This window comes from Helicobacter sp. 23-1048 (assembly GCF_053654545.1).
On record NZ_JBSIUT010000001.1, the window covers coordinates 172,506 to 229,574 of the forward strand.

The 57,069-nt window shown below is 41.9% G+C and carries 61 protein-coding genes and 6 tRNA genes (2 of these 67 running past the window's edge); 14 read left to right on the top strand and 53 right to left on the bottom strand.

The features are described 5' to 3' along the window. A protein-coding gene (prfB, locus tag ACWIWK_RS00880) for a peptide chain release factor 2 (RefSeq protein WP_454149994.1) crosses the window boundary here: on the top strand, positions 1-532 show its 3' end. The gene continues 560 nt to the left of window position 1, outside the view; only the last 532 of its 1,092 coding nucleotides appear in the window; its start codon lies off the left edge, out of view; the stop codon is at positions 530-532. 13 nt (positions 533-545) lie between these two features. On the opposite strand, the gene ACWIWK_RS00885 is transcribed toward prfB, so the two are convergent. From ACWIWK_RS00885 to ACWIWK_RS00895, 3 genes are all read right to left on the bottom strand, one after another. Continuing rightward, positions 546-632: transfer RNA gene (locus ACWIWK_RS00885), tRNA-Leu, on the bottom strand. A 25-nt stretch (positions 633-657) separates the two neighbouring features. Next, a tRNA-Leu gene (locus tag ACWIWK_RS00890) sits at positions 658-742 on the bottom strand. 87 nt (positions 743-829) lie between these two features. Continuing rightward, on the bottom strand, positions 830-1,138 hold the full coding sequence (locus ACWIWK_RS00895; RefSeq protein WP_454149995.1) for a F0F1 ATP synthase subunit C: 309 nt from the start codon (positions 1,136-1,138) through the stop codon (positions 830-832). A 274-nt stretch (positions 1,139-1,412) separates the two neighbouring features. On the opposite strand from ACWIWK_RS00895, the gene ACWIWK_RS00900 reads away from it, so the two are divergent. Continuing rightward, positions 1,413-3,515, top strand: a complete 2,103-nt coding sequence (locus ACWIWK_RS00900; protein WP_454149997.1) for a methyl-accepting chemotaxis protein — start codon at positions 1,413-1,415, stop codon at positions 3,513-3,515. 41 nt (positions 3,516-3,556) lie between these two features. Here the strand turns inward: ACWIWK_RS00900 and ACWIWK_RS00905 are convergent, their stop codons facing one another. The 16 genes from ACWIWK_RS00905 to ACWIWK_RS00980 form a co-directional block, all read right to left on the bottom strand. Further along, positions 3,557-4,006 carry a hypothetical protein gene (locus ACWIWK_RS00905; RefSeq protein WP_454149998.1) on the bottom strand — a complete coding sequence of 150 codons (450 nt, stop codon included), beginning with the start codon at positions 4,004-4,006 and terminating at the stop codon, positions 3,557-3,559. 13 nt (positions 4,007-4,019) lie between these two features. After that, on the bottom strand, positions 4,020-4,874 hold the full coding sequence (locus ACWIWK_RS00910) for an ABC transporter ATP-binding protein (protein ID WP_454150000.1): 855 nt from the start codon (positions 4,872-4,874) through the stop codon (positions 4,020-4,022). Then, positions 4,875-5,978, bottom strand: a complete 1,104-nt coding sequence (locus tag ACWIWK_RS00915; RefSeq protein WP_454150002.1) for an MlaE family ABC transporter permease — start codon at positions 5,976-5,978, stop codon at positions 4,875-4,877. A gap of 24 nt (positions 5,979-6,002) precedes the next feature. Further along, entirely contained in the window at positions 6,003-6,932 is a 930-nt protein-coding gene (locus ACWIWK_RS00920) for a lipid A biosynthesis lauroyl acyltransferase (protein WP_454150004.1), read from the bottom strand. 12 nt (positions 6,933-6,944) lie between these two features. Then, the gene (gene waaC, locus ACWIWK_RS00925) at positions 6,945-8,132 is read right to left on the bottom strand and encodes a lipopolysaccharide heptosyltransferase I (protein ID WP_454150006.1); all 1,188 of its coding nucleotides are present in this window, start codon (positions 8,130-8,132) and stop codon (positions 6,945-6,947) included. 1 nt (position 8,133) lies between these two features. After that, the gene (locus ACWIWK_RS00930) at positions 8,134-9,615 is read right to left on the bottom strand and encodes a Ppx/GppA phosphatase family protein (protein WP_454150008.1); all 1,482 of its coding nucleotides are present in this window, start codon (positions 9,613-9,615) and stop codon (positions 8,134-8,136) included. Between the two features lie 12 nt (positions 9,616-9,627). Further along, positions 9,628-9,879, bottom strand: a complete 252-nt coding sequence (locus ACWIWK_RS00935) for a YfhL family 4Fe-4S dicluster ferredoxin (RefSeq protein WP_454150010.1) — start codon at positions 9,877-9,879, stop codon at positions 9,628-9,630. Positions 9,880-9,929: 50 nt separating this feature from the next. Then, positions 9,930-10,637 (bottom strand): hypothetical protein, encoded by a 708-nt coding sequence (locus ACWIWK_RS00940; RefSeq protein ID WP_454150012.1) that lies wholly within the window; start codon positions 10,635-10,637, stop codon positions 9,930-9,932. Positions 10,638-10,657: 20 nt separating this feature from the next. Continuing rightward, a complete protein-coding gene (gene argJ / locus ACWIWK_RS00945) occupies positions 10,658-11,878 on the bottom strand; it encodes a bifunctional glutamate N-acetyltransferase/amino-acid acetyltransferase ArgJ (protein WP_454150014.1) in 1,221 nt (406 codons plus the stop codon). Then, the gene (locus ACWIWK_RS00950) at positions 11,871-13,007 is read right to left on the bottom strand and encodes a potassium channel family protein (protein ID WP_454150015.1); all 1,137 of its coding nucleotides are present in this window, start codon (positions 13,005-13,007) and stop codon (positions 11,871-11,873) included. Before ACWIWK_RS00950 ends, argJ begins: the two co-directional genes overlap by 8 nt. A 16-nt stretch (positions 13,008-13,023) precedes the next feature. Then, entirely contained in the window at positions 13,024-13,212 is a 189-nt protein-coding gene (rpmB, locus tag ACWIWK_RS00955) for a 50S ribosomal protein L28 (RefSeq protein WP_454150016.1), read from the bottom strand. 62 nt (positions 13,213-13,274) lie between these two features. After that, a tRNA-Asp gene (locus tag ACWIWK_RS00960) sits at positions 13,275-13,351 on the bottom strand. 66 nt (positions 13,352-13,417) lie between these two features. Next, positions 13,418-13,493, bottom strand: a tRNA-Val gene (locus ACWIWK_RS00965). A gap of 58 nt (positions 13,494-13,551) precedes the next feature. Continuing rightward, a tRNA-Glu gene (locus ACWIWK_RS00970) sits at positions 13,552-13,626 on the bottom strand. A gap of 18 nt (positions 13,627-13,644) precedes the next feature. Then, positions 13,645-13,720: transfer RNA gene (locus ACWIWK_RS00975), tRNA-Lys, on the bottom strand. 153 nt (positions 13,721-13,873) lie between these two features. Further along, positions 13,874-15,241 (bottom strand): cation:dicarboxylate symporter family transporter, encoded by a 1,368-nt coding sequence (locus ACWIWK_RS00980; RefSeq protein ID WP_454151994.1) that lies wholly within the window; start codon positions 15,239-15,241, stop codon positions 13,874-13,876. A gap of 224 nt (positions 15,242-15,465) precedes the next feature. On the opposite strand from ACWIWK_RS00980, the gene ACWIWK_RS00985 reads away from it, so the two are divergent. Continuing rightward, positions 15,466-16,686: a malic enzyme-like NAD(P)-binding protein gene (locus tag ACWIWK_RS00985; RefSeq protein ID WP_454150018.1), complete on the top strand. Its 1,221-nt coding sequence runs from the start codon at positions 15,466-15,468 to the stop codon at positions 16,684-16,686. Between the two features lie 28 nt (positions 16,687-16,714). Here ACWIWK_RS00985 and ACWIWK_RS00990 read toward each other — a convergent pair whose 3' ends face one another. From ACWIWK_RS00990 to ACWIWK_RS01000, 3 genes are read right to left on the bottom strand one after another with little or no spacing between them, the layout of a single operon-like run. After that, positions 16,715-17,443, bottom strand: coding sequence for a plasminogen-binding N-terminal domain-containing protein (locus tag ACWIWK_RS00990; RefSeq protein WP_454150019.1), 729 nt, complete (start codon positions 17,441-17,443; stop codon positions 16,715-16,717). Beyond that, a complete protein-coding gene (locus ACWIWK_RS00995; RefSeq protein WP_454150020.1) occupies positions 17,440-18,111 on the bottom strand; it encodes an NUDIX domain-containing protein in 672 nt (223 codons plus the stop codon). Before ACWIWK_RS00995 ends, ACWIWK_RS00990 begins: the two co-directional genes overlap by 4 nt. Positions 18,112-18,132: 21 nt before the next feature. Then, positions 18,133-19,335, bottom strand: a complete 1,203-nt coding sequence (locus ACWIWK_RS01000) for a peptidoglycan DD-metalloendopeptidase family protein (protein WP_454150022.1) — start codon at positions 19,333-19,335, stop codon at positions 18,133-18,135. A gap of 167 nt (positions 19,336-19,502) precedes the next feature. Here ACWIWK_RS01000 and ACWIWK_RS01005 point away from each other — a divergent pair, with 167 nt between their 5' ends. Beyond that, positions 19,503-20,936, top strand: coding sequence for a M23 family metallopeptidase (locus ACWIWK_RS01005; protein WP_454150024.1), 1,434 nt, complete (start codon positions 19,503-19,505; stop codon positions 20,934-20,936). A gap of 17 nt (positions 20,937-20,953) precedes the next feature. Here ACWIWK_RS01005 and ACWIWK_RS01010 read toward each other — a convergent pair whose 3' ends face one another. From ACWIWK_RS01010 to abc-f, 5 genes are all read right to left on the bottom strand, one after another. Next, the gene (locus tag ACWIWK_RS01010) at positions 20,954-21,700 is read right to left on the bottom strand and encodes a hypothetical protein (RefSeq protein ID WP_454150026.1); all 747 of its coding nucleotides are present in this window, start codon (positions 21,698-21,700) and stop codon (positions 20,954-20,956) included. After that, a complete protein-coding gene (locus ACWIWK_RS01015; protein WP_454150028.1) occupies positions 21,701-21,865 on the bottom strand; it encodes a hypothetical protein in 165 nt (54 codons plus the stop codon). Between the two features lie 67 nt (positions 21,866-21,932). Next, positions 21,933-22,946 carry a DNA adenine methylase gene (locus tag ACWIWK_RS01020; RefSeq protein WP_454150030.1) on the bottom strand — a complete coding sequence of 338 codons (1,014 nt, stop codon included), beginning with the start codon at positions 22,944-22,946 and terminating at the stop codon, positions 21,933-21,935. Beyond that, positions 22,943-23,185: a hypothetical protein gene (locus tag ACWIWK_RS01025; protein WP_454150032.1), complete on the bottom strand. Its 243-nt coding sequence runs from the start codon at positions 23,183-23,185 to the stop codon at positions 22,943-22,945. Before ACWIWK_RS01025 ends, ACWIWK_RS01020 begins: the two co-directional genes overlap by 4 nt. Positions 23,186-23,222: 37 nt before the next feature. After that, positions 23,223-24,854: a ribosomal protection-like ABC-F family protein gene (gene abc-f / locus ACWIWK_RS01030; RefSeq protein WP_454150034.1), complete on the bottom strand. Its 1,632-nt coding sequence runs from the start codon at positions 24,852-24,854 to the stop codon at positions 23,223-23,225. Between the two features lie 92 nt (positions 24,855-24,946). Between abc-f and thrC the strand changes: the two genes are divergently transcribed. From thrC to flgK, 5 genes are all read left to right on the top strand, one after another. Then, positions 24,947-26,494, top strand: coding sequence for a threonine synthase (thrC, locus tag ACWIWK_RS01035; protein ID WP_454150036.1), 1,548 nt, complete (start codon positions 24,947-24,949; stop codon positions 26,492-26,494). Positions 26,495-26,496: 2 nt separating this feature from the next. Continuing rightward, positions 26,497-26,688 (top strand): hypothetical protein, encoded by a 192-nt coding sequence (locus ACWIWK_RS01040; RefSeq protein ID WP_454150038.1) that lies wholly within the window; start codon positions 26,497-26,499, stop codon positions 26,686-26,688. Between the two features lie 87 nt (positions 26,689-26,775). Next, on the top strand, positions 26,776-26,997 hold the full coding sequence (locus ACWIWK_RS01045; protein ID WP_454150039.1) for a hypothetical protein: 222 nt from the start codon (positions 26,776-26,778) through the stop codon (positions 26,995-26,997). A 51-nt stretch (positions 26,998-27,048) separates the two neighbouring features. Further along, positions 27,049-27,474 (top strand): hypothetical protein, encoded by a 426-nt coding sequence (locus ACWIWK_RS01050; RefSeq protein ID WP_454150041.1) that lies wholly within the window; start codon positions 27,049-27,051, stop codon positions 27,472-27,474. Positions 27,475-27,483: 9 nt separating this feature from the next. Next, entirely contained in the window at positions 27,484-29,307 is a 1,824-nt protein-coding gene (gene flgK, locus ACWIWK_RS01055) for a flagellar hook-associated protein FlgK (protein ID WP_454150042.1), read from the top strand. 39 nt (positions 29,308-29,346) lie between these two features. Here flgK and arsR read toward each other — a convergent pair whose 3' ends face one another. The 7 genes from arsR to ACWIWK_RS01090 form a co-directional block, all read right to left on the bottom strand. After that, positions 29,347-30,027 (bottom strand): acid response regulator transcription factor ArsR, encoded by a 681-nt coding sequence (gene arsR / locus ACWIWK_RS01060; RefSeq protein ID WP_454151995.1) that lies wholly within the window; start codon positions 30,025-30,027, stop codon positions 29,347-29,349. Between the two features lie 125 nt (positions 30,028-30,152). Next, positions 30,153-30,797 carry a hypothetical protein gene (locus ACWIWK_RS01065; protein WP_454150044.1) on the bottom strand — a complete coding sequence of 215 codons (645 nt, stop codon included), beginning with the start codon at positions 30,795-30,797 and terminating at the stop codon, positions 30,153-30,155. Continuing rightward, positions 30,790-31,350 (bottom strand): hypothetical protein, encoded by a 561-nt coding sequence (locus ACWIWK_RS01070; protein ID WP_454150045.1) that lies wholly within the window; start codon positions 31,348-31,350, stop codon positions 30,790-30,792. Before ACWIWK_RS01070 ends, ACWIWK_RS01065 begins: the two co-directional genes overlap by 8 nt. Beyond that, positions 31,350-32,366 carry a hypothetical protein gene (locus ACWIWK_RS01075; protein WP_454150046.1) on the bottom strand — a complete coding sequence of 339 codons (1,017 nt, stop codon included), beginning with the start codon at positions 32,364-32,366 and terminating at the stop codon, positions 31,350-31,352. Before ACWIWK_RS01075 ends, ACWIWK_RS01070 begins: the two co-directional genes overlap by 1 nt. A gap of 105 nt (positions 32,367-32,471) precedes the next feature. Beyond that, entirely contained in the window at positions 32,472-33,044 is a 573-nt protein-coding gene (locus ACWIWK_RS01080) for a thiamine phosphate synthase (protein WP_454150048.1), read from the bottom strand. Between the two features lie 32 nt (positions 33,045-33,076). After that, positions 33,077-33,781 carry a F0F1 ATP synthase subunit A gene (locus ACWIWK_RS01085; protein WP_454150050.1) on the bottom strand — a complete coding sequence of 235 codons (705 nt, stop codon included), beginning with the start codon at positions 33,779-33,781 and terminating at the stop codon, positions 33,077-33,079. Between the two features lie 72 nt (positions 33,782-33,853). Continuing rightward, the gene (locus tag ACWIWK_RS01090; RefSeq protein WP_454151996.1) at positions 33,854-34,930 is read right to left on the bottom strand and encodes an LptF/LptG family permease; all 1,077 of its coding nucleotides are present in this window, start codon (positions 34,928-34,930) and stop codon (positions 33,854-33,856) included. 131 nt (positions 34,931-35,061) lie between these two features. Between ACWIWK_RS01090 and ACWIWK_RS01095 the strand changes: the two genes are divergently transcribed. Continuing rightward, positions 35,062-35,826 (top strand): hypothetical protein, encoded by a 765-nt coding sequence (locus ACWIWK_RS01095; RefSeq protein ID WP_454150051.1) that lies wholly within the window; start codon positions 35,062-35,064, stop codon positions 35,824-35,826. Positions 35,827-35,931: 105 nt separating this feature from the next. Here ACWIWK_RS01095 and ACWIWK_RS01100 read toward each other — a convergent pair whose 3' ends face one another. The 4 genes from ACWIWK_RS01100 to plsY form a co-directional block, all read right to left on the bottom strand. After that, on the bottom strand, positions 35,932-36,603 hold the full coding sequence (locus ACWIWK_RS01100) for a TenA family protein (RefSeq protein WP_454150053.1): 672 nt from the start codon (positions 36,601-36,603) through the stop codon (positions 35,932-35,934). 172 nt (positions 36,604-36,775) lie between these two features. After that, positions 36,776-38,596: a Na/Pi cotransporter family protein gene (locus tag ACWIWK_RS01105; RefSeq protein WP_454150055.1), complete on the bottom strand. Its 1,821-nt coding sequence runs from the start codon at positions 38,594-38,596 to the stop codon at positions 36,776-36,778. 223 nt (positions 38,597-38,819) lie between these two features. Continuing rightward, positions 38,820-39,197, bottom strand: a complete 378-nt coding sequence (locus tag ACWIWK_RS01110; protein WP_454150057.1) for a dihydroneopterin aldolase — start codon at positions 39,195-39,197, stop codon at positions 38,820-38,822. Between the two features lie 19 nt (positions 39,198-39,216). Next, positions 39,217-39,888, bottom strand: a complete 672-nt coding sequence (gene plsY / locus ACWIWK_RS01115) for a glycerol-3-phosphate 1-O-acyltransferase PlsY (RefSeq protein WP_454150059.1) — start codon at positions 39,886-39,888, stop codon at positions 39,217-39,219. 112 nt (positions 39,889-40,000) lie between these two features. Between plsY and ACWIWK_RS01120 the strand changes: the two genes are divergently transcribed. Further along, entirely contained in the window at positions 40,001-41,305 is a 1,305-nt protein-coding gene (locus ACWIWK_RS01120; protein ID WP_454150061.1) for an adenosylmethionine--8-amino-7-oxononanoate transaminase, read from the top strand. Positions 41,306-41,331: 26 nt separating this feature from the next. Here ACWIWK_RS01120 and ACWIWK_RS01125 read toward each other — a convergent pair whose 3' ends face one another. From ACWIWK_RS01125 to alaS, 9 genes are all read right to left on the bottom strand, one after another. Further along, positions 41,332-42,108, bottom strand: a complete 777-nt coding sequence (locus ACWIWK_RS01125; RefSeq protein ID WP_454150063.1) for a hypothetical protein — start codon at positions 42,106-42,108, stop codon at positions 41,332-41,334. Positions 42,109-42,245: 137 nt separating this feature from the next. Then, a complete protein-coding gene (locus ACWIWK_RS01130) occupies positions 42,246-42,983 on the bottom strand; it encodes a C39 family peptidase (protein ID WP_454150065.1) in 738 nt (245 codons plus the stop codon). 8 nt (positions 42,984-42,991) lie between these two features. Continuing rightward, entirely contained in the window at positions 42,992-43,729 is a 738-nt protein-coding gene (locus ACWIWK_RS01135; RefSeq protein ID WP_454150067.1) for a hypothetical protein, read from the bottom strand. Positions 43,730-43,882: 153 nt separating this feature from the next. Further along, on the bottom strand, positions 43,883-44,179 hold the full coding sequence (locus tag ACWIWK_RS01140; RefSeq protein WP_454150069.1) for a hypothetical protein: 297 nt from the start codon (positions 44,177-44,179) through the stop codon (positions 43,883-43,885). A gap of 95 nt (positions 44,180-44,274) precedes the next feature. Then, a complete protein-coding gene (locus tag ACWIWK_RS01145) occupies positions 44,275-45,186 on the bottom strand; it encodes a hypothetical protein (RefSeq protein ID WP_454150071.1) in 912 nt (303 codons plus the stop codon). Between the two features lie 92 nt (positions 45,187-45,278). Next, positions 45,279-46,052: a hypothetical protein gene (locus ACWIWK_RS01150; RefSeq protein WP_454150073.1), complete on the bottom strand. Its 774-nt coding sequence runs from the start codon at positions 46,050-46,052 to the stop codon at positions 45,279-45,281. A gap of 186 nt (positions 46,053-46,238) precedes the next feature. Further along, positions 46,239-46,988, bottom strand: a complete 750-nt coding sequence (locus ACWIWK_RS01155) for a hypothetical protein (protein WP_454150075.1) — start codon at positions 46,986-46,988, stop codon at positions 46,239-46,241. 92 nt (positions 46,989-47,080) lie between these two features. Then, entirely contained in the window at positions 47,081-47,359 is a 279-nt protein-coding gene (locus ACWIWK_RS01160; RefSeq protein ID WP_454150077.1) for a hypothetical protein, read from the bottom strand. Between the two features lie 213 nt (positions 47,360-47,572). Continuing rightward, positions 47,573-50,836 carry an alanine--tRNA ligase gene (gene alaS, locus ACWIWK_RS01165; protein ID WP_454150079.1) on the bottom strand — a complete coding sequence of 1,088 codons (3,264 nt, stop codon included), beginning with the start codon at positions 50,834-50,836 and terminating at the stop codon, positions 47,573-47,575. 110 nt (positions 50,837-50,946) lie between these two features. Here alaS and ACWIWK_RS01170 point away from each other — a divergent pair, with 110 nt between their 5' ends. The 3 genes from ACWIWK_RS01170 (at position 50,947) to bioD (ending at position 52,712) form a co-directional block, all read left to right on the top strand. Continuing rightward, on the top strand, positions 50,947-51,363 hold the full coding sequence (locus ACWIWK_RS01170) for an outer membrane beta-barrel protein (RefSeq protein ID WP_454150081.1): 417 nt from the start codon (positions 50,947-50,949) through the stop codon (positions 51,361-51,363). Beyond that, positions 51,329-51,685, top strand: a complete 357-nt coding sequence (locus ACWIWK_RS01175) for an outer membrane beta-barrel protein (RefSeq protein ID WP_454150083.1) — start codon at positions 51,329-51,331, stop codon at positions 51,683-51,685. The genes ACWIWK_RS01170 and ACWIWK_RS01175 overlap by 35 nt, the downstream gene beginning before the upstream one ends. 370 nt (positions 51,686-52,055) lie before the next feature. Further along, positions 52,056-52,712: an ATP-dependent dethiobiotin synthetase BioD gene (bioD, locus tag ACWIWK_RS01180; RefSeq protein WP_454150085.1), complete on the top strand. Its 657-nt coding sequence runs from the start codon at positions 52,056-52,058 to the stop codon at positions 52,710-52,712. Between the two features lie 24 nt (positions 52,713-52,736). Here bioD and ACWIWK_RS01185 read toward each other — a convergent pair whose 3' ends face one another. The 6 genes in view from ACWIWK_RS01185 to aroC are tightly spaced (at most 17 nt apart) and all read right to left on the bottom strand, a layout consistent with a single transcriptional unit that may run on beyond the window. Beyond that, positions 52,737-53,468, bottom strand: coding sequence for a tRNA1(Val) (adenine(37)-N6)-methyltransferase (locus ACWIWK_RS01185; protein WP_454150087.1), 732 nt, complete (start codon positions 53,466-53,468; stop codon positions 52,737-52,739). Next, positions 53,456-54,520, bottom strand: a complete 1,065-nt coding sequence (gene ribD / locus ACWIWK_RS01190; RefSeq protein WP_454150089.1) for a bifunctional diaminohydroxyphosphoribosylaminopyrimidine deaminase/5-amino-6-(5-phosphoribosylamino)uracil reductase RibD — start codon at positions 54,518-54,520, stop codon at positions 53,456-53,458. The genes ACWIWK_RS01185 and ribD overlap by 13 nt, the downstream gene beginning before the upstream one ends. A 9-nt stretch (positions 54,521-54,529) precedes the next feature. Then, a complete protein-coding gene (locus tag ACWIWK_RS01195; protein WP_454150090.1) occupies positions 54,530-55,000 on the bottom strand; it encodes a ribosome maturation factor in 471 nt (156 codons plus the stop codon). Further along, positions 55,000-55,383, bottom strand: coding sequence for a 30S ribosome-binding factor RbfA (gene rbfA / locus ACWIWK_RS01200; RefSeq protein ID WP_454150092.1), 384 nt, complete (start codon positions 55,381-55,383; stop codon positions 55,000-55,002). Before rbfA ends, ACWIWK_RS01195 begins: the two co-directional genes overlap by 1 nt. Further along, a complete protein-coding gene (gene gltX / locus ACWIWK_RS01205; RefSeq protein WP_454150094.1) occupies positions 55,383-56,810 on the bottom strand; it encodes a glutamate--tRNA ligase in 1,428 nt (475 codons plus the stop codon). The genes rbfA and gltX overlap by 1 nt, the downstream gene beginning before the upstream one ends. A 17-nt stretch (positions 56,811-56,827) precedes the next feature. Next, positions 56,828-57,069: the 3' end of a chorismate synthase gene (gene aroC, locus ACWIWK_RS01210; RefSeq protein ID WP_454150096.1), read on the bottom strand. The gene runs 847 nt beyond the window's last position; 242 of the gene's 1,089 nt are visible here — the last part of the coding sequence; its start codon lies off the right edge, out of view; the stop codon is at positions 56,828-56,830.

Below are 57,069 nucleotides of genomic sequence, written 5' to 3' on the forward strand. Positions count from 1 at the left end.
CTTTGGCTATGCAAAGGCGGAATCAGGCGTGCATAGGCTAGTGAGAATCTCGCCCTTTGATTCTAATGCCAATCGGCACACGAGCTTTGCAAGCGTGCAGGTAAGCCCTGAAATCAACGATGACATAATAATCGAGCTAGAGGAAAAGGACTATCGCATCGACACATATCGCGCAAGTGGCGCAGGCGGACAGCATATCAACAAAACCGATTCTGCCATTCGTATCACGCATTTCCCAAGTGGCATAGTCGTGCAATGCCAAAATGATAGAAGTCAGCACAAAAACAAAGCCACCGCGCTAAAAATGCTCAAATCCAAACTCTATGAAATCGAGCAGGCAAAGCAAAGAGAGAGCGCAAACACGGGGGAAAAAAGTGAAATCGGCTGGGGACACCAAATCCGCTCCTATGTGCTAGCCCCCTATCAGCAAGTCAAAGATTTGCGCTCAAACTACGCTACAAGCGACACGGCAGGGGTTTTGGACGGGGATATAGACGCGCTCATCGAATCGGTGCTGGTGATGAAAGAATAAACTTAAAATAAGATGGTGCCGAGGGTCGGACTTGAACCGACACAGGGTTGCCCCTACCAGATTTTGAGTCTGGCGCGTCTACCAATTTCACCACCCCGGCAATTAAAGCATAAAGATAGAATCTATGGTGCGCTGAGCGAGACTTGAACTCGCACGAGTTGCCTCACCACCCCCTCAAGATGGCGTGTCTACCAATTCCACCACCAGCGCGTAAAACAAATACAATTCTAAAACAAAAATAAAAAATGCTAGATTCCCAAAATGACAAAGCATTAAAGAGAATCTAGCGCAAAATTCTTATGATAAGAATGGATTGCTATAAAGCGCAATAATCGCCAAAACTAGCGTATAAATCACTTGTGCTTCGATAAGTGCAAGCGCGATAAACATCGTTCCTAGCAATTTACCGCTGATTCCGGGATTTCTCGCTGTCCCTGAGATTGTCGCTGCAGCTGCGTGCCCCATACCAATCGCACCACCAAGTGCCGCGATACCAACGCCAATCACAGCTCCAGCTGCAGAATATGACTTAATCATATCTACACCTAAATCTTGGGCAAATGCCACGCCGACCATACCAACAACTAAGAGCAATAAAGCTTTCATTGCATACTCCTTGTCAAGTTAATTTTACTCAAAGCCATTTCGGATTACTCCCCTACTAAAACTTTGGCGTGTTAATTGTAGCAAGGCTTTTATAAAAGAATGTTTAAATGAGCGATTTTTATGCGTAAAATACCTCAAATCCACACACAATCAATCTCTCATTGCTAAATTTCACGCTAATTAAGCCCTAAGTATTGATATTCGCCCTGCCCTTATGCTACAATACGGCGACTTTAAAGTCAAAATATATAAACCTACAAGGAGAGAGAAAGAAATGGGATTCTTAAAAAACATTAGTCTTGCCACTAAAATGGTGTTATTTATCAATGGGATTGTGTTTGTTTGTTTGACAATAATGGCATATATTATTTATCAACGCTCTGCTGATGTGCAAAATAATGAAAGCAACGCACTTATCGCTAATATCGCAGAAAAATATGCGTTTTATATGGAAGGGGCGATGGGCGATGCCATATCGAGTGCGAGGACAGCTCGAGTGCCTATACAAGAGCTGTTGGCTACGACAAAAAATCAAAATATGCTTGAGAAAATTATGCTAGGCTCGCTTAATTCCACTACCACAGCAAGCTGGACATATCTGTATCTAAAGGACACAAGCGTGCTAGGCGGAGGTATCAATAACTCTAAGCACCGCTTACCAAATGGAGAAATGCTTATCCTCGCTGAATCTCCAGAAAATGACCTCTCAGCCGATGGGCAAATAGTCGATGCAGACCCTATAATAACAGGCTTTAGGGGTGTGCAACTCGCATTTGAGCGTGGAAAGGTCTCTGTAAGCCCACCTAACCACAAAACCGTCAATGGCAAACAAATGTATGGAATCTCTATCAATATCCCTGTGTGGGATTCTAGTAATTCTAAAGTTATCGGGGTTATCGGCGTGCTTGTGCGCACCAAAGAATTTAGACAATACATTATTGATAGACTTCATCACGGACATATCAAGGGTGCATTTCCATTCCTCCTCCAAGATGATGGGACAATCATCTTACACGAAAATGAAAGCATTCAAGGACAAAATCTCGTTGATGTGAATAAAGACTCAACTGTCGCCCCAATGCTTAAGGCTTCAAAAGAACACAGAAGTTATGTGGATATATATCGCACTACTCAAGGATTGGAGGGCTATGCTGCGTTGCATTCCTTTGAGGTATTACCCGGTAGTGATGTGTATTGGAGTATGATTATCGCTGCTCCAGAAGATTCTGTGCTTGCCCCTGTGAGAAACCTGCGTAACATTATCGTGCTCTCAGCATTTATCTCGCTCCTTGTTATCGCGGCGATTATGCTTTGGTATGTGAGAAACAAAGTGGTGGCAAGGATTGGTAAAATTGGTCATTGCTTGCGCGATGTCTTTAAATACCTCAACTTTGAGACTTCTACCAAGCCTGCGTTGCTTAAAATTGTCGATGCTTCTGATGAACTCGGGCAAATGGGCGTAACGCTGAATGAAAATATCGAGCGCACCCAAAAATCCCTCGACCAAGATGCCAAACTCATAAAAGAAGTGGTCAATATGGTAGAGGAAGCCAAAAAGGGGCGATTTGGTGGCAAGATAGAGACTTCAAGTGGCAATCCTCAAACCAATAGGCTAAAAGATTCTTTGAATGAGATGAGTAACGCGCTCTATGAGCTTGTCGGTGGCAATTTGGAGAATCCATCAAAAGTCTTTGCCTCTTATCAGCGAAACGACTTCACACCAAGAATTGAGAATCCTCAAGGATTAGAAAAAGGTGTGAATCAACTCGGGGATTCTATCGTGCAAATGCTCCAAGATTCAGCGGCGTTTGCCAAAGAACTCGGCGAGCAGAGCAAGATACTCGAAGAATCAATGGCGCGCTTAACCGAAGGCTCTCAAAAGCAAGCAAGCTCACTAGAGCAAAGTGCTGCTGCAGTAGAGGAGATTAGTAGCTCAATGCAAAATGTCAGTGATAAAACCACAGAATGCACACATCAAGCTGAAGATATTAAAAATATTGTAGGAATGATTAAAGACATCGCAGACCAGACAAACCTCCTCGCGCTTAATGCCGCTATTGAAGCTGCACGCGCGGGTGAGCACGGGCGAGGATTTGCTGTGGTGGCTGATGAAGTGCGAAAACTCGCAGAGCGAACTTCTAAATCACTGGGCGAAATCGAAGCAAATGTCAATATATTGGTGCAATCTGTCAATGAAATGAGTGAATCTATCAAAGAGCAAACCGAAGGATTAGGACAGATTAACGAAGTAATCGCTCAACTAGAAAGCGTAACGCAAGAAAATGTCGAAGTGGCAAATGCGACAAATGAAATCACTAAGAGAGTAAATGGTATCGCTGATGAAATCTTAGAAGATACAAACAAGAAAAAATACTAGGGTCTAGGGGGAATCCCCCGCCCTAAATATCCCAAAACTCCCTACCTAAAAAACTCCACTTTAGTCTTACCAAAGAATTTATTATCGCTGTATTTCGCCCACAAAATTTCTAGTGCGTAGATTTCCCCGCTCAACGCTTTGGCATAGGGGAATTTTTGATAATACAATCTCTCTTGCTCTTTGGTGGCATTTCCAAATTGCGCGCGAATCTGCGCACCCTTAATAGCGAGGAGTTTAAGCGTGCTTTTGGCGATATTTATCCCCACAATGCTAAAAGTTTGTGCTAGTTGTATATGGCGCGTTGTTGGCTCGCTTTTAATGATAAGTGCGAGATTCTCCTCATCAAAAGCATAAAAACAACTCGCACTATGCACGCCACCACAAAACTCTTTAGATTTTTGATTTTCTTTGGATTCTCTTGCTTGTGGTTCTCGCACGCTAAGGCTTAGGCAATACTGCTTTGTGAGGAATTTTTTTAACCTTGTATCCACCGCGCGTGCAACCTTATTGTAAAATGCGCTCTCCACGCTTGTTGGAAAAAAGTTTAGTTTGCAAATTGCGCGTAGTGTATTCTTGCAGTGAGCCATCAAAGGCAATGTGAGAATCTTCTAACAAAATAAACCTATCCACCGTGTCTTTAATAGAATCTAAATCGTGCGTTACCATTACAATGGTAATGTTAAGCACTTCACGCAAATGCAAAATAAGCTCATCAAATCTCTGCGCACTCTCTGGGTCTAGCCCGCTTGTGGGCTCATCTAAGAATAAAATATCAGGGCTACTAATAAGCGCGCGTGCAAGTGCGGCACGCTTTTTCATACCACCACTTAGCTCACTTGGAGGCTTTAGTGCGGAGCTTGCGGGCAATCCCACAAGCTCAATCCAAAATAACGCGATTTTATCAATAAGCGCGGGCGGGAAATATCCCTTTTGGCTAAGTGGCACACCGACATTATCAAGCACGCTCATTGAGCTAAAAAGTGCGCCAAATTGAAACATCACCCCACATCTATCTAAAATAAGGTTACGCCTATTTGGCTCTAGATTCCAAATATTTTGAGAGAAAATGTTGATTTCGCCACCACTTGGCTTTTTAAGATAAAGCATCGAGCGCAAAAGTGTGCTTTTACCACTACCAGAGCCCCCCAAGATTCCAAAAATTTCGCCTCGCTTCACGCAAAAGTTTAAATCCCTATGGATTGGCAACCCATCATAATCCGTGCAAAGCCCTCTTGTCTCAATGAGTATGTCGCCACTTATATCAATCTCGCTCTTTTGTGTTTTAAGGAGATTCTTCGTAATCTCGCGTGTATGAGATAGTCCCCTAGCGATATTACTTGAGAGTTTCTTTATGCCCATTCACACTCCTAATGCAGTAACAATAAATGAAAAAACCGCATTGATAAATATAATGAAAAATATCGCATTTACCACGCTTGCAGTAGTTTCTTTGCCCAAAGATTCTGTGTCATTATCCACGCGTAATCCACGATAGCACCCAACCAACGCAATAGCAAGCCCAAAAAACGGGGCTTTAGCAATGCCAACGAGAAAATGTGAAATATTCACAAATTCATAAAACCGCTCCCAAAACTGCGTAAAGCTAATGCCTGCTTGCACATTGAGTGCGAGCATCACAGCAAGCAACCCCACCAAATCCACCAAAAACACCATTAAAGGCATCATAAGCACAAGCGCGAAGATTCTGGGCGTGATGAGATAATCTATGACATCAAAGCCCATAGATTGAAGCGCGTCATTTTCCTCTGTGATTTTCATCGCGCCAATTTGTGCGGTAAATGCCGAAGCCGAACGCCCAGCAATCACTAACGCCATCACAAATGGACCGAGCTCGCGCAATGTGAGCTTGCTGACAATCTCCACACTTAAAATTGGCGTGCCCATTTTGGCGAGCTGGATTGCTCCTTGCATAGCGATGACATAGCTTACTATCATACTTACCACGAGCACCAAAGGCAAAGCTAAAACTCCGCTATGCCAAATATGATAAAAGATAGAGGCAACTTTAAAATGTCTCTTTGGCTGTGTGATGCTTACAAAAAACCGCCAAATACAAAGCCCTGTAAAGTTTAAAAAATCCACACTTTTCTCAAAAGTCTCTTTTAGTGCGTGAATAAAATGCGTTATATCATCGATAAAGGTAGCAGGCTTTTTGGGTGGGATATAACCCTGTGGAAAATCCTCTAAAATAGCAAAAATCTCTTGTGTGCGTTTATTTTGGTTGATAAAGCTATGGGGTTTGTGTTGCAAAATATCTTTTAATAACGCGCAAAAAGCAAAATCAATCGTTGGCTCTAAGCCAAAATCAATCTCCACTTCACTTGCCCTTGCAAGAAGGGTGCTGAGCGCATTGAGATTTGCCTTTTTGGTGGTGAAAATCCACTCGCCCTTAAGCGCAACGCGTAAAATGGGAATCTCTTGCCTCACTTCAAATCCACACATTCAAAATCCCCTTGTCCTATAAATTTAGCGCGTATAAATTTTAGAATAAAATGATTTAAATCGTTTATGAAACCAAAAATAGCTCGAGGGGTTAGATTCTATCACGCTTTGCACCACATCAGCTTGAGCCTGTGTAGCGTGCAAAATATCATCTTGCAAATTTGTAGAATCTCTCGCATAAATTGGCTCTTTAAACTCCACATTATAGCGCGAATAATCCTCATTGTAGTCAATAAAAACAGGCACTATTGCCACCTTAAAACGGCGAGAAATCACAGAAGCAATAACCGTATGCGTAGCACGCTTGCCAAAGAATTTCACTTCAACGCCCTCACTTGAACCGATGTTTTGGTCAATTAAGATTCCCACAAGGGCATTTTTTTGGCTATACATTTTGATTAAATGTCGCATCGCACCTTTTTTGTCAATCATTTTTACACCCTTTAGCTCTCTGTGCTTAATAATAAGCGCGTTGATACTCTCAAATTGCGTAAGCCTGCCAAGTGAAGCCATTTGACACATTGTATAGCGTGGGGGTAAAATACTCGCCATAGCTTCCCAATAGCCAAAATGCGCAGAAACCAAAATCGCTCCACCATCGCGTGCGATAGAATCTACAATAAAATGTTCGTTGTGAAATGAAAATCGCTCTTCATAAGTGGCAGTATGCAAAAATGGAAGGCGCACAGATTCTAAAAGGATAAAGACAAAATTTTGATAACACCGCTTGATGATTGCACGCTTTTGCTCCTCGCTCATACTTTGCTCAAACACAAAGTCTAAATTCGCTCTAGCGTCATTTTTGCGCCGTTTATCAAGCGTATTTAAAACCCACGCCAATGCCTTAATATGAAAAACAAAAAAACTATGAGGAATTTTTGCTAAAAAAAATCCAAGCGCAGTAGTAAAGCCATCTAAAATATAAAAGGCGCATTTATTCAACAATTTTGTCAAAACAACCTCCTTTTAATCCCTTGAGGTGCTAGATTCTAAAAGTTGTAAAGCGCAATATGCAATTTGACTTGGCAAAATATCATTGATAGAAAAATCATCTTTTTGATAGCGTGGATTTTTGTTTTCACTCAGAGCGATATTTTGAGGACTAAGAAGTGCAAACCGCTCCATTGGCGTGCTCCCATACAGCGTGATAGAAGCGATGCCTAACGCCCACGCTAAATGTGTGATGCCTGTATCCCCACCAATGACAAGATTCACACGCGTAATGAGTGATTTGACCTCATCAAGAGAAAGATTTGTAACCGTCGTAAGCGTGAGATTGTCCTTTTGCTTCACTAGGCTTATAATCTCCTCGCATTTTGTGGGCTCACTATGAGCTAAAAGCACAATTTGGACATTTTTGTGTTGTGTGCGCTTGAGCTCATTTGAAATAATATCAATACATTCTGCAAAAAGCCTTGTAGCATAGCATTTTGTGGGATTTGAAGATTCCAAAACAAGCAGGATTTTTGGGTATGGTAAAAGTGCTGGCGTGCTCGCCTCAAAATCAAAACTCCTCGTGCGCAAAGAAAGCATATCATCAAGCAAGGTGCGTGGAGAGGAAAAATCTTGTAGCGATTGTGGCAAAGAGAAAGAATCTAAAGATTTTTTCGAGATAGAATGAGACGCACCAAAATGTTCATTGATAATCTCTAAACTTTGATGAAGTAAGAGTGCGTTTCTTACCAAAATATGCTCTTTATATGCAATATGCACGCGATTAGTGTAAAAAAATGCACTAAGAGATTCCCTCGCGCTACGCGCACTAAACCCTACAAAAAATCGCTTTTTAATAAACTTGCCTATGAGCGCGGACTTCATAAGCCCCTGCATATCAATAAGCACATCAAAAGGCTCTAATGTGCTTAATTTTTTAAGTTGAGAGAAAACTTGCTTTATGGGGATATGTTTCATAGTGAGTATATGGAGGTCATCAATTTGCGGGGAATGCTCTAAAATCCCAGCAAACCGAGAATCTACAAACCAAGAAATATGTGGTTTAAAGCCATTTTGCCTAAGTGTATTTCTAAAATTCGCCAAAAACGCAGCACTCACAACGCAATCTCCAAGACTTGAGAGGCGAATAATACCAACGCGCAAGGGCTTAAATCCAATGTGATATGTGGTGTTTTGTTTTAAATCCTCTCCCGTTGGCATTCTATTCCCTAATGATTTCTATTTCAAGGCTGTTTAATGGTTTTTGCAATTTTTGTAATCCCTCTTGCGCAAGGTAAAGCGGTGCAGTGGTATATACACGCAAGGTGTGATGATTAAGCTCATAGCGCACTTTCGTTGGCACTTGGGTTTTGAAAATACAATGCGTTAATCCAATAATAAAACTCATCCATTGCAACTTTTCAAGCTCCATTATTGAGCCTTTTGAGACAAAATCTTTAAGAAGCGGGGCGGTTTTTGGGATTTTTCTATCACTAAATTCCACCAAAAGCTCGATAATCACGCGTTGCGTATGTGAGAATCCATACTCCAAACCATTAAGCAAAATATATGAGCCGTGCAAATTGCTTTGATAAAAATTAAGCACATTGCCAATGGGGCTCAAAAATGCGCCAACGCCGAGCAAGTAGCGCAAATCCTCCTTGCACCTATGCAATGGCAACAGCGTATCAAAAAGGCGCAATGCCTCAACCTTTAATAACCGCGCGAATTTTGGCTCTAAACAGAATCTATCTTGGATACTCATTACACAGGGATTGCAATCAGGAGGAAAATGCAGGCGTTGATTACGCAATAAATCATTTAAAAACACACCCTCCCTTACGCCTGCACCACTTGTAATGATATTCTCCGCGCGCAGATGCTCTAAAAATAAATCAAAAATAAGCACACCACTTCTAATGCTATCAAGTCTATCTGGGGTAACTCCAAGTGATTCTAACTTATGAATGGGAGCACTATAAATCTTTTCAAAAAATGCTCTGTGGGTTTTGGTATCAAACTCATAGCCGTGAAGACGCGGGAATGGATACTCCTCATCTTTCATAATCGTCCTTGCCAACGCCCTAATCGTCCCACCAACGCCAAATACCACCGAATGCTTAAAATGCTCGGGTATTTTTGCCATTTCATTTGTGATAAATTCCTTTGCCTTTTTGATTTCAGCATTTTTATCAAAAAAGAGTTCTTTAATGCGTATCGTGCCCACATTAAGCGAAATGGTATCAATGATTTTGCCATCTTGTATGAGCGCACACTCCGTGCTCCCACCACCAATATCAATAGTAACGCCATTTTTAGCGTGCAATAAATTCGCACACGCAATCCCGCCATACATCGCCTCGCTTTTGCCATCGATGACTTTTATGGCAAGTTTGCATTCTTTTTTAACCCGCGCTAAAAACTCTTTAGAATTTGGCGCATCGCGAATGGCTGAAGTCGCCACGCAAAATATTTTACGCGCCTTATGCGCCTTAGCAACCTCTAAAAACTCTCTTAGGGCGTTGATAGCTCGTTGCATTGGAATCTCTTGTAAGATTCCATTATGCTCATAGCAACCCTCTGAAATACGCACTTTAGATTTAATCTCATATAATAAATGGAATCCAAAGCGACTTGTGCGGCGAAAAATCGCCATTCTCGCAGAGTTTGAGCCAATATCAATAACCGCTGTAATCTTTGCCATTTATACCCCTTGCTACTCACCCTTTTGGAGTTGCTCGAATTTATAACGCAATTCCTCGATATTTTCCATATTATCAGGGTCTGAGACTATCGCATCAACGGGACACACGCTAATGCAATTTGGCTCATCATAACTACACACACATTCTGTGCATAAATCAGGGTCTATCATATAAAATGGGTCATCTGCATCAATCGCACTATTTGGGCACTCCTCACGACACGCATCACACGCGATACACTCATCAGTAATCATTAACGCCATACTTTCTCCTAAAAAATAGAAATTAAAGAGTATTTGTAGCTAAAATCTTTTTAATTTACCATTAAAAATGAAAACCTTATATCAAGTGCTTGTGAATTTGATACAAAATCACTACAAATAAGCAAAGAATTGGGTGTCGCACTTAGAAGTTGCTCAAAATTTTGCTTTGGTAAAAATACTGCTCGGGCTTTGGCAAAAATAGCCTTTTTCAGCTCGTTTGTATCGCGCGTAAGCACGATTGGCAAAAGTCTTAGCTTGCACGCCATTACAAGAAGAGAATCAAGCTCCTTGCCACTCACAAAGCTACTATCAATAAGCACACAATCCGCACCATATAGTGCAGATTCTATCATTTGATAGGGTTTGAGAAAAATATCTTTGTGGAGGATAAGGTTTGTGGTGTAACGGCGCGTATGGCTAAGAAACTCCAAATGCTCAAACACACTATCACTAAGCCTTTCGTCATTTTGAGAATCGAATGCGCGTATATGCTGATAGATTCTAAAGCTATCAATGGTGATTAAATCTTTGCTATCTAGGCTTTGTGCGCATTGTATAAACTTATGCAATTCACAGGGCTGTATTATCACGCTTTGTTTTGAAGTCTTGACTTTGAGCTCCTCAAATGAGTCAATGCGCGAGGTAAAAGGACTATACGCAAGTGTGCGCCCAAGTGAATCATAATCCAACACAGCTTCCCTTGCGTTAAGCGCGTTAAGCGCGTCTGAGAAATGGCGTATATCATAGAGAATCTCCATACAAACCCCAAATAAATGCCTTAAGAGCGGTAATCTGAGTTTATTTCTACATATTTATGCCCTAAATCGCAACCATACGCAGTGTATGCGCCATCGCCTATGCCTAAATCACACACTATGGCAAACTCATCTTGCTCCATTGCCTTTGTAGCTTTAGATTCTGTTTGTTCATCAAAGAGAATTGCGCCTTTTTTATACACTTCCACGCCAGCAATGCTAATGCTTAAAAGCTCCTCTTTCGCGCTCACTCCACACGCTCCAATCGTGCTAGCAATGCGCCCCCAATTTGGGTCTTTACCAAAAATGGCGGTTTTGACAAGCAAAGAATTGCTTAAAGCCTTTGCCGCAACTTTTGCCTGCGCGCTATCTCTCGCTCCGCACACCTTAAAGGCAACCACCTTGCTTGAGCCCTCGCCATCACGCACAATATCAAGGGCAAGTTTGTGCGTTACCATATCAAGGGCTTTGGCAAATGCCTCTTTATCATACGCTCCACTTTTAGCATTGCTTAGCAAAAACACCGAATCATTGGTGCTTTTATCGCCATCTACGCTAATGGCATCAAAGTTTGGCTTAGCAATAGATTCTAAAAGCTCTTTGGCATCTTGGGTGGGAATGTCCGCATCAGTAGTGATAAAACACAGCATTGTGGCAAGACTTGGAGCTATCATTCCAGCACCCTTTGCCATAGCTCCAAGTGTAAAAACCTTGCCATTTTCCAACTCGACTTTAAGTGCGATTTGCTTGCTAAAAGCATCGGTGGTTCGTATCGCATCTGCAGCGCGATTTGGAGCATCGCTATGGAGATTCTCAAAACAAAAGTTGCTAAAAGATTGGATAATCTTTTGCTTTGGCAGGCGCACGCCTATCACGCCTGTGCTCGCCATAATGGGATTTTGGATAAAGCTAAATTGCGATTGCAAAGCGGTCGTAATTTCACAAATATCCTGCACGCCAGCTTCTCCTGTCATAGCATTAGCATTTTTTGTGGTGATGAGTAAAAAATTGCTACGCGCTTGATTATGAGAATCTACACAATGTTGCTTAAAATGCACGATTGGTGCGGCGGCAAAGGTGTTGGTAGTAAAGAGTGCGTTAGCATTAAACCCATCTTGTGCATAGATAAACGCGACATCAAGCGCGTCATTTGCCTTTAGCCCTGCGCTTATGCCATCAGCTATAAATCCATTTGGCGCGCTTACGCCACCTTTAATGGGAAAAATAGAGAATCCACTAGACATAATCCACCTCCTTTGGCTTTTGATTACGCATAATAAGCCTTTTGGTGAGTTTAATATCCTCTGAAGCTCCAATCACAAGCATTTTACACTCACTTGTAACCACCGTGTCATCTTTTGGCATATTGATATATTTGCCATCTTTTTGTGTGATTCCCACCACAGAGATATTTGCCACATCACGGAAATGCGCTTCTTTGAGTTTGCGTAGCACAAGCCAGCTGTATCGTGGGATAACGATTTCTTCTAAATCAAGCTGTGTGTTGCGCTTGTATAAAAACTGCTCAAGCAAATTTTCCATATCAGGGCGGATTGCCATAGCTGAGATTCTTTGAGCTAAAAGGCGTGAAGCCGAAACCACAAAATCACAGCCTAGCTTTTTTAGCTTATCGGTTTCTTCTTGTGTGTTGGCATTTGCGATGATATAATAAGGCTTGCGGTTAAGCTCCTTTTCAAAAAGGCGCACACTAGCTATAAGTGCGATATTTTCTGCGATATTAGGCGAAAAGGTAACAATCCCCTTAGCCGAAGAAAGATGGGCCTTTAGCATTGAGACTTGACGATACGGGTCGCCTATGATGTAGTAGGGGTATTTATGCTTGCGTGCAGCAATCTCAAAGTCTGGTGTGTTATCCACCACCACAAAGGGAATCTGAGATTCTCTAAATTGCTTGGAGAGCTCGATTGTATGCTCGTTATGATAGCAAATCACATAATGATTGCTTAGTCGGCTAATGTTGTAAATCATATTTTGCTCCTTTATGAGGTTAATAAGGTTGCTGTTATTAAAAATACTCAAAGTAAAAGCCACGCTAAAAGTAACAATCCCCGCACCACTAATCATTAGTATCGCTGTGAAAATAATCGTAAGCGTGGAGAAATGTTTTTCATTAAGCGAACCAAATCCTGTGTTAGTAAAAGTATAAGTCGTTTGAAAAAACGCCTGCATCAAATCATAATCCTCAAGCACCAAATATCCAATCGTGCCAAAAATGATAAAAAGCTGTAATAAAATAAGTGGGATTCTAAATGGTTTTAACTGCGCGTAAAGCTCATCTCCCAAGCTGACATCTGCCTTGAAGTTATGCGGAGATTTCAGCTTTTTGGTGAAAAACTTTGATTGCTTAGGCAAGGGGTTGCCTTAGATTCTAGGATTTTTTTCTCATCGTGCGAAGTGTTGAAGCTGCTACTTTCGCGCGAAAGCTAGTGCCATCATCAAGCTTAATGCGAATAGAGCGTAAGTTTGGGAGGCTACGGCGTTTAGTCTTGTTGTTTGCGTGGCTGACATTGTTTCCAACCATTGGTCCTTTAAATGTAAAAAAACACTTTTTTGCCATAGAATATCCTTTTGGTTTTTGTATTTTGTTCTGGTCTTTTGCACCAATTTTATCAAATCTAGTGGCGCAGCGGACGGGGCTCGAACCCGCGACCTCCGCCGTGACAGGGCGGCATTCTAACCAGCTGAACTACCGCTGCATTTTATTCCTTATAATGCCATAATGGGCATCTCCATTAACACAAGTTAGGATTATTAGACCTAAATGGTGGTCGCTATAAGACTCGAACTTATGACATCCACCTTGTAAGGGTGGCGCTCTACCAACTGAGCTAAGCGACCTCGTGCAGATTAACTCACACCAAGCCTCGCACACAAATGCAAATCCTAAAAGAACTTGTGGTGATCCCGAGGGGATTCGAACCCCTGTAGCCACCGTGAAAGGGTGGTATCCTAACCGTTAGATGACGGGACCATTTTATTGCTTATTTGGTGGTGACCCGTGTTGGATTCGAACCAACGGCCCATTCCTTAAAAGGGAATTGCTCTACCAGCTGAGCTAACGGGTCTTTTGTTTTTTGCAAACCGAAATTATAGTAACTTTGCACGGTTTTGTCAATAGGCATTATAAAATGCGACAAAAAGCCACGCAGAATCTAAGCATTTAGCAGTCCATTTTTCGCATTTATCGTGCAAAATACAGACAATCAAACTTATAGATTCTACAACACCCGAAATTCTTCAGGGTTATCAAGCGCGTAACGGAATTTTTCCATATCCACGCGCTTATCCCAAATGCTAACCATTACGCACGCTACGACATTTCCGCAGAGATTGCCCACGCTTCGCATTTCGCTTAAGAACTTATCGATTCCAAGTATGGCTGCCACCGTTACAGCAGGGATTAGGTGCGAGCCATCGCCCATCGTGAGCGCGGAGAGTGTCCCTGCTAGCACGATAAACCCGCTTCCCGTTACGCCCACTGCGCCCTTAGAGCTTATCATCAAAATAAGAATTAGCGTGATAGTTTGCTCGATAGTGATAGGAATGTCAAAGGCTTGAGAGAGGAAAATCACCGCAAGGCTTAGATAAATATTTGTCGCGTCCAAATTAAAGCTATACCCCACAGGCATCACAAGCCCCACGCTTGCCTTTTGGATTCCCGCTTTTTCGAGCTTACGCATTAGGGGGGCTAGCGCAGTCTCAGAGCTAGAAGTCGCAAAGACGACTAGCACCTCTCTATACACAAAGCGCATTAGTTTAAAAATATTGATTTTACCCATTAGACAGATAAGCCCCAAAATCACAAAGATAAAGGCAAGCACGGCAGCTGCCATCGTGAGAAGGAGCTGTGCCATACCGCTAATGGAGGCAAAGCCAAACTTAGCGATTAAAAAAGCCATAGCCCCAAATGTCGCTAGTGGCGAATACCAAATCAGCGCGGTTAGGACTTTGAAAAATGTCTCTTGCATAGATTCTAAGTAATTTAACGCCTTTTCTTTTATCGCAGGGCTTGTGAAACTTAGCACGATTGCCACGCAAATCGCCATTACAAGCACTTGGAGGATTTTACCCTCCACAAATGGCGTGATAGGGTCGTGGGGAATGGCTGTTTTTAAAATGTGCAAAATCTCTCCGCCAGCACTACTTGGCATACTTGAGCCCTGCGCGATATAGCCCGCCACATCTCCAGAATCTAGAGATTCTACCTTTAAGTGCATTCCGTGCCCGGGCTTAATAATCTCGCCAAAAAGCACGCCGATGACAAGCGCAAAGGTGCTCACCACCTCAAAATAAATCAGCGTCTTTAGCCCCAAACTCCCCAAAGTCTTTAAGTCCTCTAGGCGCGTGATACCCGTGATGATGGTAAGGAAAATGATAGGTCCCATTAAAAGCTTTAGCCCTTTGATAAAGGGGTCGATAGTGTATTCTTTGCTAGCTATGCTAAAATGGTGAAAAAAGCTGATTATGCCGTTGTTGGTGGCATTTGGTGCAGTATCATAAAAGCTCCCAATGCTCCCAAACACCACGCCTAAAAAAATACCAATAAACACCCAAAACACAAGACTTCTCGCAATACCCTTGCTCATTTGTTGCTTTTGTTTGTAGCTACCTTCGTTGCTTTTTGTTATCATTGCTTCCCTTTGTTTTTATATGCGGATTTAGTATGCCCTAAAAACCTTTGTTTCTTGCTTAAAAGTTTAAGTTAAGTTTATCTTAAATGAAAATTTGTAACGAATTGCGCGGGATTTATCCCATTTTTAATAAAGTTTTGCTACAAATTTAAGGAATTTTATGCCACAAGGAGAGCAAAATGCAAACAGACTTAGAAAACCTCAAAAAGAACTATCCTCAAGCTCTATCCTACCACAAGGGAGGAAAGGTGAGAATCCAACCCAGCAAAGCGTTAGATTCTGTTGATGAGTTAGGCTTAGCCTACACACCCGGTGTGGCTGTGCCCTGCAAACAAATCGAAGCAAACCCACTAAGCGCGTATGACTACACTTCTAAGAGTAATCTTGTAGCTGTCATCAGTAATGGCACAGCGGTGCTAGGGCTTGGTGATATTGGTGCGCTTGCGAGCAAACCTGTAATGGAAGGCAAAGCGATTTTGTTTAAAACTTTTGCGGGGATTGATTCATTTGATATTGAAGTGAATGAAAAAAATGTAGATAAGTTTGTCGAGGTAGTCAAGGCTATTGCGCCCACTTTTGGTGGTATCAATTTAGAGGATATTAAAGCTCCAGAATGTTTTGAGATTGAGCGTAGATTAGTTGAAGAGCTTGATATTCCTGTGATGCACGATGACCAGCACGGCACAGCGATTATCTCCACAGCGGGAATCATCAATGCCCTGCACTTGCTTAAAAAAGAAGCAAAAGATATGCGTATTGTCGTTTTTGGCGCAGGAGCATCGGCTATCGCGTGCGCGCGAATGTATAAGGCATTAGGTATAGGAGAAATTATAATGTTTGATTCTAAAGGCGCGATTACCAAGGATAGAAGTGATTTAAACGAAATGAAAAAAGAATTTGCCGTGAATGGACGCTATCCCACATTCAAAGACGCGCTTAGAGGAGCTGATGGGCTTTTGGGACTTTCAAAAGCAAATCTACTCAGTGAAGAGGACATAAAAGAGATGAACGAGAATCCACTCATTTTCACACTAAGCAATCCTATCCCTGAAATAATGCCCGATGTGGCAAAACGCGCCCGCCCTGATGCGATTATCGCCACAGGCAGAAGCGACTTCCCAAACCAAATCAACAATGTGCTAGGATTCCCATATATCTTTAAAGGTGCGCTCAATGTGCGAGCTCGCAAGATAAATGAGGAAATGAAATTTGCTGCGGCAAATGCCATTGCAAAACTTGCAAGAGAGCCAATCACAAATAAATTACAAAAACTGCTAGGACATAGTGTGAGTTTTGGTAGAGAATATTTGCTCCCATCAGCCTTTGATGAACGACTAAATGAAGTCGTATCTAATGCTGTGGCAAAGGCTGCGATAGAATCTGGAGTAGCGCGAGTATAAAACGAAGCCAAAGCCTTTGGCTTCATTATTACTTTGCTTCTCTTAGCAACTCATCATAAAAACTAAAATATTCTTTTGATTTGTTTGACTTAAATCGCCCGCCAAGTCGCTTATCTGGCGAGGTAATGCGAGAAAAAAACGGATTTAGTGTTTGCGTTGTGTCATTTTGTGCTGGGAGATTTTGTGATTCTAAAAGCACGAAACTCTCGCAATCAAGCACTTTCACACCCACGGAATCCATTATAAAAAGTAATCCCACACTATAACGAGGACAAAACTCCCTAAAAACCTTAGGGCTTGGGTCATTAAGATTTTTTTGTTTCATAAATGCGGCAAATAAATCGATGTGCATAAACTGCACTTGAGAATTAGAGCGCACGATATGCTGGTAGCTTTCTTGGTTTGGGGCAATGGCAATACCACGATTATAAAAACTCCTAAAAATCACACTATCGCCGATTTTAGGCGTAGCAGATGGTGTGGGAAGGTATTTTTGTGGGATTGCATCAAAGGCACTAAACTTCGCGGTGGCGATTTTGTCTTGTATGCCTGTTATATGCGCTTTGGCGATGATGATTTCATATTCTTTGCTTTGTGTTAGCACAATCCCGCTTTCACCAACCCTGAGATTCCCCGCTTCAAAGGTTATTTCACTGCCCTGCACGGATTGTATGCTCTTTTTTAGTGCTTTTGTTTCTATTGCCTGCAAAGCACAGACGCAAAGTCCCCATATCAAAAATATCCATATTGCTTTCATTGTATTTTTCCTTTTTTTGTGGTGTGTTGTAAAAACCATAAGATTCCAAATCCAAGACCCGGCGTCTTTATGTATGATGAATTGTGTAAAAACGCCTCCAAATCCGCCCGAGCGATAAGCACACTTTGGATAATCTCGCCATCTACTCCACCACCTCGCAAGATTCTGTCATTTTGTGTAACGGCAGCATAAAAAATATATTGCTTCGCTCCGCTTGTGCCGACTGAAGTGTGAAATTCCGCCACGCTATGGAGTTGCTCTGGGTTAAGTTGATACCCACATTCTTCTTGGACTTCCTCTGCTGCGACTTCTTGTATGCTTTTATCGCATTTATCTAGCAAGCCCGCACACAACTCATAAGTATAGCCGTCATTTTGTCCATTCACACACACAGGCGGACGAAATTGCACCACCACCACTAACGCATCAATATCTATGCGGTGTAAAATAATCGCCACTGAATCAAGGCTTTGAATAAAATCCCAAGTTTTTTGTATGCCATCTTCATTATAGCATATCCGCTTGGGTTTAACATAAACTGAATGCAGACATTCTTGCATAGACATATCGGTAATATGCGTGGGGACAATCCCTCTAACGCCTCGTGCGATTTGCTCACTAGACAAAACTACATCATCTTTTTGCAAGATAATCCTCTCATCAATCAAAGCAATCCATTTCAACAATGTCTATTGTTGTGGTTTGCAATCTATGCAAGATGGCAAGCTCACCATTAGAGAATCTTCTTGCGATTCTCCCGCTCTAGCCACAATAAGCTCAATTTCGTTCTTATACCCCTCCACAAGCGCAAAAAACTCTTGCTTTGCCTCTGGCGGAAGCTCTTTTGTCTGTGCTTTGATGCTACCTAGTGGATTTACAGGGCGATTGTTTTTATACACGCTAAAATGCAAATGCGGACCCGTGCTAAGCCCAGTAGAACCAACTCTAGCGATAAATTGCCCTCTTTTTACTTTTTGTCCTACTCGCAATTTTGGAGCAAATGAATTTAAATGCGCATAAAGCGTTTTTATACCTCCCTCGTGGCTAATCTCCACCACATTGCCATAACCGCCCTTTTTACCGACATACACCACCGTCCCATTACCCGCAGCACTTACCGTCGTGCCTTTAGGTGCAGCATAATCCACACCATAATGCGGACGCACAAATCCCAAGATAGGGTGTTTGCGTCCTAATGAATATTTAGAGCTAATACGCGCACCAATAATAGGGATATTAAGCAAAAACCCCTCGATTTCCTTGCCGTTAATATCATAATAACGCCCATTGGTAAAAGCAAAAAGATAGTTTGGCTTTTTGCCAGTCTCTATCATCGCTGCTTTAATCTGTGCGTTACCCAATGGCTTGCCCAAGCGGTATTTACGATTATAAATAAGCGCAAGATGGTCGCCCTTATGCACCGCGCTAGAGAAATTCACGCTATTTTTATACGCGTTAATAAACTCATTAGCCAATCCTGTATCATCGGTAAGCTCTAAAATATCTTGATATGCGGATTTTTGGATAGATATAAGGAGCTGTTGCTCACTTTGGAAATACGAAACGGGCGTAAAATCAATCTTATAATGGTCGTTGTAGCGAAAAATGTGAATCTGCATACCATCGCCAATAGGAATGAGGGCTTGGACAAGATTATTTTCATTATCAAGTGCGGTATAATAACGCACACCTGCATAAATCTCGCTAGTAAGCTCCCTATCAGTCGGGGACAAGTCATAAAACACGCTCGTTGGGATATTGTATCGTTGAAAAAACCCAAACAAAGTATCACCGCTTTGCCAGATTCCATCACTCACAACCGCACCAAAAGCACTTACAACCAATAACTTGGTAGCAAAAAGCCACCCACACAACATTTTAAAAAACTTCATACTAGGAATCTCCTTATTTCTAAGCATTTTTACAAACAACTAACAATCAAAAACGCCTATATTAACACAAAAATTTCAAATTTGTATAAAAATAATGCCTAAAAATAGCCTTTTAAGCTATTTTTTCATACAATATCATTTTTAAAATCAAAAATCTAGGAAACACTATGCTGACAAAAAGAGGAATCTTTATCGCATTTTTAAGCCTTATTATTGCGTTTTTTGTGCTCTATATTATTAGCAATGCTATTTTTGAGCGCAATGGACCAAGCCTTGATAACACTCCCCCAGAATTTTGGAATCTAAAAGATGAAATTGTGCTTGAATTTAGTGATGAAAGTGGCATTAAAAGCTATGAAATAGAGCTTTTCTTAGACAACGACTTGCTCGTGCATAATAAGGAAGTGGTGCTCAATAAATCCAAAAAACTCAAACTCCCACTGCCAAAACCATCGATTGAGTTAAAAAATGGCGTAGTGGTTGAATACAGGGTGAAAGTCAATGATTGGAGTAATGCCAATCTTTTTATTGGCAATAGCTCAAGTGTAAATATTTTCCTCGTTGTCGATAAAGACGCTCCACAAGTGAGAATCTTTGGCACTTCTCCACAGATTAGGCGCGGTGGAAGCGCGTTGGTAGTATTTAGCGTCAAAGATATTGCGCTAGATTCTGTTGTATTAAGCAATGGCAAAGATGAATTTAGCGCGTTTGAATACAATGCGACAGAATTAAAACTTGAGGAAAATGAAAAGCTCTATGCCACTTTAATAGCGTGGTCATTGCCTAACACCTTTTTTGATGGCAAGATTATCGCCAAAGATAAAGCAAATAACACCACAAAAATTTCCCTCCCTATCGCCAAAAGTTTCACTAATCCCATTATGAAGTCTAACATTCACCTCAAAGAGCAATTTCTCAACACCAAGATTCCAAGTTTGCTCGAACTCATTGGCAAAAAGGCAACAGACTTCAATGATGATAAAGAACGATTTTTATTTATCAACGAAATAATGCGCAAAGATGATGAGCGTCAAATCCTAGAAGCAACCAAAAATAGCACTATCACTAAAAATTATCTTGATTCTGTTTTTGCTTTTAGACCGCTTAGAGGCGCGCTCACTGTCGGGACATTTGGCGATGAACGAAGTTATTACATCAATAAAGAATTGCTTAATATTTCCTATCACTTGGGCGTGGATTTAGCAAGTGTGAAGAACGCGCCGATTTTTATCTCCAATGACGGGCTAGTCGTCTTTAAAAAGTATCTTACCATTCACGGACAAACTGCTATTATCTATCACGGAATGGGAATGTTCTCACTCTATGCACATATGGAAGAATCTCCGCTAAAAGTAGGCGATAGAGTGTATATAAACGATGAAGTCGGGCGCACAGGCTCTAGTGGATGGGCGTTTGGCGACCATTTGCACTTGGAGATTCTCATTCAAGGAATCCCTGTGATGTGCTCGAAAGAATGGCTTGCTCCAAGCTGGGTAGAGAGCAACATTAACGCCGTGCTTCTGCAAGCCTTGCAAGATTTTAAAGATTCTAAAGAGGGGCGAGAGGATAGCTCCCTTATGACGCCACAAAGCCAATTTTAATATGAATCATCGCAAAATCAATCCTCCAATCTTTGCATTAACTCCGCCTTATTACAAAGCCAATTTTGCATTTTATTAAACTCGCTTTCCAAGCCAATCCCCTGAATATAAATGTCATCAAGTTGGCCAATCTTCTTATTTTCTTTGAAATCTTTTAGATTTCCCACGCCATCGATATAAATGTCATACTCTGGCTCTGTGGCGATGATTTTTTGCATTCTCTCACACGCCTCTGCGGATAGCTTTTTGGCGCGTGCTTTAGCCCAATCGCTTGTGCTTTTATCGCTCTCGTCTCTCCACCAAAGACGATGACAGCTCATAAAATCGCCATATTCACAGCCTTGTTTATATAGTTTGTTTTTTATTTCCAAGTCATCGCTAGAAGATGCCAAATTATAACACGCACCACCATATTTCCCATCACAAGCTTTTTTTAATGGTTTTTTGTATTTGTCATCGTGCTCGCCGTGCAGCAAATACCCCAAAGCCGCACAATCACGCATATTTCCGCTATCACACGAATTTGATAGATTTGCAAAACAGCGTTTTTTCTCATCGTTGATTTTGCTTACAAATTCATCATCTTCATCATCACTTGGCCAATCCCAATGCGCGTGATATATCCCGCAAAATCCCTCCCGCGCAAAATCATAGTTTCCAGAACCAAAATATGCCGAATCTATGGCAGATTGATTGCCACTATGGCAACCCACAAGCGCAAATATAGGCACGAATGCTAGCAATCTTAAAATTTTGTCAAACATTTACTCGCCCCTGCTCTCCAAATATTCCTCATAAGTCCCGCGAAAGTCGATGATTTTGGCGGGCAAACTTACACCACTAGAATCCACGCACGGCACTAGCTTGATTATGCCAAATATTGCAAATCCAAACTGCGTAATTTCTGTAAATCTTGCACATCTTTTCATCTCATACTTCCTTTTCTTGGGCTTCGTTTTTAAAGTTTGATAAAATTTGGATTTTATCAAAAACACACTAATTCTTTCGCAAAATATGCAAATACTCGATTGTGGATTCTTGCCTTTGTGTGCGGGTAGAATCTGCCTTAAAGCGTTGGTAGATTTTGCTTGTTAGCTCGTATTTGCCGTATTTGTGAAAAAGCCTTGCGATTTGTTCTAATCCTAAAATCCCCTCATCATTGTAGCTTAAGAAAATCCACTTAAAATCCGCGTTTTTGATAAGATTTTCTAGCGCGTTTAACGCACTGCCCTTTTTGCAAAAATCACTTTTTGCATACTCGCGAAGTCCTGTTTTGCCCTGTGGTTCAAAATCATCATACAAAGCGATTGTGTTTAGCAAATGATAGTTTGCGCCGTATTCACGGGCATTATAAGGCGGGTCAAGGTAGAGAATATCGCCTGAAATTTTGGCGATCAAATCACTTGCATTTTTATTAAAAACTTCGTGTGAATTATCGTTAATCTCGTAATTTGCGCCCTTAAATTCCATAGTTTTAAGCGCGGATTTTTTAAGATTTTTTAGAAACGCACCATAGACTGAAGCCACATTTGCGACTTTATCGGCGGATTCTAGCAGTGAAGCGAGCAAAAAATAATACACATTAGAATCTATGGCGTTTTGTTGCTTTAAATTCTCAATCTGCGTGCGAATCGCATCGATTTTTATTGCGTTAAAATCGCTAAAATATAGTCTTTTGTGTTCTTTATTTGCCGTCCCACCTAGCGCGTAATTTTCATAGATTTTGCCCTTTATGCCTTGCAGGTTGTTGAGATTTGCCACAAGCGCGTCTAGATTTTGTATCGGCGTGTGATTTGCTATGTAGTTTTTATTCAAAACAAAGCTATAAAATTCCCTATCATTTGCGATGACTTTGCGCACCTTGCGCTTAAAAGCCCTACCAATAGCCCCTGTCCCCGCAAACAAATCACAAAATACGCATTCGCGCAATGGCTTAGATTTTTCCACTTTTTGCGTGATAGAATCCACAATAAAGCCACTTAACTTTAATTTAGAGCCTATGTAGTTCATTTGGATTGCAAGATAAGTTTTCTATGTGTTCTATTCTCATCACAAGTTTGACAAAATTTGGAAATACCATATTTGTAGGTTTTTCTTGCTTCATCTGATTTGTTTTCAAAATGGTATCCTTCATTTGCTAAATCTCTAATAATGGCTACGTGCTGACTGCTAAGATTGCCAAAATCACACACAGCGCAATGCCACTCACCATCTTTTAAAATATCCAAAATTTGTTCACTATTTTTCATTTTATTATCCTTGTTGTTTTTTGTAAATTAAACATTTTTACTCGCCCTTACTCTCCAAATATTCCTCATAAGTTCCGCGAAAGTCGATGATTTTGGCGGGCAAACTCACGCCGTTTTTATCGTTTTTGTCAACCTGCGGGATTAGCTCGATTATGCGATTTGAGTATGCGTCAATCAACTCTCTATCGTGGCTTACGCAAATCACATTCCCGCTAAATTTATACAACGCCTCGCCAAGCGCGATGATAGACTCCAAATCCAAGTGATTTGTCGGCTCATCTAACACTAAAAAATTCCCGCCCTCAAGCATTAGCCTGCTTAGCACCATTCGGTGTTTTTCGCCACCGCTTAGGCGATTTACCTGCTTTTCTTGCTCCTCGCCACTAAAAAGCATTCGCCCAAGCGCATTGCGGATTTCGCCCGCTTCCTTGCGCTTATCAAATGCCCTTAGCCACTCAAAGAGTGTTTCTTCGCCCTTTATTTCCTCGCTTACATTTTGTGGGAAATAGCCTCGCTGTGTAGTCGCGCCCCATTTCACAAATCCGCTATCTGGATTCAAGACTTCGACAAGGATTTGCAACAAAGTGCTTTTCCCCACGCCATTTGGTCCAATCACTGCGATTTTATCGTTTGGCAAAATCTTTAGCGAAACATTTTCTAGCACCTTTTTATCGCCATAAGATTTGCTGATATTCTCGCATTCTAGGGCTTCGTTGCCGATTGTGCGATTTGGCTTAAACACTATGCTAGGGTCGCGCCGTGAGCTCACTTTAAGCGCGGAAATATCAAGTTTTTCTAACTGCTTTTGTCGCGAAGTGGCTTGCTTTGCCTTACTCGCATTTGCGCTAAATCGGGCGATAAAGTTCTCTAATTCCTCTTTTTCTTTGAGCTTTTTATTGCGCTCGGCTTCTTGCTGTTTGGCAATCAAGGTGCTTGCGATATACCAATCATCATAATTCCCGCTAAACTCGCGCACACCGCCAAAATCCATATCCAAAATATGCGTGCAGATAGAATTTAAAAAATGCCTATCGTGGCTAATCACCACGATTACGCCCTCATAATGCTTTAAGTTGTTTTCCAACCACGCGATTGAGGGCAAATCAAGGTTGTTTGTGGGCTCATCGAGCAATAAGATTTCAGGCTTTGGAAACAGCACTTGCGCTAAAAGAATCTTAAATTTATCCCCGCCTGTAAGGCTACTCATAAGGTTTTGGTGGCTTTTGGCGGGGAATCCCAAATCCTCCAAAATCCGCTCAATCACCACTTCGCACTCATAAGTAGGGTCTTCCTCCGCGCAAACTATCTCCAAATCGCCTAACTCGTTATTTACCTTTTCATCGCTTAAATCGCCATTTTCATAGAGCCACTCTTTGCGCTTGATTGCGTCATAGAGGCGTTTATTGCCGATAAGCACGGCGTCTTTTAGGCTTAGATTTTCATAGGCGTATTGGTCTTGTTTGAGCACGCCAAGCCTTGCATTTGGCGCGATTACCACTTCGCCGCTTGTGGCTTCGTCCTCGCCTGAGAGAATCTTTAATAGCGTAGATTTTCCCGCGCCATTTGCACCGATAAGCCCATAGCGTTTGCCACAATCTAGGCTAAGATTCACATTTTCAAAGAGCTTTTTGGTGGGATAGCGCATTGAGAGATTGATTGTTTGGAGCATTTTTTGTCCTTAAAGTAAGAATTTCACACAAAACGCGCTATTATAACAAAAAGATTACAATTACACCAATTTCACACACAAAAGGGAAGTAAATGAAAACAACAAAGATGATAGACACTCGTGGTGGAGGGGATTATAAGAGCTTTTGTGAAGCGATTCTCTCTCCTAGCACGGCAAGTGGTGGTCTTTATACATTTTCTGCACTACCGACATTACACAAAAACGAGCTTGTAAGACTTAGCAAATGCTCTTACAAAGAGCTATGTGAGGAGGTTTTCTCGCTTTTGGGATTAGACATTCCCAAAGGACTTTTACGCGATGCACTCCAAACTTATGAAAACTTTGATGACGCAAACACGCCCGTGCAACTTAAACGCCACGATGAGAATCTTACCGTGCTAGAACTCTATCACGGACCCACTCGAGCGTTTAAAGATATGGCTCTCCAGCCATTTGGCTCACTTATAAAATCTCTAAGCACGGATAAAAGGTATCTTATCCTCGTGGCGACAAGTGGCGATACAGGACCAGCGACATTAGAGAGTTTTAAAGATGCGAGTAATATCGATGTAGTCTGCCTATATCCAAGCAAGGGCACTTCAGATGTGCAACGACTACAAATGGTAACCAAAGATTCCCCAAATCTCAAGGTAATTGGCATACAAGGCAACTTTGATGATGCGCAAAGCACACTTAAAACCTTGCTTAGCGATGATGAATTTAATGCAACCTTGCAAAATCTCAACATTTCTCTATCGGCTGCGAACTCCGTAAATATCGGGCGTATAGTATTTCAAATTGTCTATCACATTTGGGTGTATTTAGAGTTATTGCGACGTGAGGAAGTGTCTTTGGAAAATCCCGCATTCTCACACATTAACATTATCGTGCCTAGTGGAAATTTTGGTAATATTTTGGGGGCATTTTATGCGAAAGTTATGGGCGTGCCTATAAACCGCCTAATTTGCGCGTCAAACCCCAACAAGATTCTCTATGAATTCCTCACCACAGGCGTGTATGACATTAGGACAAAAAACCTTATCCAATCGCTTTCCCCTGCAATGGACATTATCAAAAGCTCCAATGTGGAACGGGTCTTGTTTGCACTCTTTGGCGCGCAACGCACGGCACAATGTATGCAATCTCTCCAAAAAAATGGAGTTTATGCCCTTGATGTCAAAGAGTTGCAAGCACTTCAAGAACATTTTAGCGCGAGTTTTTGCACAGATGAGCAATGCAAAGAGTTCATTAGAGAATCGTATGCGAAGGGATATGTGTTAGATTCCCATACAGCGTGTGGATTAAAGGCATATAAAGACTTTAAGCAAAGTGTGGGTGGCAAGTTTGTGCTTTGCTCCACTGCGGAATGGAGCAAATTTGCTCCCACCATTGCAATGGCATTACGAGAGGATAAAGAAATTTCTAAAGTTTCTCACAAATCAAACGATTTAGGGAAACTTAAGGAGATAAATAAATATGGCGACAAGGAGGCTATTGCTTTCTTGCAGGGCTTAGATTCTCAGATTACCCTGCATAGCAATATTAGCTCATTATTCGACAAGCCCATTGCGCAAAGCCAAGAGCTAGCCATTAAAGAAGTCAAGCCCCACATTATAGAGTGGCTTACACAACGGAGGTAAAAATGAATATTGTGAATAAAAATTGGCTTATTCCAACCATCGCATTTTTTTTCTTTCTTTATGCGATGGCTTTGCTTGGCATTTATACCTTTAGAGATTCTCAAGACGCGCTCTTTGAAGGGGCAAAGAATCTAGGACCAACAAGCGTTAAAGACCTCCAAAAAGAGATTGGCAAACGCGGAATATCGAGGTAGCCACACAAAAGGGAACACAAATTGATTTAAAAACATAGAACTTTCGCCGATTTTGGCTTAAGGCAAATAGAGATTTAAGGAGTAGCAGTGATTACAGGTGTAAATGCGAGTGCTATCAATGCCGCACACAACAACGATACGAAAAACAAGGGTGCAAAAACCCAAGATTCTACAAAAAGCCAAAACGTGCTAGAATCTGCAAATACTGACAAAGCAAAGCGTATCAAAGACCAAATAGCACAAGATAAATACGAAATCAATATCCCCGAAACTTCTAAGAAAATGGCATTAGATTTGCTTAATCTCTAAAAAGCGCATTTGGGGAGTCAAATCCCAAAGAGGGCGCATTTGGAGATTGCAATGCTATTACAACATCTACAAGAAGCCATTAGTGATTTAGATAAACTTATAATCCTCACCAAAGAAGATGTCGCTGACATTGCGTTGGCAAACAATGATGCGATTTTTGCACGCAATGAGGAAAAAAAGCTCCTTATTAAATCATTTGAAACCAACAAATCGCTTTTAGAATCACAAATGCGCGAACTTATGGAAAAAAACCCCAATACACCAATGAGTGAATTGCTAGATTCTGAAGTTGATGAGGGTTTAGAGCGATTAAAAAGCACACTTAAAACACTCAAAGACATCAACTCATCTTACGCACAAAGCGTATTTGCTGTGGGTGAATTTTACACCTCATTGCTTAAAGCTCTCGTGCCTTATGAGAATCACGACTATACAGCAAGCAAGCCCAAAAGCCATATTTTAGATATTAACGCATAAAGGTCTAATATGGGTGGCATTTTATCATCACTAAATACTTCATACACGGGATTATCTGCCCATCAAGTAATGGTAGATGTAACGGGCAATAATATTTCAAACGCGAGTGATGAGTTTTATAGTCGTCAGCGCACAATCGTGCGCCCAGAGAAGCCTTTGTATTATCAAGGGGTAAATATCGGGCGTGGCGTGAGCGTAGAGACTATCGCTAGAGTGCACGATGAATTTGTATTTTCACGCTATCGTAGAGCAAGCGAAGAATCACAATTTTACAACACACATTTTGAGTATTTGCGCGAGGCGAGTGCATTTTTCCCAGAAGTCGATGAAGTGGGAATCTACAACGATTTGGAGCGATACTTTGATTCTTGGAAAGATTTAGCAAAATACTCCACCGACCCAGCACAAAAGCAAGTCCTTGCAAAAGACGCTCAAACGCTAGTCAAAACTATCACCGATACACGCAGGCGACTAGAAATCCTCCAAAGAAAGGCAAGCGAGGAGCTAGAAGTGGTGATTAAAGAAGTCAATGCCAACGCTAAAGAAATCGCACAAATTAACGGCAAAATTAAAGAAATGGAAGACCAAATCCAATTTATGCAGGCAAATGAATTGCGCGATAGGCGCGATGAACTTGAATTTAATATTCAATCGTTGCTTGGGGCAAATGTGTTTAAAAACCACTTATGGACAAAATATCCAATCGCGCCTAGAATGGCGGACTTTGATGATGAATATGTGCTTAATGTCGCACACGGCTTTAACATTGTCGATGGTGCAATGCACCACCCAATCATCGTAAAAACAGATGAAAATGCGCCAAATTTAGCGCATGTGTATTTTCAAGGTGATGACTTTAAAACCATAGAAATCACTGATAAACTTACTCAAGGCAAGGCTGGCTCGCTTATCGCTCTTTTTGGTGATGGGACTTATGACGCGCCACTTGGAAAACTTCAAGATTATATCAATCACCTTGATGTCTTTGCACGGGGGCTTATTGAAGCAACCAACCATATTTACGCCCAAAGTGCCACACACGATATTAAAAGCGACATTTTGGATATTTGGAATACCGCTGCGCTTATTGATTCCCCCTACAACATTAAAGAGGGGAGTTTTGATATTATCGTGTATAACACAAAGGGCGAAGAAATCGTGCGCAAAACTATCAACATAGACCGTATCACCACGATGAATGATATTATCAAGGCTATCAATGCAAACACTGATGATAATGCAGATAACAACGCACTCAACGATGTCGATGACTATTTCCAAGCCTACTATCACCCGACAGGACGCCAATTTGTCGTTGCTGCGAAAAATCCTTCACAAGGCTTATATGTGGGTATCAAAGATAATGGCACAAACTTTGTGGGTGCGCTTGGAATCAATCGGTTTTTTGATGGGAATAGTGCGAGAAATATCGCACTCAACCCTGAATATGCACGCGATTCAGCGTTGATTAGACCTTGGCTCTCTCCTGTGGCTGGGAACTTTGAAGTGGCAAATATGATGCAACAACTCCAATATGATGAGGTGGATTTCTATCCATTTTTAGCCAAAGAGCCAAAGAGTATGCGCATTTCTGAGTATTTTCAGTTTGTAACGGGGCGCGTAGCAACACAAACCGAACAAACAGAGCGCACCAAAGAAACCAAAGACGCTGTGCTAAGCGCGGTGAAAAAAGAGCACCACTCTATTTCACAAGTAAGCATTGATGAAGAAATGGTAAATCTTATTAAATTTCAAGGTGGTTATGCGGCAAATGCCAAAGTCATCACTACCATTGATAGAATGATAGAAACACTCCTAAGCATAAAGCAATAATCACCACGCTTAAAAAAGATTAGGAAATCTACGCAATCCCTACGCTTCAAGTTTATAGCCTACTCCGCGCACGGATATAATGTATTTTGGCGATTTTGGATTCTCCTCAATCTTAGAGCGCAATCGCCCAATAATCACATCAATGCTTTTATTTGAGCTCTCTGGGTTGATACTTTCAGATTCTATGGCGATTGCCTCGCGTGAAAACACCTGCCCCTTTTTACCAATAAGCAGTGTGAGAATCTCATACTCCGCTCTTGTGAGTTCAAGCATTTTATCCTTAAAATACACCTGTCTTGTTTGCTTATCAATTTTAAAGATTGATTCTTTTTCCCTACTAAGCTCTTTTGGATTTTTCTTTGCGTATCGGCGCAAAAGTGAGTTAATGCGCGCTACAAGCTCTTTTGGGTCATAAGGCTTAGGCAAATAATCATCTGCGCCATATTCTAGGGCTTTTACCTTATCATCGACATCGCTTCTTGCTGAAGAGATAATGATTGGGATATTTTTCTGCTTCGCCACACGCTTGCAAACCTCTAATCCATCGAGGTTTGGCAGGGTTAAATCAAGCAGTAAAATATCAAAATGCTTGGCATTGACGGCACTCATTCCTGTATAGGGCTCATCATAATTGGTTACATTCATATCGTGCCCCTTAAGGTATTCTGTGAGAATCTCGGCAAGCTCCATATCATCTTCAATCATCAACACTTCCAACATTTCTTTTGTTGGCTCTTTTTGGGTCTCTTTTGACATTTATTCTCCTTTGGTTTTGCTAAACCGAAATTTAGCGTATTGTATAACAAAATGCTTTAAGATAAAATTAAGTAAAGCACTTTATATATTTAATCGCGCAACCCTAACACAAATTGCAACATTGCTCCAGAATCTTGGCTTGATTGCGCTGGTATCTTGCTTGGGTGCTTGTATTGCAAATCTTCTTGTAAAATAATCTCGCTTGGCGTATAGTGGCTTTGGAGAATCTCAAGGCTAAAAAACACGCTAAGTGTCTTGCTTGCCTTATCCTCGCGCACGATTAAAGGAGCGTTAATTTGCACAATATTTTCTAAATTGCCAATTTGCTCTAAAAATTCAAGCACTTTTGTGTTGTTTGCCATAAAGCCAGAAATATCAAACTTCGTATAAGAAATGTTGTTGTCTGATTTGGTCTCTTTTTTCTTCACTTTAAGTGAGACAAAATAATGTTTTATGCGTTCTTGGAGTTGCTTTTCTGTCGGTGTGTCAGCATAAAGTCTATCAAAAGCTTGGGCATTTTCCTCAATGAGAGATTTAAGTGCGGCTTTGGTTTTGTTGTATTCATTCACAGCTTGATTATAGATAAGCTCTTCGCGCCGATTTTCTGTGAGTTGTTTTTTATAAGTCTCTATACGAGGCAAAAGCACATTGACTACTCCAATGACACAAATTATCACAAAAACAAAGAAAAAGAGGGTGTTTTTTATTGTAAATTCACTTTTGTAATCATTCATCTTCTTCTCCTTGAGGCTTTCGCAATGGCTCGCTACGCTTGCTTACTGAAGTAAAGTGAAACCAGCCATTAAGCAAAGGGAAAAAATCCACCCTGCTTTCATCAAAGCTCGCCTTAAGCGGTGCTTCTAGCAAAAATTTATACACTTCTTGGGAGGGTGTGATGCCTTTAAGCTCTAGCTTTCTCTCATCAATGCGAATACTATTAAGCGTAATTTGCGTTGGGATAAGATTTACTAATCGTTCAAAACCACCTCTAAACCGCTGGTTTGTAGATTTTTCGCCACCCACTTTCTCATCAATAAGCGCAACTGTGTTGTGCTCGTAAGTAAGGCGTGCGATATATTCCTTTGTCGCGGTGATTTTTTCACTTACCTCTTTAGTTTGGTCGTCCATATCGACAACTTCGTATTGCTTCCCATCGATGCGCGTTTCTAAGAATCTATCAAACACACCAATGCAAACAATCATTAGCAAAATATAAAAAAGCCAAAATTTTGTAAAACGGCGAAAAATCGACTTTGCTTTTGGTTGTATGAAACTATATGATGCCATTATGGATTCTCCCTTTGCATAAGCTCTATCAATGTTTTTGTTATATCCACGGGGCGCACTTCAATATCCATTAAAAGCGAATTTCTTATATGCTCGACAGCTTGATTGGAGATTCCATAAGTGTCAAGAAGAATGATTTTGTCCAAAAAATCGCTTTTATACATATCATTACTATAAAACTCACTCACGCAATTTGTGATAATCTCACTCGTATCATTAGCACGCGCCAAATCACGCAATTCCTCAATCCTTGCTTGCTCGCCTTGAGCTTTTTTTCTATTTTTGAGCTCTTTTGGCGCAATCTCTTGCTCAAGGACTTCCTCATCTATGCCATCTAGCTCTCCTAACTCGCGTAACTCCTCTGGGGAAGTCCCAGCAAGTCCATCAATATTTTTCATATCTAAAATAGAGCTAATCTCGCTGTGCTCGTCATCATCATCTCCAATGCCCTCCAAATCGCTGCTTAATGGGAAATATCCGCCAAAAAAAACATTTTTCTTATCCGCTACAAGCAAGCTGATATTAGACCTTTGTTGCAGCACATACAAGCAATTTCTAGTGCGAAGCATTTTGTGTGCGATAATGGTATAAATCACAATAAATGGGGAAAATAAAAAATCCAACCCCAACGCTTGAAGATAGCGCGCTCGACTTTCTGCAACAGCGCGCTTTTGTATATAACACGCCCAATTATGCATTCGTATAAATAAATTCTCATCGGGCTTAATGCCAAACTTTGAGAGTTTCACCCTTTGTGTCGTATCAATCACGCCTTGATTGTAGGTCTTTGATATTGAGCCAAGATAAGTAAATGGATATTTTCTTTTGTATGCGCGAATGAGCTTTGCGGCTTCAGCAGGCAGTTTATTGTCAAAGGCTTTAAATTCTTTGCAAAACTCTTCCTTTGTTTGTCCATTTTTGCGAGCTACCACATAGACCTTGCAAAATCTCCCATCAACATCTACGCCAATAAACGCAGTCGAAAAAAAAGGGCGAAGAAAAGATGATAAGCCCAAAATACCTACCTCACTTACTTACAAAGTTATTGTATAAAATTTCTACCCCTTAGCACATAAAAATATCGTTCCTTTATTATGGCTATTTGGGCAAAAATCACATATTTAGGAGAAAAAATATCGAATAGAGCCAAAGCCCTTAATGTGCTCAATGCTCGTGATTTTAGCAATGTGAGAATCACTTACAATGCCACCTAAGGCAAATGTCTTCTCTCGTGCTTGAATATGTAGGGCGTGCAAAGATTGTATGCCTAATGGGGCGGGTTTGTTTGGCGTGGGGAAAATAGGACTAAGTGTGCAATAATGCGCACCGCTCCGCAATGCCCCATATACCTCATCAACGCTATGCGCGCTAAATCCAATGATACCACCATAATGACGCGCGATAGAATCTATGCAAGTAAAATACGCACCTTTTAGGTGGATTCCATCAAAATGGCGCAAAAGATGAGAATCTAAAATGGCTAACGGATTGGCGTTGTCAAAAGTAGCGTTTAACACCACACGAATGCCACGCTTTTTACACTGCAGGGCAAAATCCTCAGCTAAAGACATATCATCACACCGATACATAGCGTAATGCACTTGATGAGAATCTAAAATAGCACCGAGATTTTGAGCGCAATCACGCGAAGTGTAATAGCTGGGCGTGATAAGCAAAGATTGCAACACGCCCATTCAATGTGCCTTAGCCTAAGCCGATTATCTGCTTAATGGTCAGAATCTACTGCTACCGCTCCGCTAATATACACATAAGTGAGAATCATAAACACAAAGGCTTGCAAAAATGCCATAAAAGTCAAAATAGCAAACGGCAATGCAGGCACAACCCAAGGCACAAGCATAAGCATAATAAGCAAAAACATATCATCGCCCTTGATATTCCCAAACAAACGGAAAGAAAGCGAAATAATGCGTGAAAAGTGTGAAATAATCTCCACAGGTAACATTAAGGGAATAAGCCAAGGCACAGGACCCATAAAGTGCTTGAAATACTTGATGACTCCTTGCGCTCGAATGCCCTCAAAATGGTAGTAAAAAAACACCACCAACGCTAAAACAAGTGTAAAGCTAAGGCTAGAGCTCGGTGCTTCAAAGCCCGGTATAATCCCAATAAGATTAGCAAACGCCACAAGTAAGCCAATGGTAGCCGCAAGTGGAAAATACTTCCTTGCTACTTCCTCGCCCACAATGTCCTTTGAGAAGTTAATCACTCCGCTGATAAGTGTTTCAAACACATTTTGCACGCCACTAGGCACAAGTTGCATCTTGCTTGTGGCGAGCTTCGCACACACCAAAAGCAAAACACTAATCAACACGGTATAAACCGCCACCACAAAATCTTGATGAGAAAACACTTTTTCTAATGAGTGCGGGTAAAACGCCCCCGCAATGGTCCAAACTCTATCTTCCATAACATTGCCCTTGCATAAAATTTCCCAATATTATGCCTTGTGAAAAGTAAAAAACCTCTTAAAACAATAAAATTATATGAATTTTGTGTTGATTTTACGCAAAAAATGCAAAGTGCAACCAAATAATATCAAAAATGGTGCGAGCACGCCCATTTCTGGTTGGATTAAGCCCGCTGTGGAAAATTCAGCAAAAGAGAAAAATAACCCCCAAACCATAAGCACACCAAGAACACAAGAAAATCCAAGTATCGCAAGATTCTCATAGCGCGCTAAAGAAGGGATAAAACTCGCAATGACAAGAATACTCAATGGGACAAAAAATGGTGCAACGACTAAGGCATAGATAATGCCACGCATTTTAGTCGAGCTTGTGCCTTGTTTTATGGAGATTCGCAGTGTATCAATCGCATCAATGATAGACACACGAGGCTTGTCTTTGGCAAAGGTATCAAGCACCTTTGGACGAAATCCTTTTAATAGCTCTAATTGGGCGATTTCTTGTTTATCTATGGCTTTGCTACCGATTTGTAGTTGCGGAGAAATGCTCACCAAATTCACATCGCTAAGTCGCCACTGATTATTGACAAAAAATCCACTCTTAGCACTATAATATTGCCGAAGTTCTAGGGAATCTAGCTCAAAGATTTTGATATTCTCCACCCTCGCACCACCATCTTCGAGTGGAAAAATCTTCCCCATATAAATGTATTTGTCATCAAACTTTAAAAGCACATCAGTGCGGACATTTACAAGCGTTTGATTATGCACGATAAGCTCCACTTGCTCTAACGCATAGGCAAGTGGCGTGCAATTTAACCCAATATGCGCACAAGTAAAAAACACACACACCGCAACAACGGGAAATAAAATCCGCAAGCGAGAATATCCAAGCGCAAGAAGTGCTGTTAATTGGTTTGTTTTAAGCAAGTTTATAAGAAATACAATCGCACTTAATGCAAGCGATATGGGTAAAGTATAACTCATCGCATAGACACAATCATAAAAAATATACAACACCAATAAGTTTGCAGAATCTGGAAGTTTGTCAATGTATTGAAGCGTATCGATAGTTACAAAAAACAACTCAAGCGCGCTAAAAATAATGCAAAAATACTTGAGATAATGCAAAGCAATAAATCGAAACAACATTGCCAAAACCCCGCTTAATTTTATAGAATCTACGCATTATAGCAATTTTCCACTATTTAAACGCCAATATTTTCGCCGATTTATTAAACTTAGAGATAATATCTAAATTACCTTATATCAAGGAGGCATTTATGCGATTCTTAGTTATGACAAGCGTTGTGCTTGTTTCTTTAGTTTGTAGTGTGTTTGGCGCAAGCCCATTTAACTCATACAAAAGTGCGGAGAGCTCATTGCTTTCAAACTTTGGAAGCGGACGCGTGATAAAGGCGAGTAGTGCGAGTAGCTCTGCGACTTGGATTCTCTACAATGAGGGGCATTTAGGCTATTCTTACTCATCACTTGGCGATATGATTTTAAACTCCGCTGATGTTGGATATTCTAGCTACATTGTATCGGTCTCTAGTGCGGGTGGGTTGCATCCTTATGTGGGTGTGGAAATCACCGTGCCTGTGTATCTCCGAGCTCGTGGAGATAGTAATATTTTTGCCACTTCGCCACAAGCAGAATTGCCAAATGGGACCAAACTGCTAGGCGAGACAAATTTTAGCGGTTGGGGAGTGCAGATTCCCGCTGTGTTGGGTGTGCATTTTGGTGGAGGATTCTATATCCAAGCGATGGCTGGATATTCTTATCATTCACTCACAGATACATTTTTTAAGAGTGATACACAAAATAATTGGAGTGCGAATGCTGTGTATCAAGGGGTTGTCTATGGTGGCGGACTTGGACTTAAACTTAAAGACACCTTTAGCATTGGCGTGCGCTATATGATGGGCAACCTTAATAGCACTACGCGAGACCCGGGTGATTTTACCGCGCTTAACACTTATATTAAGACAAAAGATTTTCAAGTCCCTTATTGGAGAGCGTCAATCATCTTAGGCTATGTATTTTAGCCTCTTCACACAATCAATATAAATAGAAAGCCTTTTTGCTTTCTATTTATACAATTTCACTCCACCCTTACTCAATAGCTCGTTGCTTTCTTGTAATAAGCGACCTTAAATATCCATTTTCATCTCTAATCCGTGTTGCCAAAAGGCACATTCTAATCGCGTGACGGTGTAAAAAATATCGCTAAGTTTTTTAAACTTTGTCTCATTTACGGCGTGGCTATAACTATCCACAAACTCCTCAAACTCACGCACCAACACCTGAATCTCATCGCCCGCATAAGTGCAAATCCAATCTTTATATGGGTGATTATCAAGTTTGGTAATATCAAGCCTGCTCCCAAGCTCTCTACCAATCACGCCATAGCCAATCGCACAGCTACTTAAAGCCACAAGCATATCAAGGTAATCCCCGCTACTTGCCACGCCCTGCATATAGCGCGTATAAGCGATATTTGTTATACTCTCATCACGCGCATTTAAGTGTTCAATGCCAAATTGCAAAATGCTCGTGTGGAGTTGAGATTCCACTTCAATGGCGATATTTTGATACTTTGTGGCGAATTTTAGCTCGGTGGTATTGGTGGCATTATTTGCCAGCAAAGCACAACACCTCCCATAATGCAACAAATAAATAGAATCTTGCTTAAGGTAAAACAAAAAGTTTTCTTTTGGTAATGTGCCCGCCTCGATTTGCTTGACAAATTGATGATGAATGTATTTGTCCCAAATATCTGCATTTGCTTCTACAAGAGAAGAAAAAAGTTTTTTTGTGCTCATAATTGCTCCTTATAATGTTGTTTTGGAGCACACATACTAATATATTCAAGTAAATATTGCCCTAAAAACATATTTTTATTTAACTTTTTTAAAAAATATTGATAATTTTAAACCAAAGGCGAAAAAGACAGAATCCCTTTTGGGATTCTGTGGAGGTTGTTAGAGCAATGCTCTACATTTTTAAGTTCCACTCTACAAGCGTTGAGTGTTTGTTTTTGCCCTTCTTCTTTTTTACATTCACATCGACTAAACCATACATATTGTTTGCCACAGAGATGAGCTCTTTGGCAATATTATCGATAAAGGAAATGTCATTAAGAAGCGATGTCCCATTTGCCGAGCTAATAGCCTTTTGCTGGATAAGTCGCTCAACAATGCCAAACGCATTTCTATCTTGGGCTTTAAAGAATTTTTTGTAATCCTTAAGCATATTTTTTGCTTTCTTTTGTCGCTTTTTAGGTGCAATTTTAATTTGCTCGATAAGTCTTAAAAGCGAGCCCACTTCAAGGCGCATTTCATCGTATTCTTTTTGCATAGCCGCATTTCTGCCCGTAGAGTATTTCTTTATGTTTGCTCTTAGCACTCCTGCACTTTTTGTCGCCTCAGCAATTTTACGCGAAGCGATTTGTAACGCTGTAATTTGCTCAATATGCCCAATGTCGCTGACGAAAGTTTGAAGTTTGCTTGAAAAATCCATAACGCTGTTAAAAAGCGTTTTTACTTGGTTGTTATAGAGTTCATTGACATCAATGTCTTCTTTAAGCCAATCTTTATTTTTTACCACTTCTTTAAGCTCTTTATCGCTCTTTATGTCTGTGCGGTGGAATCCAATCGCGTGCGAAATAATCGCAAAGGCATTGTCATAAAGATGTTTAACTTCTTTAGTGAGTGCTTCTATGGCTGTATCACGGTAAGGCAATAACGCATCATTGATATACAGCGGTGCATCTTGAGATTTTGACTTGCTCTTTAAAAGGCTGTTAAGAATCTTTGCTATAAGTGGGATAAAAGCCGTTAAAAGCACGACTCCAACGAGATTAAAGAGTGTGTGCCAAATCGCTATGCGAAACATAGAATCTTCAGCAAACCCACACAAATCCCCCACCATATTATTAAGTGCTTCAAAATATGGGAAAAACACCGCGACAATAAACACGGTGGTAAAGTTAAACACACAATTTGCTACCGCTAACCTACGCCCCTCCACATTTGTGCCAAGCGAAGCGACAAGTGCAGTTACCACACCACCCACACTCGTGCCAAGCACCGCAGCAAGCGCACCTGAGTAGCTTATTTGCTGCTCCGCATACGCAGCGATGATAATGGCAAGAGAGCCGTGAGAGCTTTGGATAATGGCTGTCATCGCCGCACCAATAAGCAAGAATCCAAAAACTTCCTTATACCCCTCTAAGCGGTATTGAGATAAATCCATTACTTCCTTAAAGCCCTCAAATCCAGCCTTAATGTAAAACACGCCCAAAAAGAAAAATCCAAATCCAGCGAGAATCTTGCCAAAGTATTTTTGTGCCTTACTTGGACGAAAGTTAAACAACAATCCGCCCACAATAAAAGGCAACGCCAATGCAGAAATACTAATAGAGCTCGCGCCCACAATCAACCACGAGCCAGCACTATTTCCTAAATTCGCACCAAACATAACGCCAATACCTTGCGTTACCGTGATAAGCGACACTCCTGCAAAGGTAACCGCCAGCACCGTTACGATACTTGAGCTTTGCATTATAGTCGTAGCAATCGTCCCAAAAGCCACGCTTCTTATAGGCGTCTTTGTCCAGCTTGAGAGCACTCTCTCTAAAATCCCTCCAGAAAATCCTCTAAAGCCCTCGCCCAAAAAGAGCATACCAAAAAGCAAAATTGCCACACCCGCACACAGCTTGCCGATTTCCTCATTCACAGCAAGCGCGTAAATCACTAATATCCCTATGACAAAAAAGTAATATTGCTTTATTGCCTTGCTAAACTTACCCAACATAAAACCGCCTTTACAATGAAATTTTAGATTCTCTATTTTGGTGTAGAATCTTTGATTAAAGTGCAACCAAACGCATTTAGCTAAGATTTGTAAAATCTTTGTAAAATCACGCAAAAACGCTCAATTATACATTAAAAGCAAAAAAATGTAGCATAAAATTTTATTAAGCACCAGCAAGGGGATATAATACTTGGAGTGCGTAATAGGCTGATTTTAGCGCGCACTAGGCAAAAAATGCCAATAAACTCTTCGCATTGCTCTTTAATCCCAACCCAACTTGCGCACCCTTAATAGCACTTGGTTTAAAGGCTTGCAGGGACATTTTCTCAATCATTGGGAATTTTTTACGCAATATCGCATTGAGCCCTATGAGCAAATCCTCCAAAAGTCCATATTTTTTGGATTTAATGTGGTGTTTAATGACTTTGACAACTTCTGCATAGTCTAAAAACCCCACGCTATGCGCATCTTTGCTCTCATTTTCATAGGTATAAAAAATCTTGACATTAAGCACAATGTCTTGTTTTTTCTCGCGTTCAGATTCTAGCACGCCTATAATCGTGCGAAACTCTAAATCCCTAATATACACACAAAAGCGCATACGACCTCCTTAAATGCAACTATATCTTTTTTTCTTCCCCGCGAAGCAGTCGTTTGATATTAGGAATATGCGTATAAAGTATAAATAGCCCGATAAGCACTACGGGTATGTGTGAGTTGATTTGCGCGTTAATATCAATACAAGCTGGCAAATCAAAAACATAGGGGATAACAAAAGTGAGCGATAATCCCGTAAATACACCAAGCAACGAAGAAAGTGAAGAGATTTTTAATACCTTACCCACAAACGCCCACACCACAAGCCCACACAAACCCTCAATAGGCATAAGCAAAATCACCGAACCAATGGTAGTCGCCACACCCTTGCCACCGCTAAAGCCTAAAAACGGGCTATAACAATGCCCTATAATACAAAGAATTGCGATAAGCCACTGCGCCTCAAAGCTAAGCCCAAACATTTTCGCCACAAGGACAACTATCGTCCCCTTAGTCGCATCGAGCAAAATCGTGCAAGCCGCAAACACTTTCGCGCTTTTTGGGTTAATCTCTTTTACCGCGCGATACACATTTGTCGCTCCAATGCTCCCCGAGCCCACAGAGCGCACATCAATGCCATAAAAAATCTTTGTCAAAAGCAACCCAAATGGAATCCCACCCATAAGATACCCAACAATGTAAAAAAGACTATTTATATTCCCCAACACATCGACAATATCCCCAAAGATTCCCATTTGTCCTCCACTATCTTTGAATTTTAGAATCTAAAGCGATATTCTAACCAAAGTGTTATTCTTTTTGGCTTAAAATTGGCAAAAAGATTTCTATGACAATAAAAGGTAAAGTATGCAAAACCTATCCCAAGCGCAATTAAAAGAGCTTGATTTACGCCATATTTGGCATCCTTGCACGCAAATGCACGACCACGAGGAAATCCTCCCGCTAATCCCCATACAACGCGCTAAAGGAATATATCTCTATGACTTTGAGGGGAAGTCGTATATGGATTGCATTTCAAGCTGGTGGGTTAATCTCTTTGGGCATTGCAATGACTACATTAGCCAAAAGCTCCACGCCCAAGCCCAAGAGTTAGAACATTTAATCCTCGCTGGATTCTCCCATAAGCCCATTATCGAGCTTGCCTCGCGTCTGTGTGGCAGGCTTGATTCTAAACTCCAAAAGTGCTTTTTTGCTGATAATGGCTCAAGTGCGATAGAAGTCGCGCTCAAAATGGCATATCACGCTAAAGTGCTAGAGAATCCTAACCTTACCAAAGGCAACCCGCTGTTTGTTTCATTGCAAAATTCCTATCACGGCGAGACTTTAGGTGCGTTAAGCGTAGGCGATGTGGGAATCTACAAAGACATTTATGAGCCCATCTTACTAAAAACGCTTAAAGCCAAATCACCCAATCCAAACGAGCAAGAGGCATTGCACGATTTGGAATCATTGCTTGATTCTCACCCCGATATTATCGCCTTTATCATAGAGCCTTTGGTACAATGTGCGGGGGGAATGCAAATGCACAGCACAAACTTTGTCAAAAATGCGACTTTGGCGTGCCAAAAGCGTGGCGTATATGTGATTTTTGATGAAATCGCAGTAGGCTTTGGGCGCGTTGGCAGTATGTTTGCATATCAGCAATGCGGAGTTGTGCCTGATTTTTTATGCCTTAGTAAAGGCATTAGCGGGGGATATTTGCCACTCTCTGTGGTGGTTACAAGCGATGAGGTGTATGAGAAATTCTACGCGCCCTATCAGCAGAGCCATAGAGCGTTTTTGCATTCGCACAGCTACACGGGCAATGCCCTTGCGTGTGCGTGTGCGTGTGCGGTGCTTGATATTTTTGATTCCCAAAATGTGTTAGAAAACAATGCGAATTTAAGCGCGTATATGTGGGAAAAAGCGAGCGAGATTAAAAACTTTGATTGCGTAGCAAATGTGCGCCAAAGGGGAATGATTTTCGCCTTTGACATAGTGGGCTTTGAGGGAGAGCGCAAGGGAGTAGAAGTGTATAATAAAGCATTGGCAAAAGGCTTACTTTTGCGCCCACTAGGAAACACAATCTACCTTATGCCACCTTTTATCATCACTAAAGAACAAATCGATTATATTTTTCTCAATCTCTATGAGATTCTCCGCACCTTGTGAGAATCTCATAGGTTAATTAAGCAGGGTTAAAACTCCACTCCCATTTCAAGCATTCCAGCGTAGTTGCTACTCTTAGGATAGCTCACTTGAGTGTTGTCATAAGTTGCCTCGCTTGAAGCACCAATGCTTTGGTATCTGCCAATAATGCGAGCAAAGTAGGCATAGCCATTGCTAAATTCATAATTCACACCCACATTGGCACTTGCTTCAAAGTTGCTAGAGGAGTTTGGCACTTTAGACCGTGTGTTGTCATAGAAATATGATGCGACTAATACACCATAACTCGCACCATAAGTAAGTTTTAGATTCCCTCCCACAGGGATATTTCCGTCTAATTCTAAACCAACCACGCTATACGAGCGACCAAAGCCCTTTGTGGGGGTTTGCGAAACAAGCTCGCCAAAGACATTTAAGAATAATGGATAATCCTTGCTTAGCACATTCCACCCAGCTTTGAGTTTCGCATCAAGCAAAAAATAGCTAGCCTTTGTCTTTAGTGTAGTGGGAAATGTGCCCCTAAGGTTGTTTGAGCCCATACCTACGCGCACCAAAAGTCCAACTTGCGCTCTCGCACTCCATACATACCTGCCATCAGCGACTAAGTAGTATGCTGGAGAGATGACATCGCCCGCGTTAAAGTTATAATATGCCGCGCCGACTCCAATGCTTTCATACGAGCAATTTCGCTCTTTGCAATCCGCACTTGTGGTGGTCGTCTCGTAGCTTGCAGCACTAAGATTTGCCATTGTGATAAAGCCTAGTGCGCTAAGAAATTTTGCAAATTCGTCCATTAGGTAATCCATTATAAACCCCTTAAGCAAAAATTACCTTAAGCCTATTACATTAAGGCATAAGCGATTATATATAAAAATCAATTAAATTAGATACTTGATTTACAAACTTTTAATATTTCATTACTTTTTGTAATAAGTTATAAAAATTATTGCATAGTAATATCCTTTATCACCTCATACACAAACCCAGAATCTTTTTGGAGTTTCATAAACTCCGCGTTTGCCTCGCTTGCGCTATCTTGTGGTAAAATCGCCATTATTTTACCAAACATTTGTCTATTTAGCATTTGTGTGCTATCAGCTTCGCGTTTTTTGTTAAGTTTAGGATAAAACGCCTCTTTAAACTTCGCCCTACTCATTTTGATATTCCCAAAGCTCGGGTCAGCGAGATACACAAATTGGGAATCCATACCCTTAAGCACGCTAAAATGCTCTACTTCACGCACGACTATATACACTATCACGGGCGTTTGGAGCTTAGAGAGAGATTCTATATCAAGTGCTAGCCCTAATGCTTTAAAGTTACGAGAGTTGGCATACTCACTCATATCATAAAAAGACAAATGCGCCTTTTGCTTCATCTCCTCATCAAATTGGATTGCTTCTTTTTGGTTTATGTCAATACCTTTAGAGAGGAGCACCCAATCAAGGATTTCTTTTTCGCTTGCGTTGTCCAACCCATAATAATGCGCAAAAATGCTAGAGAGCGAAGCTGCCCCACAACTATAATCATACTCTTGTTTGGTGAGATTGCTATCGCGCATTTGCGCCCAAGAAGCAACTTCTACATCTATAAAAATCTTATCACTTTGGAGCGTGCGTGCATTAAGCACATTTATCAGCGCAAACACCAGCACTATACTTGCAAACACACTTCCTTTCATTTGAGATTCTAAAACCCTATCCCAAACTCTACCATTCCTACATAGTTTTGCGTAGCTGGCATTGATAGATTCACTCCATTAGAATCGAGAGGCTTTGAGGTAGAGAGATTATGGTATTTCCCTATTGCTCGCACATAATACAAAGTATTCTCTGTAAATTTATGAGAGAATCCTAGCGAAGCGCGCAAAGTGTAGCCATTGTTGAGAGCAGAGTTCCCACTCACTTCGCCAAATTTATAACTCCCAGCAAAGAGATAATCATAGCCTAATGCGTATTCAATAGTGAAGCCTGATTGTGTAGGGAGTGCACCCTCTAACTCTACACCCACTTGGTGTAAAAGATTTGCATATCCGCTTTGATTTTGCTTTGTAGAGTAGCCATCTAAAGTATAAGCAAGGTTTAAAAACAATGGCACTTCTTTACTCGCAAGATTAAGCCCCACTTTTGGGCGCACTTCAAAAAACATTGCCAAATCCTTGCTACTTTTTACAACACTAGGGCTTGTGCTTGCAAATGTGTATTTATCCCAGCCAAGTTTGCCAGAGAGGACGGCTTTAGTGCGATTATTCTCTGAGCTAACCATAATCATATCAAGGTTAATATAGCCACCATAGGAGCTTGTGTTGATTTGCGCACTATCAACATAATGCCCTCCAATGCCAAAGCGGATATCTTCCTTTTTGCATTTATCGGGGTTTTGCTCGCAGTATTGTTTGGCTGCCAACATACCATATAATCCACCCATTCTTGTTGCCACACTAGCTAATGTTAAACTTGGCAATAGCAAAAAAACCAACAAAGAAAAAACTCTTAACATAAAAACCTCCACATAAGGAAAATTAGCCTTGAGTAATACTCAAGGCTAGGGTAAATTTAGGTAATTAAGGTAAAACCTACCTTACCACCCAAATATTCTTTTGATGCCTCTGTAAATGTCTCCACCCAACGCACCTAAAGCTCCGCCAGCAATAGCACTACCAATATAAACAACAGCTGGTGCTAACTCACCTTGAGTATCTTTCAACTCCTCTTCACTTAGCAATACGACATTGACATCATTTGCATTCGCTCCAAAGAGAGCCTCTAACTCTTGGCTTTGTAAGCCACTTACACTTTGCTGAGCTCGCGCTTCACTTGCGCTAAGCACTGAAGCACCAAGCATTGCCACAAATAAAAAAGTTGCTAGCTTTTTCATTTTTTACTCCTTTTAAATAGATTTTTGTGCCTTGTCATATAGACAAGGCACGAGAGAAATTATATACTAAATAATCTAATATGTCAATATTTATATTATATCTTAAACGACAGCATTAGAGAAAGCGAAGAGCTTTTATACTGCGTAGTTTCTAGTAATTGCGCATTGCCAAAGATGATGACATTACTCGCTACTTCATACGCCACGCCGAAGTTATACCCTAGCGATGAGCCCTGCGGTGCGTAACGCACCCCATTGATAGAATCTGCGCTACGATATTGATAGCTCACTCCCGCATTAAGCGAGACATACGGATTGACTGCGAAGTAAATGCTAGGACTTAGGCTAAAGACTTCGCCACCATTGATACTCCTCCCCGCAAATCGCTTATCCAAATTCAGCCCAAAGCTCGCTTGAAGCAAAAATACGATAGGGTCAGCGGTGTAGTAAGTCGTAGCAAAAAATGAGTAGCCCTTGCCATATTGCAAGGCGGACTTTGAAGAATCGCCAGCATTTAATGGCGTAAAGGTGCTCTTATCGATGACATCGACACTCCCACCCACAAGCAGGGCTGGGGCTTTACCCTCTCTTTTTGCCTGCACGAGCACGCCGAGATTCCACGAGTTGAAGTCGCCTTGTGAGGTTGAGACATAGGCATTACTCGTTGTATTGGTGCTAAGGCTATTTTGCCAATACGCATTTATGGTGCTAAAGAGCTCCACGCGCTTAGTCAAGCCATATCGCCCATAAAGTGAAAATCCAAGATAATCTTGGTTAGTGTTTTGCGCCCCGCTTATCACAGGGATATTGATAAAGCCACCTTGAGGATTTTGCACAGGCACAGTGGTAGAAGAGAAGCCCTTGCTTAGGATATTGATATACGAAAGCGAAGTGATAAACCGCCATTCTTTATTTTTTGATACCAGCTCATCGACACTTATGGGTGCGCCACCTAACGCGCACGCCACACCACATATTAGTATAAATACCCTAAGCAATCGCTGCATTTTGAACCCTTAAACAAAAGCTAGATTCTATAATGTCAAAGCATAGAATCTAGCCCTATTAAGCAAAGCTAATGCCTAAGAGACAACTCTGCTTAGAACTTCACGCCAAGCTCGACCATTGCTTGCGCATTTTTAGTCGCTGGGTAGTTTATAGCAGTAGGCGTTGCGCCATAGTTTGTAGAGGTAGAAGCATCAAGCATTTGATACTTGCCTACAAGGCGTAAAAAGGCCTGCACTTCTTGGCGTCCCTCAAGCATCGCAAGTGCTAAACTCGCGCGAATGATATGCCCCTGCGCCTTAGCTGGGTCAGAGTTTATAAACCGATACTCCACAGAATCTTTCAACGCGTAGCCATAGCCCAAGCTCCACTCGATATTATTCCCTGTGCCTGCGGGGAACTTCCCATCAAGCTCCACACCGAAGTAAGGCACTTTGACATCTACACCATCTTCTTTAATGCGTGTGCTGTAATTATCTACCGCCGCAAACACATTGACATAAAAGGGCACTTCTTGTGAAGCGAGATTCACACCTAATTTTACGCTTGTATCATCAAAACCACCGCCAGAGTTCGTGCCACCTACATCATCGGGCAAGCCCGTAACTTTGCTTCTACCACGAATGTAAGCATTTCCTCTGTAATTCCCCACAAGTTGTAACAACTCTTGTGGTGTAGCGAAACGCACGCCAAAGCCAATATATCCAATGTTTTGGTCATTGATATGCGCACCTTGAGCATTATGGTCTGCATAGCGATAGCCTAAAGAGAAGCTAATCCCACTACAGTAATAATCTGTGCAAAACGCACTTAAGCCACTGATACCAAACACACTTGCTACTACAATAGCACCAAGAACTTTTCTCATTGAAGTCTCCTTAATGATAAAATTTTCTTTAACTTTAACCAAGTTAAAGTAATAAAATTTTACTTATAAAAAGTAAATGGATATATATATATATATATATCGAATTTTTCTACAACTTGTAACGATTAGGCGCAAATAAGGGCTTTGTTGGAAATGGAGATTCCCAAGCTCCTAAGCCCTAATGTCCTAAAACTCTAAACCAATCTCTACCATTCCCACATAGCTACTGCTTGCAGGATAGCTCTTATCCACATTATTGACTTGCACGATTGCAGAATCTTTAGCCGTGTTGTAATATCTACCAATCAAACGCAAATATGTCGAAACGCTATCGCTAAGCACATACGAAGCTCCTACACTTGCTTTAATCATATAGTTAGCACCAGCACCCACTCTGGAATCTACCCCATCAAGCTTATAATGCGCATAGCCTAGCCAGCCATACCCAGCACTATAAGTGATACTAAGCGCATTGCCTGCGGGGATTATCCCCTCTATCTCACCACCAAGCGTGATAAGCTCACGCTCAACACCCTTGCTATTTGAAGTATCGTGCAAATAAAGCTCACCAAAGAAATTTACAAAAATAGGCGCGTTTTTACTTGCGATATTGACCCCAATCTTTGGAGTGAAAACAAGGAAATGATTTGGGGGATTGCCTAAAACCGCTAAAGTCGCACCAGAAAGGGTGCTGTTACCCGCACCAAATTGCACACTTGAATATGACTTTATCCTGCCTGTTACCTTATATGCCTCTAATGAGACATATCCGCCACTTGACTCCACACCCGCATTTGAGCCATTAAACTTCGAGTAAAGCCCGCCCACACCAACGCTAAAGCTCGAGCAGTCCTCGACACAAATCGCGTGCGCACCACTTACTATCCCACTTGCTAGAAGCAAGACAAACATTTTGTTTTGTAGTTTTGATAACATTGTCAAACTCCTTATGTTGATTTTGTTTGTATGTTAAATATCGTTAGTAAAAGTAAATGGCGGAGAATTCCCCGCCAAAAAATTTTAGATTCTTAGAATCTAAATTTCCACCAGCCGTGGTCTTGACCGATTTTATAGATAAGTCCAGCAGCAGCAACTGCGCTAGCTCCATCTATAAATTCACCTTGAGTTTCTTTCAACTCTTTTTCGCTCAATGCCACGACATTGACATCATTGGCATTCGCACCAAAGAGAAACTCCAACTCTTGCTTTTGCAAGTTAGGTGTCTTGGTATCGACCACTTCATTAGCCACAAGCCCATTGGCTCCTAGCACCGCCACGATTCCTAAAGATAGTAATATGTTTTTCATACTACACTCCTTTTAAAAAAATTAGCTTTGCTTTTTACACAAAGCAATGAGAATTTTAATCAAAAAGGTAAATGAAAAGTAAATAAATAATATCCATTATCAATAATTATATGGTGATAAATACGACAAAAATCCGTATATATCTTAATTTAATAGTATTTTTAAAGTTAAGAATAATTTTTATAAAATATGAAAATTAAGGGCAAAAACATTTTACAATGTGTTTTTCACAATATTTTTTGCGTTGTTTATGGCATCTTTTATTTTGGATTCTATCGCGTGAGAATCTACCCCCTCCATTTTCACGCCCGCTTGGGCGAAGTCATCTCTGCCCCCGCCATTGCCTCCCAAACTCTGCGCTACACTCTTTACCCACTCGCCCGCTTTGATGTTCGCATTTTTCACGCCCGCGACAAGCAAGATTTTGCCATCATTATATGAAGCGAGCAAAACTGCCACGCCATTTGTGCCGTGCTGATTTTTGGCATTATCCACCGCTTCTTTGAGCTCGGCTATGTCTGCGCCCTCGATACTTTGCACGATGAGTGTTATGCCATTTACTTGCTTAGCTTGTAAGGTTTTGGTGCTTAGATTCCCGCTTGCACCGCCATTTAAAGCCCCGCCATTTTTTGCCATTTTCGCGCTTTGCTTGAGTTTGGCGATGGCTTCTATTATGTTGTTGCTTTTTAGCTCTAAGCGCGCTTGTTTGCCCTCATTGAGCGCGTTTTTGGCGTATTCATAGCCCGCACGCCCGCATACCGCTTCGATTCTGCGCACCCCGCTTGAGACGCCACTCTCTTTGACAATGTAAAAACTGCCGATTTGCGCGGTGTTTGGCGTGTGGATTCCCCCGCATAGCTCGATAGACTCCCCAAAAGTGATGACGCGCACTTCCTCGCCATACTTCTCGCCAAAGAGCGCGCACGCGCCTTTTGCTTTTGCCTGTGCGATTGGCATTATCTCGCATTGTTGAGAATCCCCCTGCCAAATCCGCGCATTGACACAATCTTGGATTTGCTCGATTTGCTCGCTACTTAGGGCATTTGGGTGGGAGAAGTCAAAGCGCAAGCGCGTAGATTCTACCAGACTTCCTGCTTGGGCGATATGAGAGCCCAAAATCTCGCGCAACGCAAGGTGGAGCAAATGTGTCGCGCTGTGGTGCTTGGCGATTTCTGCACGCGCATTAGAATCCACATTAGCACAAATTGTCTCGCTTGCTTTGAGTTCGCTTTTGACTTGCACTTGACTAAGATTAAGCCCAAAAAACTTCTTTGTATCCACCACTTCTGCGAGAATCTCGCCACACCCACCGCTTTTTTTAGAATCTAAAATTCTAGTATGTGCGGTGGTGCTTTGCGTAATCGCTTCGCCCTGCGAATGAGGCGCACTAGAGTGTGCGCCGCAGTGAAGCGGGGCGGAGGGATTGCGCGAATGATTACCCACAGACGAATTTATTACGCCTTTATCGCCTATGGGTCCTCCAGATTCTGGATAAAACGGCGTCCTATCAAGCATCACCCAGCCACTCTCGCCACTTTTGAGAGATTCTACGCGCTTAAAGCCAGAATCAAGCAACGCCAAAATCTTAGATTCCGCGCTCACGCTCTCATAGCCCACAAACGCATTTTCGCCAAATTCGCTTAAAAGCGCGTTAAAATCGCCATTTTTCACCTCATCGCCACTGCCTTTCCAGCTTTTCTTGGAGCGCGATTTTTGCTCGTTCATACATTTGTCAAACGCCTCTAAATCCACTTCGATTCCGCTTTCACGGAGCATATCTTGCGTCAAATCAAGCGGGAATCCGTAAGTGTCATAAAGTTTGAATGCCACTTCTCCGCTAAAAATGTGCTTTATGCGCGTTGCCTTTTTTGTGCTTTTAGCGGATTGTTCGCTCGTGGCTTGCATAAGTTTTTGCAATTCCTCATTAAAGAGTTCCATTCCCGCTTCGATGGTCTCAAAAAACCGCGCTTCTTCGTTTTTGCATTGCTCCATTATCGCGCTTTTGCGCTCGAGCAAGTAGCCATAATGCGCGCCCATACTCTCGCACACTTCGCCCACCACTTCGTATAAAAAGGGCTTTTTAAGCCCCAGCAAGTAGCCGTGTCGCACTGCTCGGCGCAAGATTCTGCGAAGCACATAGCCTCGCCCCTCTTTGTCGAAATTTACCCCTTGCGCGAGGAGAAATGCCACGCTCCGTGAATGGTCAGCGATGACGCGAAAAGACGCTTGGGCTTTGAGCAATTCAGCTTTTTGTGATAAATCTGCAATGTTGTCATTTTGAGCGGAGCGAAAAATCTCTTTATTGTGCTTTGAGATACTTCGGGCTTCACCCTCAGTATGACAATTTGATTCTTGCTTGGATACTTCGGCTAACGCCTGAGGAAGACAATGTGCGTTTTTCTTGTCATATTGAGGCTTTGAAAAAACCGAAATATCTCTATTGTTAGATTTTTGGGATACTTCGGCTACTGCCTCAGTATGACAAACTTGCGCATTATTTTTGGATACTTCGCTACGCTCAGGACGACAATGCGATTGAGAATCCGCCACCTCATCATCGCGCACATATTTACGCCCTGTGAGATTTTCGATACACGCCATTAAGGGCGCGAAAAGCGAAGTGTCGTAATTATTGATTTTGCCCTCTTTGAGCGCATACACGCGCTCTAGCCCCATTCCCGTATCGATACTAGGGCGAGGCAGGGGGGTTCGCACGCCGTCTTTTTGCTCATACTGCATAAAGACAAGATTCCAAATCTCTAAAAATCTATCGCCCTCTCCGCCGAAATAATCCTCGCTTCCGTTGAAATACCGCTCCCCTTGGTCGATGTAAATCTCACTGCAAGGTCCGCAAGGTCCGCTATCCCCCATTTGCCAAAAGTTATCTTTATCGCCCATTTTTTTGATTCGTTCTGGCGCGATATGCTCCTGCCACAGCTCGTAAGCCTCATCATCGCTTGTATGCACCGTTACATATAGCAGGCTTTTATCAAATTTTAAAACCTCCGTTACAAACTCCCACGCAAAGCTAATCGCCTCGCGCTTGAAATAATCCCCAAAGCTAAAGTTGCCCAGCATTTCAAAAAGCGTGTGGTGGCGGGCGGTGTAGCCGACATTTTCTAAGTCGTTGTGCTTGCCACCTGCGCGGATACATAGCTGTGAGCTAGTCGCACGCGGAGGCGTGGGCGTGGGAATCTTGCCCGTAAAAATGTCTTTAAACTGCACCATTCCCGCGTTTGTGAAAAGCAAACTGCTATCATCAGGCACTAAAGGCATAGAATCATAGATTGTATGCCCGCCTTGCGTGCTAGATTTTGCGCTGTTTGTGGCTTGCGCGCTAGAATCCGTGCTCGCGTGTATCGTGTCGCTAGATTGTGCGTTTGTCTCGTGTGCTTGAGATTTTGTGTCTAGTTTGCCTTGCTTGCTCGCAAAAAATTCCAAAAACAACGCCCGAATGTCCATATTATCGTTTTTCATACACCCTCTAATCAATTAAAATTTTACAAAATGAAGAATTTTAAACAAAAAATTAAAATTCTTAGCTACACTAGCAATTTCCATTCTAAATTTAACATAAAGGATACACAATGCAAAACTTGCAAAAAAACACAATAACAAAAGGTGCAATCGCACTAGGATTAAGCGCGATTCTCGCTTCGAGCGCGATAGCTGAAGATGATGGCGCGTTTGTCGGGCTAGAAGTAGGATTAACTTCTGTCAAAGCAGAAGCAAAGGCGACTTCTCCAGTACCAATAACGAACACAGCTAAAGATATTCTCCCAAGTCTAGCGATTAAGGGTGGATATAAGTGGTTTTTTGGTGATTCTAAGCGATTTGGGACACGCGCGTATGGTATGATAGGCGCGGGCACAGGAAGCCTCACACAGCTTACCTCTACACTCCCAACAGGTGCTACGAGCTTTATCACAGGCACACAGCATACTTACTACACGACTTATTTAGATTATTATGGTGGGTGCGGACGCACTTTTAAACTTCGCTAATAGCGATAGTTTTACATTTGGTCTCTTTGCTGGTGTAGGACTTGGCGGGACTACTTGGATAGCTAATGGTGAAGATTTCGAGCCAAAGGGTGGCACAGGCAAGGGCAGAAGCTATGCGAATTTCCAAGTCGCGCTCAATGTAGGCTTGCGCGCTAATATCGCTAAGAGCCACGGAATCGAAGTAGGAGGGAGATTCTACCTACCAGATGCAGAGATTTTTAACGCCGTAGGCGCGACCGCTGGTCAAGTTACCAATACTACTACTACTACTACGCACGCTCGACCTTGGGCGGTAAATGTAAGCTATATTTTTAGCTTTTAAGTCTTTTTGTAAGCCCCAAGTTTTGACTTTGGGCTTGCGCTTCATAAACAACTACTTATTTATCCCTTGCACTAATCTCCACAGCTAACACAACATTCTTTACCACAAACCTTACAAATCCATATTGCTAAGCTAAAGAATCTAGATTTCGTCATACTGAGGGTGAAACCCGAAGTATCTTAAAGCGCAATAAAGAGATTTTTCGCTATGCTCAAAATGACAATAGAGATACTTCGCTATGCTCAAGTATGACAAAATAGAAATTTTTGGTTTCATCTCAAGGACGACAATGTAATCGCTCGTAATGACAATATAAGTGTAAGATTCTTTGGATACACTTATATAAATATCAATACACAAAGGATTTAATATGGCAATCCATAACGCTAAACACAAGCCATTTGTAGTAGTAGGCTCACATACCAATGTGGGGAAAACTTTAGTAAGCGCGGCGTTGTGCTTTGGCTTTGGCTTTGATTATTTTAAACTTATCCAAGCTGGATTCCCACAAGATAGAGAGATTATCGCTTCACTTAGCCCAAAAACGCGCATTTTCCCTAATGGTATCACCTTGCAAACTCCAGCAAGCCCCCACATCGGCAAACAACTCGAGGGCGTGGAGTATAATGGCTTGCAAATCGCCCTGCCTTGCAGTGAAAATCTGCTTATTGAGAGTGCGGGCGGGATTTACACTCCGCTAGATTCAGACTTTTGTAATATTGATTTTGTCAGTGCGAGTGGATTGCCTGTGATTTTAGTGGGTGGATATTATTTGGGCGGACTTAATCATATTTTACTCAGTCTTAAAGCGTTATCGGTGCGGAAGGTTAAAATTCTTGCGATAGTCATTAGCGGGGAGTATGAGGAGAAAATGGACAAATTTTTGTCCAAATATTACGAAATAGAAAATCTCAAGCTCGCACACTTCCCGCTGTGCGAGATTAGAGAGGATTGCATACACAAGCAATCTTTTGAGAAATCCGCGCAGGTGCTTAAAAACGAACTATGCGCGTTGAAAGTCTTTTAGATTCTCTTTATAAAAATGAGACATTTAAATGTCTGAACTTTGGACCTTAAGGCTAAAAGTGCTCGCCCACGCGTAAATCTCTTGGAGCTCTTTGGTGTTGTCTTGCTGATTGGGGGAATTATGCGTAAAAAGTGGCGGGAGAATCTCGCTGTTGCCCTTGTAATCGACTTTGGCACTAAGCACAAACAAACTCGCGGGGCGAGAAGCAAGCGGGTGGATAAAGCGCGCATATTGGATATGAAATCCTGCATTGCTAAGAGAGGCGCATACTTTGGCACTTTGGCGTGCATCATAACATAGCAGGAGATTCCCACGCGGTTTGAGTAAAGACTTCGCCTTTTTACATAAAGAATCTAAGGGCAAGCAATCTTGGAATCTCGCACGCGTTTTTCGCTCATTGGGGCTTTTAATATCGCTATGATAAAAGGGCGGATTAGAGATAAGATAATCAAAGCAATTTTGCTCCTCTAAGCGCAGGGAGAGAAAATCGGCATTATGGATTGTGTAATCTTGCGCGAAGTTCGCATTATGCGCGTTTTTTTCTATCAACGCGCAAGATTTAGAATCTATCTCTACAAATTCGAGCTTTAAGGGCATTTCACGCGCACACAAAAGCCCTAAAATCCCACAGCCCGCGCCGACATCAAGCAAACGCGCATTTGGCTTTAAAAAATCTTTGGCAAAATGCGCGAGGATTAGGCTATCGGTATTGTAGCAATAGCCATCGCTAAATTGATAGAGATTTAGCGTAGCCATAGCCTAATGTCCTCTCCATTATGACTAAGATGTGTAATGCTAAAATCTTGCAATGCGTTTGGGAGGCTTGTGCTTGGCGGTTGGTGCTGTGTGTAGAAATTAGGCGCGATATGGAGCAACGCCATATCAATATGCTCGCGCAACACACTTAAGAGGTTAAACCCGCCCTCAATAATGCTAAACCCACGCTCTAAGCCCAGCTCGTTTGGATTTGAGGCTATGTGTATATCGCGCCCCTTTGTGTGAGGGTTTTGCGTGCTATCAAAGTCCTCACGCGCCAAAATGCTAATGTGCGGTAAATGCGTGCTATCAAAGGGAATCTTAGCAAAACGACAATCAAGTTTTGGCAAGTCGTGTATAAAAGTCTTGCTTGAGAGGACAATTCTTTGGCTCACTGCGCGTTGATTATGTGTAAATATTTGAAAATCTTCCCCCGAAATGCGCCCGCTTGTGTAATCACCATTCAAGCGTGTGGCAAGTTTAAAAAGCCTAAAGGCATTACTCTTTTGATAGCACAAAAACGGGTAGAGCAACTCTTGTGCTTGCTTCTCACAGATTCCCATTTGGACTTCTATGCCACTATCTTGCAAGATTTTCGCGCCTCCTTGCGCCTCTTTAGTGGAATCTTTCGCACCGATGATAACGCGTCTTGGCTTGAGCACTCTAAGCAATTCCGCGCAAGGCGGGGTTTTACCAAAATGCGTGCAAGGCTCTAAGCTCACAAACACCACGCAATCATTAAACACACCCTGTGCGCGTTGGCAGAGAAATTCGTGCAGTTTGGCAACTTGGTTACTTGTAATAAGAGAATCGAGCTCGCTTAGCGTCTTTGTGTCCCCGCGCTCTTTAAGCATATCTCTAAAGGCACTGCTAAAGGCATCAAGCTCGGCGTGTGGCGTGCCAGATTTTTTATGCACGCCACGCGCGAGAATGCCCCGATTCTCATCAAAGATAAGCGCGCCCACGCTTGGGTTTGGCAAAGTGAGCGTTTGATACTCCCACGCGAGCGTGATTGCTTCACGCATAAGGATTTCATTTAGCCTGCCTTGCATTCGTGCGTCCTAAAAATCAAACACACTCTTTGCCTTTTTAATCTCGCTAAAGGCAATAAACACGGGGGAATCTTTGGCTACTTCAAGGGTGATACCCTCATCGCTCACATTTGATACAATCCCGCGCACTTCGTCTTTATCGCTCTTTCTCACCACGATTTCATCAAAGAGGCTGAGCTCAAAATGTCGCTTTGCCTTTAAGACTCTCTCTAAGCCTGCTGAGCCCACTTCTAAGACATAAGAATCTTCCTCATCAAGCTCTACATCAAGCATTGGAGAAAGTGCAGTGCTAAAACGCGCACACTCATCGATACTCACACTCTCGCGTTTCTTATTGGCGTTAAGCTCCTTTACCACCAGCACGCGCAAAATATGCTCCTCATTTTCCTTGCACCAAAATATATCATACAGCGCGAGATTAAGCGAGCCAGCAAGTGCCTCAACCTTGCTAATAAGCGTATTTGGCAATGGTTTTGGCATTATTGCTCCTTTGCGGTGGCTTTGGGATTTTTACAATCACTTTGCGCGTGAATCTTAGCAAAAATCGCCTCTAAACTCTGCGCCTCACTCAAGCTATCATCAAGCACGAAGCTAAACTCGGGGCATTTAAACCACGAAGTCGCGCTTAGCGTGTATTGGGCTAAGATTCCCTTCGCTTTATTGAGCGCACGCAGGATTTCCTCTCTTTTATCCTTTTCAATCCCGCTTGATTCTATAAATACCTTAGCGTGTTGCTTGCCCTTTTTGCATTCCACCTTGCTCACACAAAGGTTGTTAATAAGCGGGTTGTTAAGCTCACTTAGCGCGGTGCTTAGCACTTCTTGGAGGAGGCTTTGAGTTTTTAGCATTTTGATGTTTTGCATTATGCCTCCTTAAAATGCGCGATACAAGAATCTAGACGGATAAGTGCCTGCTCTCTACCAAGCACAAAGAGTGCGACATTCACACCAATGCCCCCTGCCCTGCCAAGCAAAGCAAGGCGCAACAAAGGCATTACTTGCCCGAGCTTTAAGCCTTGAGATTCTATGAAATTATGGAGCAAAGATTCTATCTGGCTTGGATTTGTCGCGTTGCTCAGTCCATTACTAAGAATCTCACGCAACGCACTAAGCAACTCTAACCCCGCGCTATCAAGTTTTTTAGCGAGTTTTTCATCATAATGCGTGGGCGTTTGCAACACGGCGTTAAGATTATGAGAAAATTCAACCAAAGTTTGACTCCGCTCCTTTAACTCGGTAAAAAGCGCGTCCCTTACGCTCTCATAAGTCGCGTTTGGATTGTGCGAGGCAAGCCACTTTTGGAGATTCTCACAATCAAAATCCGCTAAAAGCGCGCTAAGCTCATCATTTGGCAAATGTGTGATATAGTGATGATTAAGCCATAGAAGTTTTTGGAAGTTCGCGCTTGAGGCAGAAGTGTTGAGATTGCTTGGATTAAACCGCTCTAGCATTTCTTGGAGTGAAAAAATCTCCTCATCGCCATAGCTCCAACCAAGTCGCACAAGGAAATTTAGCAAACTCTGTGGCAAGTAGCCCAGCTTTTGATACTCCATAACTCCCACTGCGCCATCACGCTTGCTGAGCTTCTTGCCCTCTTGGTTTAAAATCATCGGCAAATGATAAAACTTCGGCACACTAAACCCAAGTGCTTGATATAAAATGATTTGCTTTGGGGTGTTGTTGAGATGGTCATCACCACGAATCACATCGGTTACGCCCATTAGCGCGTCATCAATGGTAACGACAAAATTATAAGTAGGGCTGCCATCGGCGCGGGCGATGATAAAGTCATCGATTTCCTTTGCCTCAATGCAAATCTCGCCTTTCACGCCATCAATAAAGCGAATTTGTCCGCTTAATGGAGCTTTAATCCGCACCACAGGCTCAACTCCTTTTGGAATCTCGCCATTAAACTCGCGGTAGCGGTTATCATATCGCCATTTTGTGCCTTGAGATTCCGCTTCTTTGCGCAAAGATTCTAATTCCTCCTTGCTCATATAGCAATAATACGCCTTTTTTTGCTCTAAAAGCTCTTTAATATAGCGCGCATAAATATCAAATCGCTTGCTTTGATACTCTACTTCCCCGTCATAAGAAAGCCCCACCCACTTAAATGAATCAATAATCGCCTGTGCGGCATCTTCGTTGTTCCTCGCTGTGTCTGTGTCCTCAATGCGGAGTAAAAACTTCCCGCCACTTTGTCGCGCATAAAGATAGTTAAACAACGCCGTGCGTAATCCGCCAATATGCAAATAGCCCGTAGGAGAGGGCGCAAATCGTGTAACAATCATTGTGAAATCCTTAGAATCTATGTGTAAATCTTTTTTAAATAAGAGAGCTTCGCGCTGGCATTAAGCAATAATAAATCTGCTAAAATCAGTGCAAGCTGGGCTTGAGCGACCACGCTACCACGAATGGCGATGCACGGGTCGTGCCGTCCTTTGACTTCGCAGGTTTGCACTGCTCCTTGCGTGTCTTGGGTGGATTGTGGGAGAGAAATGCTAGGTGTTGGCTTAAAATACACGCGCACCACGATTTCTTCGCCATTGC

Bases quoted from the DNA above. Each gene is read 5' to 3' on its own strand.
- ACWIWK_RS00895 (WP_454149995.1), bottom strand. From the start codon at position 1,138: ATGAAAGCTTTATTGCTCTTAGTTGTTGGTATGGTCGGCGTGGCATTT.
- ACWIWK_RS00900 (WP_454149997.1), top strand. From the start codon at position 1,413: ATGGGATTCTTAAAAAACATTAGTCTTGCCACTAAAATGGTGTTATTT.
- ACWIWK_RS00910 (WP_454150000.1), bottom strand. From the start codon at position 4,874: ATGGGCATAAAGAAACTCTCAAGTAATATCGCTAGGGGACTATCTCAT.
- ACWIWK_RS00915 (WP_454150002.1), bottom strand. From the start codon at position 5,978: ATGTGTGGATTTGAAGTGAGGCAAGAGATTCCCATTTTACGCGTTGCG.
- waaC (WP_454150006.1), bottom strand. From the start codon at position 8,132: ATGCCAACGGGAGAGGATTTAAAACAAAACACCACATATCACATTGGA.
- ACWIWK_RS00930 (WP_454150008.1), bottom strand. From the start codon at position 9,615: ATGGCAAAGATTACAGCGGTTATTGATATTGGCTCAAACTCTGCGAGA.
- ACWIWK_RS00935 (WP_454150010.1), bottom strand. From the start codon at position 9,879: ATGGCGTTAATGATTACTGATGAGTGTATCGCGTGTGATGCGTGTCGT.
- ACWIWK_RS00940 (WP_454150012.1), bottom strand. From the start codon at position 10,637: ATGGAGATTCTCTATGATATACGCCATTTCTCAGACGCGCTTAACGCG.
- argJ (WP_454150014.1), bottom strand. From the start codon at position 11,878: ATGTCTAGTGGATTCTCTATTTTTCCCATTAAAGGTGGCGTAAGCGCG.
- rpmB (WP_454150016.1), bottom strand. From the start codon at position 13,212: ATGGCAAAAAAGTGTTTTTTTACATTTAAAGGACCAATGGTTGGAAAC.
- ACWIWK_RS00980 (WP_454151994.1), bottom strand. From the start codon at position 15,241: ATGAGCAAGGGTATTGCGAGAAGTCTTGTGTTTTGGGTGTTTATTGGT.
- ACWIWK_RS00985 (WP_454150018.1), top strand. From the start codon at position 15,466: ATGCAAACAGACTTAGAAAACCTCAAAAAGAACTATCCTCAAGCTCTA.
- ACWIWK_RS00990 (WP_454150019.1), bottom strand. From the start codon at position 17,443: ATGAAAGCAATATGGATATTTTTGATATGGGGACTTTGCGTCTGTGCT.
- ACWIWK_RS01000 (WP_454150022.1), bottom strand. From the start codon at position 19,335: ATGAAGTTTTTTAAAATGTTGTGTGGGTGGCTTTTTGCTACCAAGTTA.
- ACWIWK_RS01005 (WP_454150024.1), top strand. From the start codon at position 19,503: ATGCTGACAAAAAGAGGAATCTTTATCGCATTTTTAAGCCTTATTATT.
- ACWIWK_RS01010 (WP_454150026.1), bottom strand. From the start codon at position 21,700: ATGTTTGACAAAATTTTAAGATTGCTAGCATTCGTGCCTATATTTGCG.
- ACWIWK_RS01015 (WP_454150028.1), bottom strand. From the start codon at position 21,865: ATGAAAAGATGTGCAAGATTTACAGAAATTACGCAGTTTGGATTTGCA.
- ACWIWK_RS01020 (WP_454150030.1), bottom strand. From the start codon at position 22,946: ATGAACTACATAGGCTCTAAATTAAAGTTAAGTGGCTTTATTGTGGAT.
- ACWIWK_RS01025 (WP_454150032.1), bottom strand. From the start codon at position 23,185: ATGAAAAATAGTGAACAAATTTTGGATATTTTAAAAGATGGTGAGTGG.
- abc-f (WP_454150034.1), bottom strand. From the start codon at position 24,854: ATGCTCCAAACAATCAATCTCTCAATGCGCTATCCCACCAAAAAGCTC.
- thrC (WP_454150036.1), top strand. From the start codon at position 24,947: ATGAAAACAACAAAGATGATAGACACTCGTGGTGGAGGGGATTATAAG.
- ACWIWK_RS01040 (WP_454150038.1), top strand. From the start codon at position 26,497: ATGAATATTGTGAATAAAAATTGGCTTATTCCAACCATCGCATTTTTT.
- ACWIWK_RS01050 (WP_454150041.1), top strand. From the start codon at position 27,049: ATGCTATTACAACATCTACAAGAAGCCATTAGTGATTTAGATAAACTT.
- flgK (WP_454150042.1), top strand. From the start codon at position 27,484: ATGGGTGGCATTTTATCATCACTAAATACTTCATACACGGGATTATCT.
- arsR (WP_454151995.1), bottom strand. From the start codon at position 30,027: ATGTTGGAAGTGTTGATGATTGAAGATGATATGGAGCTTGCCGAGATT.
- ACWIWK_RS01065 (WP_454150044.1), bottom strand. From the start codon at position 30,797: ATGAATGATTACAAAAGTGAATTTACAATAAAAAACACCCTCTTTTTC.
- ACWIWK_RS01070 (WP_454150045.1), bottom strand. From the start codon at position 31,350: ATGGCATCATATAGTTTCATACAACCAAAAGCAAAGTCGATTTTTCGC.
- ACWIWK_RS01080 (WP_454150048.1), bottom strand. From the start codon at position 33,044: ATGGGCGTGTTGCAATCTTTGCTTATCACGCCCAGCTATTACACTTCG.
- ACWIWK_RS01085 (WP_454150050.1), bottom strand. From the start codon at position 33,781: ATGGAAGATAGAGTTTGGACCATTGCGGGGGCGTTTTACCCGCACTCA.
- ACWIWK_RS01090 (WP_454151996.1), bottom strand. From the start codon at position 34,930: ATGTTGTTTCGATTTATTGCTTTGCATTATCTCAAGTATTTTTGCATT.
- ACWIWK_RS01095 (WP_454150051.1), top strand. From the start codon at position 35,062: ATGCGATTCTTAGTTATGACAAGCGTTGTGCTTGTTTCTTTAGTTTGT.
- ACWIWK_RS01100 (WP_454150053.1), bottom strand. From the start codon at position 36,603: ATGAGCACAAAAAAACTTTTTTCTTCTCTTGTAGAAGCAAATGCAGAT.
- ACWIWK_RS01105 (WP_454150055.1), bottom strand. From the start codon at position 38,596: ATGTTGGGTAAGTTTAGCAAGGCAATAAAGCAATATTACTTTTTTGTC.
- ACWIWK_RS01110 (WP_454150057.1), bottom strand. From the start codon at position 39,197: ATGCGCTTTTGTGTGTATATTAGGGATTTAGAGTTTCGCACGATTATA.
- plsY (WP_454150059.1), bottom strand. From the start codon at position 39,888: ATGGGAATCTTTGGGGATATTGTCGATGTGTTGGGGAATATAAATAGT.
- ACWIWK_RS01120 (WP_454150061.1), top strand. From the start codon at position 40,001: ATGCAAAACCTATCCCAAGCGCAATTAAAAGAGCTTGATTTACGCCAT.
- ACWIWK_RS01125 (WP_454150063.1), bottom strand. From the start codon at position 42,108: ATGGATTACCTAATGGACGAATTTGCAAAATTTCTTAGCGCACTAGGC.
- ACWIWK_RS01130 (WP_454150065.1), bottom strand. From the start codon at position 42,983: ATGAAAGGAAGTGTGTTTGCAAGTATAGTGCTGGTGTTTGCGCTGATA.
- ACWIWK_RS01135 (WP_454150067.1), bottom strand. From the start codon at position 43,729: ATGGGTGGATTATATGGTATGTTGGCAGCCAAACAATACTGCGAGCAA.
- ACWIWK_RS01140 (WP_454150069.1), bottom strand. From the start codon at position 44,179: ATGAAAAAGCTAGCAACTTTTTTATTTGTGGCAATGCTTGGTGCTTCA.
- ACWIWK_RS01145 (WP_454150071.1), bottom strand. From the start codon at position 45,186: ATGCAGCGATTGCTTAGGGTATTTATACTAATATGTGGTGTGGCGTGC.
- ACWIWK_RS01150 (WP_454150073.1), bottom strand. From the start codon at position 46,052: ATGAGAAAAGTTCTTGGTGCTATTGTAGTAGCAAGTGTGTTTGGTATC.
- ACWIWK_RS01155 (WP_454150075.1), bottom strand. From the start codon at position 46,988: ATGTTATCAAAACTACAAAACAAAATGTTTGTCTTGCTTCTAGCAAGT.
- ACWIWK_RS01160 (WP_454150077.1), bottom strand. From the start codon at position 47,359: ATGAAAAACATATTACTATCTTTAGGAATCGTGGCGGTGCTAGGAGCC.
- alaS (WP_454150079.1), bottom strand. From the start codon at position 50,836: ATGAAAAACGATAATATGGACATTCGGGCGTTGTTTTTGGAATTTTTT.
- ACWIWK_RS01170 (WP_454150081.1), top strand. From the start codon at position 50,947: ATGCAAAACTTGCAAAAAAACACAATAACAAAAGGTGCAATCGCACTA.
- ACWIWK_RS01175 (WP_454150083.1), top strand. From the start codon at position 51,329: ATGGTGGGTGCGGACGCACTTTTAAACTTCGCTAATAGCGATAGTTTT.
- bioD (WP_454150085.1), top strand. From the start codon at position 52,056: ATGGCAATCCATAACGCTAAACACAAGCCATTTGTAGTAGTAGGCTCA.
- ACWIWK_RS01185 (WP_454150087.1), bottom strand. From the start codon at position 53,468: ATGGCTACGCTAAATCTCTATCAATTTAGCGATGGCTATTGCTACAAT.
- ribD (WP_454150089.1), bottom strand. From the start codon at position 54,520: ATGCAAGGCAGGCTAAATGAAATCCTTATGCGTGAAGCAATCACGCTC.
- ACWIWK_RS01195 (WP_454150090.1), bottom strand. From the start codon at position 55,000: ATGCCAAAACCATTGCCAAATACGCTTATTAGCAAGGTTGAGGCACTT.
- rbfA (WP_454150092.1), bottom strand. From the start codon at position 55,383: ATGCAAAACATCAAAATGCTAAAAACTCAAAGCCTCCTCCAAGAAGTG.
- gltX (WP_454150094.1), bottom strand. From the start codon at position 56,810: ATGATTGTTACACGATTTGCGCCCTCTCCTACGGGCTATTTGCATATT.